This is a genomic window from Ruegeria sp. SCP10 (genome assembly GCF_040329495.1).
Taxonomy (GTDB): domain Bacteria; phylum Pseudomonadota; class Alphaproteobacteria; order Rhodobacterales; family Rhodobacteraceae; genus Ruegeria.
Window position 1 is genome coordinate 57,672 of record NZ_JBDZYF010000008.1, and the last position, 56,051, is coordinate 113,722.

At 58.0% G+C, this 56,051-nt stretch carries 57 protein-coding genes (2 of these 57 cut by a window edge); 29 read left to right on the top strand and 28 right to left on the bottom strand.

Translation table 11 applies throughout. The annotated features are described in order from the left end of the window. Positions 1-154, top strand: partial view of a hypothetical protein gene (locus ABLN87_RS15810; RefSeq protein WP_353011786.1) — the end only. The gene continues 275 nt to the left of window position 1, outside the view; only the last 154 of its 429 coding nucleotides appear in the window; its start codon lies beyond the left edge, outside the window; the stop codon is at positions 152-154. A 26-nt stretch (positions 155-180) separates the two neighbouring features. Here the strand turns inward: ABLN87_RS15810 and ABLN87_RS15815 are convergent, their stop codons facing one another. From ABLN87_RS15815 to ABLN87_RS15840, 6 genes are all read right to left on the bottom strand, one after another. Further along, positions 181-603 (bottom strand): excalibur calcium-binding domain-containing protein, encoded by a 423-nt coding sequence (locus tag ABLN87_RS15815; RefSeq protein WP_353011788.1) that lies wholly within the window; start codon positions 601-603, stop codon positions 181-183. 102 nt (positions 604-705) lie between these two features. Further along, positions 706-1,032 carry an antibiotic biosynthesis monooxygenase family protein gene (locus ABLN87_RS15820; RefSeq protein ID WP_170535997.1) on the bottom strand — a complete coding sequence of 109 codons (327 nt, stop codon included), beginning with the start codon at positions 1,030-1,032 and terminating at the stop codon, positions 706-708. Positions 1,033-1,156: 124 nt separating this feature from the next. Beyond that, positions 1,157-3,442 (bottom strand): glycosyl hydrolase family 28-related protein, encoded by a 2,286-nt coding sequence (locus tag ABLN87_RS15825; protein WP_353011790.1) that lies wholly within the window; start codon positions 3,440-3,442, stop codon positions 1,157-1,159. A 137-nt stretch (positions 3,443-3,579) separates the two neighbouring features. Then, on the bottom strand, positions 3,580-3,981 hold the full coding sequence (locus ABLN87_RS15830) for a DUF4864 domain-containing protein (RefSeq protein WP_353011792.1): 402 nt from the start codon (positions 3,979-3,981) through the stop codon (positions 3,580-3,582). 47 nt (positions 3,982-4,028) lie between these two features. Next, complete coding sequence (locus tag ABLN87_RS15835) at positions 4,029-5,603, bottom strand: lysine--tRNA ligase (RefSeq protein ID WP_353011794.1); 1,575 nt, start codon at positions 5,601-5,603, stop codon at positions 4,029-4,031. Between the two features lie 264 nt (positions 5,604-5,867). Beyond that, entirely contained in the window at positions 5,868-7,040 is a 1,173-nt protein-coding gene (locus ABLN87_RS15840; protein WP_353011796.1) for a zinc ABC transporter substrate-binding protein, read from the bottom strand. A 56-nt stretch (positions 7,041-7,096) separates the two neighbouring features. Here ABLN87_RS15840 and ABLN87_RS15845 point away from each other — a divergent pair, with 56 nt between their 5' ends. The 4 genes from ABLN87_RS15845 (at position 7,097) to ABLN87_RS15860 (ending at position 9,663) form a co-directional block, all read left to right on the top strand. After that, entirely contained in the window at positions 7,097-7,609 is a 513-nt protein-coding gene (locus ABLN87_RS15845; protein WP_170535987.1) for a transcriptional repressor, read from the top strand. Between the two features lie 2 nt (positions 7,610-7,611). Then, positions 7,612-8,352 (top strand): metal ABC transporter ATP-binding protein, encoded by a 741-nt coding sequence (locus ABLN87_RS15850; RefSeq protein ID WP_353011798.1) that lies wholly within the window; start codon positions 7,612-7,614, stop codon positions 8,350-8,352. Beyond that, positions 8,352-9,146 (top strand): iron chelate uptake ABC transporter family permease subunit, encoded by a 795-nt coding sequence (locus tag ABLN87_RS15855; protein WP_353011800.1) that lies wholly within the window; start codon positions 8,352-8,354, stop codon positions 9,144-9,146. Before ABLN87_RS15850 ends, ABLN87_RS15855 begins: the two co-directional genes overlap by 1 nt. Before the next feature lie 94 nt (positions 9,147-9,240). Then, a complete protein-coding gene (locus ABLN87_RS15860) occupies positions 9,241-9,663 on the top strand; it encodes a tellurite resistance TerB family protein (RefSeq protein WP_170535981.1) in 423 nt (140 codons plus the stop codon). A 13-nt stretch (positions 9,664-9,676) separates the two neighbouring features. On the opposite strand, the gene dacB is transcribed toward ABLN87_RS15860, so the two are convergent. The 3 genes from dacB to ABLN87_RS15875 form a co-directional block, all read right to left on the bottom strand. After that, positions 9,677-11,155: a D-alanyl-D-alanine carboxypeptidase/D-alanyl-D-alanine endopeptidase gene (gene dacB, locus ABLN87_RS15865; protein WP_353011803.1), complete on the bottom strand. Its 1,479-nt coding sequence runs from the start codon at positions 11,153-11,155 to the stop codon at positions 9,677-9,679. Positions 11,156-11,221: 66 nt separating this feature from the next. Then, the gene (locus tag ABLN87_RS15870; RefSeq protein WP_353012095.1) at positions 11,222-11,842 is read right to left on the bottom strand and encodes a nicotinate-nucleotide adenylyltransferase; all 621 of its coding nucleotides are present in this window, start codon (positions 11,840-11,842) and stop codon (positions 11,222-11,224) included. A 32-nt stretch (positions 11,843-11,874) separates the two neighbouring features. Then, the gene (locus ABLN87_RS15875; RefSeq protein WP_353011805.1) at positions 11,875-12,345 is read right to left on the bottom strand and encodes an MOSC domain-containing protein; all 471 of its coding nucleotides are present in this window, start codon (positions 12,343-12,345) and stop codon (positions 11,875-11,877) included. 137 nt (positions 12,346-12,482) lie between these two features. Here ABLN87_RS15875 and ettA point away from each other — a divergent pair, with 137 nt between their 5' ends. The 5 genes from ettA (at position 12,483) to ABLN87_RS15900 (ending at position 16,799) form a co-directional block, all read left to right on the top strand. Next, entirely contained in the window at positions 12,483-14,150 is a 1,668-nt protein-coding gene (gene ettA / locus ABLN87_RS15880; RefSeq protein ID WP_353011807.1) for an energy-dependent translational throttle protein EttA, read from the top strand. Positions 14,151-14,217: 67 nt separating this feature from the next. After that, positions 14,218-14,751 (top strand): hypothetical protein, encoded by a 534-nt coding sequence (locus ABLN87_RS15885; protein WP_353011809.1) that lies wholly within the window; start codon positions 14,218-14,220, stop codon positions 14,749-14,751. Between the two features lie 14 nt (positions 14,752-14,765). Further along, complete coding sequence (locus ABLN87_RS15890; RefSeq protein WP_353011811.1) at positions 14,766-15,620, top strand: tetratricopeptide repeat protein; 855 nt, start codon at positions 14,766-14,768, stop codon at positions 15,618-15,620. Between the two features lie 251 nt (positions 15,621-15,871). Further along, positions 15,872-16,078: a cold-shock protein gene (locus tag ABLN87_RS15895; protein ID WP_170350547.1), complete on the top strand. Its 207-nt coding sequence runs from the start codon at positions 15,872-15,874 to the stop codon at positions 16,076-16,078. 166 nt (positions 16,079-16,244) lie between these two features. Beyond that, positions 16,245-16,799 carry a L,D-transpeptidase gene (locus ABLN87_RS15900; protein WP_353011813.1) on the top strand — a complete coding sequence of 185 codons (555 nt, stop codon included), beginning with the start codon at positions 16,245-16,247 and terminating at the stop codon, positions 16,797-16,799. 5 nt (positions 16,800-16,804) lie between these two features. On the opposite strand, the gene ABLN87_RS15905 is transcribed toward ABLN87_RS15900, so the two are convergent. Together ABLN87_RS15905 and ABLN87_RS15910 are read right to left on the bottom strand one after the other, a co-directional pair. Further along, complete coding sequence (locus ABLN87_RS15905) at positions 16,805-17,419, bottom strand: SOS response-associated peptidase (RefSeq protein ID WP_353011815.1); 615 nt, start codon at positions 17,417-17,419, stop codon at positions 16,805-16,807. Between the two features lie 9 nt (positions 17,420-17,428). Further along, entirely contained in the window at positions 17,429-18,064 is a 636-nt protein-coding gene (locus ABLN87_RS15910) for an arylesterase (RefSeq protein ID WP_353012098.1), read from the bottom strand. 50 nt (positions 18,065-18,114) lie between these two features. On the opposite strand from ABLN87_RS15910, the gene ABLN87_RS15915 reads away from it, so the two are divergent. Both ABLN87_RS15915 and ABLN87_RS15920 read left to right on the top strand, forming a co-directional pair. Beyond that, on the top strand, positions 18,115-18,810 hold the full coding sequence (locus ABLN87_RS15915; RefSeq protein ID WP_353011817.1) for an ABC transporter ATP-binding protein: 696 nt from the start codon (positions 18,115-18,117) through the stop codon (positions 18,808-18,810). Further along, positions 18,807-21,335 carry an ABC transporter permease gene (locus ABLN87_RS15920; protein ID WP_353011819.1) on the top strand — a complete coding sequence of 843 codons (2,529 nt, stop codon included), beginning with the start codon at positions 18,807-18,809 and terminating at the stop codon, positions 21,333-21,335. Before ABLN87_RS15915 ends, ABLN87_RS15920 begins: the two co-directional genes overlap by 4 nt. Positions 21,336-21,337: 2 nt before the next feature. Here ABLN87_RS15920 and ABLN87_RS15925 read toward each other — a convergent pair whose 3' ends face one another. Continuing rightward, positions 21,338-21,784, bottom strand: coding sequence for an RrF2 family transcriptional regulator (locus ABLN87_RS15925; protein WP_170535953.1), 447 nt, complete (start codon positions 21,782-21,784; stop codon positions 21,338-21,340). A 92-nt stretch (positions 21,785-21,876) separates the two neighbouring features. Here ABLN87_RS15925 and ABLN87_RS15930 point away from each other — a divergent pair, with 92 nt between their 5' ends. Continuing rightward, positions 21,877-22,488 (top strand): gamma-glutamylcyclotransferase family protein, encoded by a 612-nt coding sequence (locus ABLN87_RS15930; protein WP_353011821.1) that lies wholly within the window; start codon positions 21,877-21,879, stop codon positions 22,486-22,488. A gap of 16 nt (positions 22,489-22,504) precedes the next feature. Here ABLN87_RS15930 and gltX read toward each other — a convergent pair whose 3' ends face one another. After that, a complete protein-coding gene (gltX, locus tag ABLN87_RS15935) occupies positions 22,505-23,830 on the bottom strand; it encodes a glutamate--tRNA ligase (RefSeq protein WP_353011823.1) in 1,326 nt (441 codons plus the stop codon). Positions 23,831-24,046: 216 nt separating this feature from the next. Between gltX and ABLN87_RS15940 the strand changes: the two genes are divergently transcribed. Beyond that, positions 24,047-24,979: an MBL fold metallo-hydrolase gene (locus tag ABLN87_RS15940; RefSeq protein WP_353011825.1), complete on the top strand. Its 933-nt coding sequence runs from the start codon at positions 24,047-24,049 to the stop codon at positions 24,977-24,979. Positions 24,980-24,983: 4 nt separating this feature from the next. On the opposite strand, the gene ABLN87_RS15945 is transcribed toward ABLN87_RS15940, so the two are convergent. From ABLN87_RS15945 to ABLN87_RS15955, 3 genes are all read right to left on the bottom strand, one after another. Further along, a complete protein-coding gene (locus ABLN87_RS15945; RefSeq protein ID WP_353011827.1) occupies positions 24,984-26,315 on the bottom strand; it encodes an NAD(P)/FAD-dependent oxidoreductase in 1,332 nt (443 codons plus the stop codon). A 144-nt stretch (positions 26,316-26,459) separates the two neighbouring features. After that, the gene (locus ABLN87_RS15950) at positions 26,460-26,720 is read right to left on the bottom strand and encodes a hypothetical protein (RefSeq protein ID WP_170535943.1); all 261 of its coding nucleotides are present in this window, start codon (positions 26,718-26,720) and stop codon (positions 26,460-26,462) included. A gap of 263 nt (positions 26,721-26,983) precedes the next feature. Then, complete coding sequence (locus ABLN87_RS15955) at positions 26,984-28,642, bottom strand: NAD+ synthase (RefSeq protein ID WP_353011830.1); 1,659 nt, start codon at positions 28,640-28,642, stop codon at positions 26,984-26,986. 153 nt (positions 28,643-28,795) lie between these two features. Here ABLN87_RS15955 and ABLN87_RS15960 point away from each other — a divergent pair, with 153 nt between their 5' ends. Next, the gene (locus ABLN87_RS15960) at positions 28,796-30,274 is read left to right on the top strand and encodes an MORN repeat-containing protein (protein WP_353011832.1); all 1,479 of its coding nucleotides are present in this window, start codon (positions 28,796-28,798) and stop codon (positions 30,272-30,274) included. A 4-nt stretch (positions 30,275-30,278) separates the two neighbouring features. Here ABLN87_RS15960 and ABLN87_RS15965 read toward each other — a convergent pair whose 3' ends face one another. Continuing rightward, on the bottom strand, positions 30,279-30,944 hold the full coding sequence (locus tag ABLN87_RS15965; RefSeq protein ID WP_353011835.1) for an SDR family NAD(P)-dependent oxidoreductase: 666 nt from the start codon (positions 30,942-30,944) through the stop codon (positions 30,279-30,281). Between the two features lie 289 nt (positions 30,945-31,233). Between ABLN87_RS15965 and ABLN87_RS15970 the strand changes: the two genes are divergently transcribed. Beyond that, positions 31,234-32,802 carry a 2-isopropylmalate synthase gene (locus ABLN87_RS15970; protein WP_353011838.1) on the top strand — a complete coding sequence of 523 codons (1,569 nt, stop codon included), beginning with the start codon at positions 31,234-31,236 and terminating at the stop codon, positions 32,800-32,802. 82 nt (positions 32,803-32,884) lie between these two features. On the opposite strand, the gene ABLN87_RS15975 is transcribed toward ABLN87_RS15970, so the two are convergent. After that, positions 32,885-33,757, bottom strand: coding sequence for a LysR family transcriptional regulator (locus ABLN87_RS15975; protein WP_353011841.1), 873 nt, complete (start codon positions 33,755-33,757; stop codon positions 32,885-32,887). An 89-nt stretch (positions 33,758-33,846) separates the two neighbouring features. Between ABLN87_RS15975 and ABLN87_RS15980 the strand changes: the two genes are divergently transcribed. Then, entirely contained in the window at positions 33,847-34,152 is a 306-nt protein-coding gene (locus ABLN87_RS15980) for a YciI family protein (RefSeq protein ID WP_353011844.1), read from the top strand. A 79-nt stretch (positions 34,153-34,231) separates the two neighbouring features. Here ABLN87_RS15980 and rlmJ read toward each other — a convergent pair whose 3' ends face one another. Beyond that, positions 34,232-35,017, bottom strand: coding sequence for a 23S rRNA (adenine(2030)-N(6))-methyltransferase RlmJ (gene rlmJ, locus ABLN87_RS15985; protein ID WP_353011847.1), 786 nt, complete (start codon positions 35,015-35,017; stop codon positions 34,232-34,234). Between the two features lie 155 nt (positions 35,018-35,172). Here rlmJ and ABLN87_RS15990 point away from each other — a divergent pair, with 155 nt between their 5' ends. Genes ABLN87_RS15990 through ABLN87_RS16015 form a run of 6 tightly spaced genes read left to right on the top strand, consistent with a single transcriptional unit; the run spans position 35,173 to position 41,739 of the window. Then, positions 35,173-36,219, top strand: a complete 1,047-nt coding sequence (locus tag ABLN87_RS15990) for a rod shape-determining protein (protein WP_170535929.1) — start codon at positions 35,173-35,175, stop codon at positions 36,217-36,219. Positions 36,220-36,277: 58 nt separating this feature from the next. Continuing rightward, a complete protein-coding gene (gene mreC / locus ABLN87_RS15995; RefSeq protein WP_353011850.1) occupies positions 36,278-37,180 on the top strand; it encodes a rod shape-determining protein MreC in 903 nt (300 codons plus the stop codon). Next, the gene (locus ABLN87_RS16000; RefSeq protein WP_353011853.1) at positions 37,173-37,709 is read left to right on the top strand and encodes a rod shape-determining protein MreD; all 537 of its coding nucleotides are present in this window, start codon (positions 37,173-37,175) and stop codon (positions 37,707-37,709) included. The genes mreC and ABLN87_RS16000 overlap by 8 nt, the downstream gene beginning before the upstream one ends. Beyond that, positions 37,706-39,655, top strand: a complete 1,950-nt coding sequence (mrdA, locus tag ABLN87_RS16005) for a penicillin-binding protein 2 (protein ID WP_353011856.1) — start codon at positions 37,706-37,708, stop codon at positions 39,653-39,655. The genes ABLN87_RS16000 and mrdA overlap by 4 nt, the downstream gene beginning before the upstream one ends. After that, positions 39,652-40,791, top strand: a complete 1,140-nt coding sequence (gene rodA / locus ABLN87_RS16010) for a rod shape-determining protein RodA (protein WP_353011859.1) — start codon at positions 39,652-39,654, stop codon at positions 40,789-40,791. Before mrdA ends, rodA begins: the two co-directional genes overlap by 4 nt. A 15-nt stretch (positions 40,792-40,806) precedes the next feature. Further along, a complete protein-coding gene (locus ABLN87_RS16015; protein WP_353011862.1) occupies positions 40,807-41,739 on the top strand; it encodes a 2-hydroxyacid dehydrogenase in 933 nt (310 codons plus the stop codon). 13 nt (positions 41,740-41,752) lie between these two features. On the opposite strand, the gene ABLN87_RS16020 is transcribed toward ABLN87_RS16015, so the two are convergent. The 6 genes from ABLN87_RS16020 to ABLN87_RS16045 all read right to left on the bottom strand — a co-directional run bounded on the left by ABLN87_RS16020 (position 41,753) and on the right by ABLN87_RS16045 (position 48,339). Continuing rightward, a complete protein-coding gene (locus tag ABLN87_RS16020) occupies positions 41,753-43,768 on the bottom strand; it encodes a M3 family metallopeptidase (RefSeq protein WP_353011865.1) in 2,016 nt (671 codons plus the stop codon). A gap of 75 nt (positions 43,769-43,843) precedes the next feature. Further along, positions 43,844-44,893 (bottom strand): HesA/MoeB/ThiF family protein, encoded by a 1,050-nt coding sequence (locus ABLN87_RS16025; protein WP_353011868.1) that lies wholly within the window; start codon positions 44,891-44,893, stop codon positions 43,844-43,846. After that, on the bottom strand, positions 44,893-45,348 hold the full coding sequence (gene dut, locus ABLN87_RS16030) for a dUTP diphosphatase (RefSeq protein ID WP_353012101.1): 456 nt from the start codon (positions 45,346-45,348) through the stop codon (positions 44,893-44,895). Before dut ends, ABLN87_RS16025 begins: the two co-directional genes overlap by 1 nt. A 31-nt stretch (positions 45,349-45,379) precedes the next feature. Further along, entirely contained in the window at positions 45,380-46,576 is a 1,197-nt protein-coding gene (gene coaBC / locus ABLN87_RS16035; RefSeq protein ID WP_353011870.1) for a bifunctional phosphopantothenoylcysteine decarboxylase/phosphopantothenate--cysteine ligase CoaBC, read from the bottom strand. Positions 46,577-46,639: 63 nt separating this feature from the next. Beyond that, positions 46,640-47,464: a ChaN family lipoprotein gene (locus ABLN87_RS16040; protein WP_353011873.1), complete on the bottom strand. Its 825-nt coding sequence runs from the start codon at positions 47,462-47,464 to the stop codon at positions 46,640-46,642. Beyond that, the gene (locus ABLN87_RS16045) at positions 47,461-48,339 is read right to left on the bottom strand and encodes an RNA polymerase factor sigma-32 (protein ID WP_353011876.1); all 879 of its coding nucleotides are present in this window, start codon (positions 48,337-48,339) and stop codon (positions 47,461-47,463) included. Before ABLN87_RS16045 ends, ABLN87_RS16040 begins: the two co-directional genes overlap by 4 nt. A 100-nt stretch (positions 48,340-48,439) precedes the next feature. Here ABLN87_RS16045 and cobU point away from each other — a divergent pair, with 100 nt between their 5' ends. From cobU to ABLN87_RS16065, 4 genes are read left to right on the top strand one after another with little or no spacing between them, the layout of a single operon-like run. Then, positions 48,440-48,961, top strand: a complete 522-nt coding sequence (cobU, locus tag ABLN87_RS16050) for a bifunctional adenosylcobinamide kinase/adenosylcobinamide-phosphate guanylyltransferase (RefSeq protein WP_353011878.1) — start codon at positions 48,440-48,442, stop codon at positions 48,959-48,961. Next, positions 48,958-49,536, top strand: coding sequence for a histidine phosphatase family protein (locus ABLN87_RS16055; protein ID WP_353011881.1), 579 nt, complete (start codon positions 48,958-48,960; stop codon positions 49,534-49,536). Before cobU ends, ABLN87_RS16055 begins: the two co-directional genes overlap by 4 nt. 58 nt (positions 49,537-49,594) lie before the next feature. Next, positions 49,595-50,479, top strand: coding sequence for a glutathione S-transferase (locus ABLN87_RS16060; protein WP_353011884.1), 885 nt, complete (start codon positions 49,595-49,597; stop codon positions 50,477-50,479). Positions 50,480-50,526: 47 nt separating this feature from the next. After that, positions 50,527-52,041, top strand: a complete 1,515-nt coding sequence (locus tag ABLN87_RS16065) for a YifB family Mg chelatase-like AAA ATPase (protein ID WP_353011886.1) — start codon at positions 50,527-50,529, stop codon at positions 52,039-52,041. On the opposite strand, the gene gshB is transcribed toward ABLN87_RS16065, so the two are convergent. The 3 genes from gshB to rsmI all read right to left on the bottom strand — a co-directional run bounded on the left by gshB (position 52,038) and on the right by rsmI (position 54,262). After that, entirely contained in the window at positions 52,038-52,970 is a 933-nt protein-coding gene (gene gshB / locus ABLN87_RS16070) for a glutathione synthase (RefSeq protein ID WP_353011889.1), read from the bottom strand. The genes ABLN87_RS16065 and gshB overlap by 4 nt on opposite strands. Positions 52,971-53,031: 61 nt before the next feature. Further along, positions 53,032-53,403: a YraN family protein gene (locus ABLN87_RS16075; protein WP_353011892.1), complete on the bottom strand. Its 372-nt coding sequence runs from the start codon at positions 53,401-53,403 to the stop codon at positions 53,032-53,034. 1 nt (position 53,404) lies between these two features. Continuing rightward, on the bottom strand, positions 53,405-54,262 hold the full coding sequence (gene rsmI / locus ABLN87_RS16080) for a 16S rRNA (cytidine(1402)-2'-O)-methyltransferase (RefSeq protein WP_353011895.1): 858 nt from the start codon (positions 54,260-54,262) through the stop codon (positions 53,405-53,407). Positions 54,263-54,350: 88 nt separating this feature from the next. Here rsmI and ABLN87_RS16085 point away from each other — a divergent pair, with 88 nt between their 5' ends. After that, on the top strand, positions 54,351-55,523 hold the full coding sequence (locus ABLN87_RS16085) for a penicillin-binding protein activator (RefSeq protein ID WP_353011899.1): 1,173 nt from the start codon (positions 54,351-54,353) through the stop codon (positions 55,521-55,523). Then, a protein-coding gene (locus ABLN87_RS16090; RefSeq protein ID WP_353011902.1) for a [protein-PII] uridylyltransferase crosses the window boundary here: on the top strand, positions 55,483-56,051 show its start. The gene runs 2,251 nt beyond the window's last position; the window shows 569 of its 2,820 coding nt (coding positions 1-569); it begins with the start codon at positions 55,483-55,485; its stop codon lies off the right edge, out of view. The genes ABLN87_RS16085 and ABLN87_RS16090 overlap by 41 nt, the downstream gene beginning before the upstream one ends.

A 56,051-nucleotide genomic window follows, 5' to 3' on the forward strand; every position in this document is an offset into this window, starting at 1 on the left:
CACGGATACCGGGTTTGGCAATGTTCTGGACGGACTCGAATACAATCAAACCGCCTATGCCTTTACGCAGGACGGTCTTGCCGAGTTTCCCTTGGACGGCGCAGCGCCGGAGGTGCGCATCTTTCGCGAATGCGCGGGCGCGCAGCTTTCATAACGGCGGTGGGTCGCCCCACCCAACGCTCAAGGCCGCACGAACTTCGCGTTTCCGACCGAGCGTACGGGCGCATCATTGCTGCGTTGCGCGGGGGCGCTTTGAACTTGCACCGAACCCGATCTTTCACAGGAAACCCCATTGCCATCCGGGTCATAGCGTTCGTGATAGCCTGCATAGCCTTTGCGGAACGGGCCAAAGCCAATCGCCTCGGGCGCTGAACAGCCGGTTAGGGCGATCAGGTGCAGGATCGCTCCGTTGCGGTCATATTCGGACGTCCGGATGTAGATATTCGCCGCCAGCAGAAGCGTGGTCACAGGCAACGCAAGCAGCATGAGTGAAATACGAAACGGCGATAGCGCCTTACGGCGTGTCGCTTCGGCCCGTAATTGCCGCTTGGTCGGCTTCGGGGTCTGACCCGAGGGCTTTTGCACTGTGCTGTCCAAATCCATGACCCGAATCTAAACCACATTTGTGGCGAAGCCCAGGCGATCCGCATTGAGCAAATTAAAGCTGTGGCACATTGGTCCGTCTGGCCCTAGGAAAATCGCCCGCTAAGGGCGATCAAATGTGTCGGCCACGTCATACATGACCGGCTCAAAGCTCTTGCACATCTCATTGATCTTGCGGTTCCGGTTGCGCATCTCAGGCGTGCGCAGCATGGCAAGAAAATCCTCACGCCGTTCCCATTGCGAATAGTTCGCGATCCGGGTCTGGGCATCGTTCACATGCAACCCGGCAGAGATAAAGCCGGGTTGCTTCGAAATGAACTCGGCATAAGCATCCGTCAACGCATCGAGCAGATCGTGACAGGTGCCCGGTGTCATTTCAAACGTTGTGATGACGGTCTGTACGCTGGCATTTTTTGCTATGGTCGGCATCTGCTCCTCCTGTGGCTGAATCAAGCGTAGCACACGGAGCTGGCATATCGCCCAATTCCTTGGAAAATTTAAAAGCGCGGCCGCAATGGAAAGTGGCCGCCCCAAAGAGCGGCCACATCGATCCTTAACTCTCCAACCGGACCAGAACCGATGCAGAGCCCCTCAGGTTTTCCGGCCATTGCAAATGAATGTTGCTGCCATCGCCACCCTGTTCAAGCTGGACATAGGGCGTAAAAAACCGAACAGACCCGAATATGCTGACGGTCGGCCCCAACAGCGTAACCGCATCACAACTCCGGGCTTTGCCTCCAAATGGCAGCTGTTCGGAAGTCCCGATAACCCAAACGCTGCTGTTGGTATTCTGATTGTGACGAATCCTGAGCGGGTTCGCCACCTTCTTGTCGACCCCATGATATGTGTTGTTCTGGAACGTCACGTTGAGGTGGCGGTAACTGTTGAGATCAGCAAAGGTCGTGTCCACGCGTTCGGCGCGCTCGATATCACCGCTGCTGGACCGGAATTTGTTCCCCGTCACCGCAAGACCATTCAGAAAGTGGCCGGGCCCATGCGGGCGGATCACGATGTAACTGAACCAAGACGGCGCCTCGCTGGAATAGAAGATGTTGTCCGTGATGCTCATTGCGCTGAAGGAATAGCCAGACACATAGCTGGGCTCCACATCCCGTTCATTCGTCCATTGGATAAAGCAGTTGTCCACATAGTTCTCGGCAATCGTCGAACTATTATAAGTGCCGATCATGATCAGACCAGCCGTCCGTACGCCTTGCGGGATGCTATCACCCTGGAAGAAGTGGTTGCCTAGGATCATGTTGTTGTCGCCACCGACAACAGCAAAGTGCTTGAAGCGAACAATGCGATTGTGGCGCAGTTTCACATCATTCGCATTTGTGTTCAGCGCAATCGAGTTTCGGTCGGGGACGATAAAGGACTCTTCAGCCGACAGGAACTGGCAGTTGTCGATCAGCATCCCTTTGCAGCCCGTGCCAATGGATGAGATGCCACGATCCTTGGGACGACTGACAAAGCAATCGGTCAGTGAAAACGTACTGCCTGAAGGGGCCAGCCGAATGGCGCTGCATCGGCTGTTACACTGGAATTCAATCTGCTCCATCCCGAATTTGCGCAAGGTGCTGAAGCCACTGAAATCCAGCAGGTATTTGAAAGACTGGAAGGTGTAAGTCTGCGTTCCCGAAGCGTCGTAAAGCGGTGCGTTCAGTGTGATTTCACCTGCGCCCACATCCTTGGAACGCACATAGATCTCTCGCCCGACGCCTGCACCCTGCACCAACGAACCAACGGGAATATTTGCCACATTCGCCACATCTGTCAGGCGAGTGGCATCCGAAGGGTCATATGTGGCGACCGAGGTGAAGGTCTCGGTGTCCCAGTCCGAACTGCTTTTGACATCAAACTGGCCGTTTCGGATAACCCGTCGGGTGGAAAAACCCTGCTTGTTGGGCACAGCTGCTGCCATATTGATCGGGCCCGTGACAGCGACCTTTCTGCCACCCAGATCTAACGAGTCATGGTCGACATTGTTGAGCAATGCCTGAAACGCCTTCTTAAAGGCCAACTCCTCATCGCCGAATGCCGTGATATAGGCGGGCAGATCAAAGTTCTTGGTTAGCAACAGCATTTTATCATCGGGCATCGTAACTGTGCCTTCAAAATCCATCTCGGATGCAATGCTGGTGTTTTCACCCAGATGGTATGTGCCCTGCGGGACATAAATCCGACGCCCGCCAGCCGCTTGGTCGGCGGCCTCAAAGGCAGCTGAGTCATCGGTGACGCCGTCACCAATTGCACCGAAATCCCGTACATCGACGATGCTGATCATCTCACGCAGAAAAACGCCGGTCACATCAGTGATTTCTATATCATCAACACGGACCAGCGCGCCATTTGCACCCTCAATGTCCAAACCAAAATGCCCGAACAAGGCCGAAACGCCCCACGGCATGTCGACACCGGGTCTGCGCCCGGTCCCGACGATGGCGGTGATTTCATGCACTTCGCCATAACCGGACAACTGCGTCGCGGGCCCCTCTTCGATCACACTGTCGACATGAGCATCCCCGGCAGCACCTGCCCAGGCTGCAATCCGCACCTCAGGCAAAGGACCGCTGATCGCTTTCACGCGCGCCTTGATCTGCAAATAGCAGCCCGGCAGTAACGGTGTCTGCCCCATATACCGCAACTGCTGCGTCGGATTGACCTTCAGAATCTCAAGGCAGCCGCCAAAATCTGCATCCGCTGGGACAAACACACCAGTCCCGGACCCGGCATAGGTTGGCGTACCCGGCGTGCCATCCCCTGCGGACCATACGTCCAACCCGTTGGCGAACTGAGGCGGCATGAACACGATGCCGTCGGTAATTGCCTTATTCATAGAGATCCCTTTCCCAATCGCGCCGCGCATCACAGCGACACGTTCAAACCCGGTGCTCGGGTCCACCCCGAACGCGAAAGTCTGAGTATCGAAAAGGAATTAACCGCAGTTCATTCCACCGTTACGGTGGTGTTGCGTCACGCAGAGGGATCAGAATTGCCCAACAGCTGTACACCATTGATTTTCCAGGCATTGTCCTGCTGCACCATCTGGTAGTCCAGTATGTGGGTCTGGCCCTCCCCATCCACAATCATCACCTTTTGCCAAAGCAGCCCCGCGATCTCACGCAGTTCCAGAAACCGCACCTCGGCCGGTCGCCAAACCATCGGGTATCCGCCACGCACCATCGCTCCGAAATTATCAGGGTTTTGGAACAGCCTTTGAATATTGGGGCTGGCATAGGTGAAGGCGGTGTCGAAATCATCCGCCTTGAAGGCCTGTATCTGAGCCGCAATATTGGCTTCGATCTCGGCATTCTGGGCCGCCGCGATCGGGGCCAATCCAAAGCTTAGAAACAGAATAAGCAGAATACGACGCATGGGGCACCTCCTGAACGAACGGTAGCCCCACACGGTTTCAGGTCAAATCAGACCAGTTCTCCGGCCAACGCCTTGTCGATCAACGCGATGGTTTCCGGCACGCCATAGAGCGCAATAAAGCCGCCGAAACGCGGACCTTGCGACGCGCCCAGCAGAACCTCATAGAGCGCTGTGAACCAACCGCGCATAGGGTCGAACCGCTCGCGCCCGATGGAATAGACCACCGATTGCAGCGCCTCGTCTTCCATCGGCCCGTCATAGGCTTCCAACGCCACCTTCAACGCCTCCAGCGCCTCACGCTCCTGATCTGTCGGTGCACGATGCCGGCGCGTCGGCTTGACAAAATCATTGAAGTAGCGCACCGCAAAGCCCGCCGCCTGATCCAGATCAAGATGCGTTTCGGGCGTGGCCTCAGGCGCGTACCGGCGAATGAAACCCCACAGTGCCTCTTTATCCTCAGCCCCGGATACCGAAGCCAGATTCAGCAGCATCGCAAAGGGCACCATCAACGTGGATTCAGGAACATCCCCACCATGGATATGCCACACCGGGTTGTTCAGCTGCGCCTGCAGTTCCTGCCCCGGATAAGCCCGCAACTGCTGATGATATTCATCATAGGCCTTCGGGATCACATCGAAATGCATCCGCTTCGCGGTCTTGGGCTTCTGATACATGAAATAGGCCAGCGACTCGGTCGGCGCATAAGTCAGCCATTCGTCAATCGAGACACCATTGCCCGATGATTTCGAAATCTTCTGGCCGTTCTCATCGAGAAACAGTTCATACGAGAAATGCTCGGGCGCACGGCCCCCCAACGCGCGGCAGATCGCGTCATAAATCTTTTCGTTGGTCGCGTGTTCCTTGCCATACATCTCGAAATCAACGCCCAGCGCAGCCCAGCGCGCGCCGAAATCCGGCTTCCATTGCAGCTTCACGTTGCCACCGGTGACAGGAACGGTCCATTCCTTACCCGTCTCATCGTCAAAGGTCACGGTGTACGTCTCGGCACAGACCTTTTTCATCGGCACATACATGACCCGTCCGCTTTCAGGATGAAGCGGCAGGAAGATCGAATAAGTTTGCTGGCGCTCTTCCCGCAGACTTTTGAGCATTATCGCCATGATCTCGTCATAGCGTTCAACCGCACGCTTGAGCACTTCGTCAAACTGCCCGGATTCATAGAACTCCTTGGCCGAATAGAACTCGTATTCGAACCCAAAAGTATCGAGGAACCGCCGCAGCATCGCATTGTTATGCTCACCAAAGCTGTCATATTCGCCAAACGGATCGGGTACTGAGGTCAACGGACGCTGCAAATGCTGCTCCAGAATCTCCGGGTTCGGCACATTGGTCGGCACCTTGCGCATCCCATCCAGATCGTCCGAAAAACAGATCAGCTTGGTCGGAATATCCGACAGTGCCTCGAACGCGCGCTTGACCATCGTGGTCCGCGCAACCTCGCCGAACGTACCGATATGGGGCAGGCCAGATGGGCCATAGCCCGTCTCGAACAGCACGTATCCCTTCTCCGGAGCACCCTGTTTGTACCGTTTGAGCAACCGGCGCGCTTCCTCAAAAGGCCAAGCCTTGGACGTCATGGCGGTATCGCGCAGTTCAGACATTTTTTGGTGTGCTCCATAAGGGAATACGGTCCAGATCGCCTCATGCCATCGGACCGACCCCTCCTATTGTGCGAGCGCAGCATGAGTCAATAACGACACATACTTTTTCCGATTCGTCACAACTGTGTCGGGCAATCAGGACGGCCGGCCAAACTGGCGAATTCGAGCATAAAAGGGAAAACTGGAAACCGTGTTCAACAGCTACGCGACTTCCAGCAGGATATCCCGACCGAACTTGCGGATCCGATCGGGATCGGCGTTACCTTAGAGGCACTCAGCCAAAGTCTTGGCCATGTTTTGAATGAGCTGTGGATAAAGGTCCTTGCCCGGCTCAAGTTCCGAGCCCAGCGGGTCAATCACACCCGTATTCGCCTCGGTTCCAGCCAGAACCGTTTCGATGATCCCTGGGTTGAACTGCGGTTCCGCCAAAACGCAATCCACACCTTCACCGGTGATGCGACCTTGGATTTCAGCGATACGCGCCGGGCTTGGATCAGCGGCATCCCCAAGCGAAATGGCACCCGCCGCCGGAAAATCAAAATCGTTTTCGAAGTACTGATAGGCGTCATGGAAAACGATAAAGCTACCACCGCGCACTGGTTCAAGCGTCTGAGCAACCTCAGCAGACAGCGCTGCCATCTCTTCACGAGCCGCCGCAGCATTTGCAAAATATGTGCCCGCATTGTCAGGGTCAGCCGCTGACAGTTGCGCCGCAATCAGGTTCAGCCATGTGCTCGCATTTTCAGGCGATAGCCATGCATGTGGATCATGCGCCCCATGATCATGCCCATCATGATCGTCGTGGCCTGCGTGGTCATCGTGGTCATGATCGTCATGGTCCGCGTGTTCTTCGCCGTGGTCATGATCATCATGATCTTTCGCATCAGCATGATCGTCATGATCGTGGTCGTCATCTTTGGCATGATCATGGTCATCATGTTTTGCGTGATCATCCCCATGGTCATGATCGTCGTGCCCTTCGTCCGCATGGTCGTCGTGGCCCTCATGATCGTGATCGTCATGCCCATGGTCGTCATGGTCATCATGATCGGCATGATCGTCGTGGGAGTGCGCTTCAAACAGCGCGTTTTCACGGAAATCCAGCAGGATCGTGCCGTCTGATTCCAGCAAAGTAGTAACGGTCGCGCCGTCTGCCAACGTCTCGACCGCGCCTTCCATCCAAGGCGTCAGATCCTCACCCATCCAGAACACCAGGTCCGCCTCTTGCAACGCGGCAGCTTCGGACGGGCGCAGGCTGTAGTCATGGGGGGATGCGCCTGATTGTACAATCAGGGCTGGCTCACCAACACCGTCCATCACTCGCGCGACAAGCGAATGAACCGGAGCGATATCGACGGCCACATTGGGGACCTCGGCCAAGGCCGTCCCCCCCATCAAAACCGCCGTGATCGAAACAGGAAGAAGCTTTCTGGACATCAGACACCCTATGTGATTTTATAACGTCAGCAGCGACATACATGATATATAATAACATGACAAGCGAGACACCCTCGACCCCGGCCGACAACGCCGACTTGATTGGCTTTGCCAAGCACGATCACGCCTCCTGCGTTGAAACCGGGCTGGCCACTGCGCAGGCACGGTGTGAGGCAGAAGGGCTAAGACTAACGCCCGTTCGTCGCAAGGTGTTAGAGATGCTGCTACAGGAACATCGCGCACTTGGCGCTTATGCTATTCTGGATCGCCTGCGCGACGAAGGGTTCGGATCACAGCCACCGGTTGCTTACCGTGCCCTGGATTTTCTGGTGGAGAATGGTTTCGCCCATAAGATTGAGCGTCTCAACGCCTTCGTCGCCTGCGCCCATCCCGGCGGCTCCCATTCGCCCGCTTTCATGATCTGCCGCAAATGCGATGCTGTGGCCGAGGCCTATTCAGCCCCTGCCAAGGGTGCGCTTGGGGCGGCTGCACGCGCCGTCGGGTTCGAGATCGAACGCACGGTCGTCGAGGCCGAAGGCATCTGCCCCGATTGTATCGAGAAACGCTGATCATGGCCCTCGTCTCCGTCAAAGACCTTGGCGTCCGATATGGCGCGAACACCGTGCTGAGCCATGTAAATATGGTGATCGACTCGGGCGAGATCGTTACCATTGTTGGCCCTAACGGCTCGGGTAAAACCAGTTTGTTGCGTGCAATCATCGGCGCCACACAACCCACAGCCGGGCGCGTCGAGCGCAAGCAAGGGCTACAAATCGGGTATGTTCCGCAAAAACTGCATATCGACCCAACGCTGCCCATTTCGGTTGATCGCTTCATGCGCCTGACAGACCGGGTATCGAAACAGGATTGCGCCGAAGCGTTGAAAACAGCGGGCGTACCAGACTTGCTGAAACGCCAGATGTCGCAGCTATCCGGTGGTCAGTTCCAACGGGTCCTTCTCGCCCGCGCCCTGATCAACCGTCCCGAGCTCTTGCTGTTGGACGAAGCGACCCAAGGGTTGGATCAGCCCGGCTCTGCCGCGTTTTATCGCCAGATCGAAGATGTCCGGCGCAATACCGGCTGCGCTATCCTGATGATCAGTCATGAACTGCACGTGGTGATGAGCGCCTCGGACCGCGTGATCTGCCTGAACGGGCATATCTGCTGCGAAGGCTCCCCCGCGGTGGTCGCCTCGGCCCCGGAATACCGCGCCCTGTTTGGCACGGGCACCGGCGGCGCACTGGCCCTTTATCGCCATGATCACGACCATCACCACCACGACCATGCAGATTCGCAGGAAGCCGCAGAATAATGCTTGATGACTTCATGACACGGGCAACGCTTGCCGGGATCGGCGTTGCTATGGCAGCTGCGCCTTTGGGGTGTTTCGTCGTATGGCGTCGGATGGCTTATTTTGGCGATGCAACCGCGCATGCCGCCATCTTGGGCGTCGCCTTGTCTCTGACCTTCCAAATTTCCGTGTTTACCGGAGCACTCGCGGTAGCTTTGATCATGGCGCTGACGGTGACTCTATTGGCAGGCAGAGGGTATGCAATGGATACGCTATTGGGCGTGCTAGCCCATTCTGCGCTGGCTTTCGGTCTTGTTGCCGTCTCGTTCTTGTCGGGTGTTCGCATTGACCTGATGGCCTATCTGTTTGGCGATATCCTTGCCGTTTCAAAAGCGGACCTGATCGTCATTTGGGGTGGGGCCGCACTGGTTGTGGCCTTGATCACTTGGCGCTGGTCTCAACTGCTGACCGCGACTCTGAACGAGGAACTGGCCTACGCGAGCGGCTATAACCCCAAACGCGAGCAGTTGATCCTGACCCTGGCTCTTGCCGTCACGGTTGCCGTCGCCATCAAGGTTGTGGGTGTTCTGCTGATCGCAGCCATGCTGATTATTCCAGCCGCCGCCGCGCGCAGCCTAGCCCGCTCGCCTGAATCGATGGCATTGATTGCCGCCGGGATCGGCGCTCTGTCGTCGGTAGCAGGTCTCCGGGCCGCCTATGTATTCGACACGCCCGCCGGCCCTTCTATTGTTTGCGTGGCCGCACTTGTATTCGCGTGTTTCAGCCTGCTGGGCTGGCAGGGTCGGCGCACTTGAACCAACGACAGAGAATGCGACGAAACAAGCTGTTGAACCCGCACGCGCGCGCACATATCGTGCAGCTTTGAAAACCTTCACGCAGGACGCATTCATGCCCGATCAAACCCCTCATCCCATGTCTCCGCAGGATTGCCTTGTGGCGATCATGGTTGCGGTCTCCGCTTCGGACGAAAACATCCGCACTGCGGAGTTGGTCAAGATTCAGGGCGCCGTGAATATGCTGCCGGTTTTTGCGGGCTATGATGCCGATCGCATGCGCCATATTTCGCAAACCGTGTTCGATCTGTTCGAACAGGAAGACGGTCTGGACGCTCTGTTTGGTCTGATCCGAGACAACCTGCCCGAACGTCTGAACGAAACCGCCTACGCTCTGGCCTGCGACGTGGCGGCGGCAGACGGGTCATTGGCCGAGACAGAGCTGCGGCTGTTGGAAGAAATCCGGTACGAGCTGAGTATTGACCGCCTGCACGCCGCCGCAATCGAACGCGGTGCACGCGCACGTCACGTCGTCTGAGCCGAGCTTAGGCTCAACTGCCGTAGAGCGCGCCCCATCGTTCGATCAACGCCCGTTGTAGCTTGCGCGACCGCCGATTCCAGGCACGCGCACCTTCGGGGCGTTCTCTTTGTGCGCGCGTGATCGTGGCGCGGTGGGCCTCATCTGCGGTGAAAATCGCAAAGGCCAGCTCTGACCCGTCCGCCGTTGTTAGAAAACCACCCAAGCCCGATACGAAGTTCAAAGTGCCGGTTTTGGCGTCAACCTTGATCGGGTGATCCTCGACCGGTCGGCCTTGGCTGTCGGTCAAGGCAAAGGGTTTCAGCAAAGGTCTCAACGCCCCCGTTTTCCGTGCCTGCACCAAGGCTGAGACCAGATCCCCCGGTGCCATGCGCGACGCATCACCCAAGCCGGAATGATCCACCATTGCAATTTGATTGACGCCATAGGTCTCAGACGCCCACCGGTTCATCTCGGCCGCTGACTCAGCAAGCGAGTGCGGCATCACCCCCCGCGCGCGGGTCGCAGCCATCCCCACAGTTTCAGCCGTCAGGTTCGTCGAATATTTCAGCATCCCGCGCAAGATGCTGTCCAAATGATCACTTTGATGCACGACCAGAACAGTGCCATTGGGCGTTTCTCGGGTGACCTCAACCCGCCCCAGCACAATCCCATTGGCACGTGCCATCGTTTTGAACACATCCCCGGCATAAAGCGCAGGCTTGCGCACAGGCAACCAGCGCGACCCTTCATTCTCCAAAGCTGCTTTGGCAACGGTCCAGCGGTCCTGACGTGCACTTGCCTGATAGGTGTAAATCGGCAGGCTGCGCCCCTCGACCTGCATCGCGGCCATATCCACATCTGGGCGATACTTGGCGGTTCGAGCATCCATGGTGACAGCGTAGTCCGTGCCTTCCCGCTTCCATTCAAAATGCACCCGGTTGAAATTCAACGAAATCCCGCTGATCGCCGGGCTATAGCCCAGATGGTCCGGCTGGCCCGGATCAATACTGAAAACAAAGGGCAGCGCGCCGTCATAAACTTTGAACGCCCCGCGCACCTCGGTGATCCCGGCACTCCGCAAGTTGGCTGCCATAGTGGCCAGACCGTCCGTATCCAACAACGGGTCGCATCCGCCCACCAGGGTCAGATCGCCCTGCAAAACCCCGTTTACGACTGGCCCATCCGCCAGCAATCTGGTCTCAAACCGATGATCGGCACCCAAAACATCCAGCGCATAAAGCGCCGTCAATGCCTTGCCGACACTGGCAGGGGGTAATCCAAGCTCGCCCTGATAGCTCTCCAACTGCGCACCGGTGCTCACATCAGCCACGGCAAACACAACTTCGCCCCTCAGCCCGGCCGCCTGAACCAGGCGATCCGTCCCGGTCAGCTGCTTGCCGCGCATCTGAGGGCGAAGCGAAGCCAACGGCGCTTCGGCCAGACCCACCGCCGGGATCAAAGACGCCCCAACACCCCCTAAAAACAAACGACGTGAAATACGATCGACCATGGGTCAAATAAAATCCCAGAGATGAAAATCAGACAACCATTACATGAGAATATGCAGATAGTGTGGCTATTCCGGCAACACCTGAGCGCCCCAGTCCCCACGCTTGCGGATCTGGGTCGAGCTCACATCCACCATCGGCACGTTCACAAAACACCACGCCGGGGCTTGCGCCCGCCCCAGCAGGTGCCGCGCCTGCCCGTCGATCCGGTATTTGGCATAGAGCCGCGCCGCAGGCGACATCCGGGCCGAGATCCGATCACCCGGACGCGCCACAACACCAACCGGCACGCTGTCCATGATCCGTCGCCAATCCTTCCAGTGGTGAAACTGCGCCAGATTATCGGCCCCCATCAGCCAGACGAATTTGACTTGCGGATAGAGCCGCTCCAACGCCACCAACGTATCCGCTGTCGCCCGCGTCCCGGTCAGCGACTCGATATCCGTGATCTCAACACTAGGGTGCTGCATCACCGCCTTCGCGGCCTCCAGCCGTTGCGACAGTGGCGCAGGCCCGCGCTGTTTCAGAGGGTTCCCCGGAGAGACCAGCCACCACACCCGATCCAACCCAAAGGCCTTCATCGCCTCTCGCGTCACATGCACATGGCCCTTGTGCGGCGGATCAAATGACCCGCCGAACAACCCAATCACCTGCCCGGGCCGCGCATATGGAATATCGTATCGCTCCATCCCACGCTGATGTTCAGAACTGGGGGGCGTTGTCAATCAACCGGTTGCACCGCATCGCCCAGCTTTACGCGCCCGGGTCGGAGGACTTCCGCACACCAACCGCCATGCCCCCGCACAGCGGAATAACCACCTTTGCCCAGCGCCTCCTCCATCCGGCTACACGGCGCACAGATCACGGCAATGCGCAGGATAGCTTCGCCCACCTGCACCTCACGCCCCTTGAGTGCCGCTAAGTTAATCCCCGAGACCACCAGATTGCGCCGCAGAATGTCGGGCGCAACAGGCCCCTGCTCGAGATAGGAGCCAATCGCCGCCAGGTGCTCGTGTTGGATCAACGTCACCGCCCGCTTGCCTGCCCGGCCGCGGTCGCCGTCAAAGCCATCGGCGGAAACAACAGCTATGTCAGGAACAACTATCCCGGCCCGCCGCCCGGGCCGCAGACCAATCCACTCGATACGACCCGGTTGCGCCCAACCCGCTATCAACTTTGCCAGTTCAGACATTCCAGCCCCTCCTGCCATCAAACTCGTTTAGTCCAAACGGACACTGGACGAAATTCACAAAACCACCAGCTTGCTCCGCTCGCTCGCCTCGGATATCCAGCGTTTCAACCCAATTTCCCCGACCCAGAGGACGCGACATGGCCGCCTATCAATATGTCTACCACATGCAGGGTGTCTCAAAGACCTATCCCGGTGGCAAGAAGTGCTTTGAAAACATCCACCTGAGCTTTCTGCCCGGCGTGAAAATCGGTGTCGTCGGCGTCAACGGCGCGGGTAAATCGACACTGATGAAGATCATGGCCGGCCTCGATACCGATTTCACCGGTGAGGCCTGGGCCGCCGAGGGTGCCAAGGTCGGATACCTGCCGCAGGAACCGCAGCTGGATGAATCGCTCACCGTCCGTGAAAACGTCATGCTGGGCGTGGCCGGGAAAAAGGCCAAGGTCGACCGGTTCAACGAGATTGCCATGGAGATCGCCGAGAACTACTCGGACGAGCTGATGGAAGAAATGACCACCCTGCAGGACGCAATCGATGCGGAAAATCTGTGGGATTTGGACAGCCAGATCGACGTCTCGATGGAGGCGTTGCGCTGCCCGCCGGACGATGCCAACATCGCCAACCTGTCGGGTGGTGAGAAACGCCGCGTGGCGCTTTGCAAGCTGCTGCTGGAAGCGCCCGACATGCTGCTGCTCGACGAACCCACGAACCACCTGGATGCCGAGACCATCGCCTGGCTGCAACAGCACCTGATCGACTACAAAGGCACCATCCTGATCGTCACCCACGACCGCTATTTCCTGGATGACATCACTGGCTGGATCCTCGAAATCGACCGTGGCCGCGGCATTCCGTACGAGGGCAACTACTCCGCATGGCTGGAGCAAAAAGCCAAACGGCTGGAGCAGGAAGCCCGCGAGGACAAATCCAAGCAGAAGACCCTGCAGCGCGAGTTGGAGTGGATGCGTCAGGGTCAAAAGGCCCGTCAGGCCAAATCCAAGGCCCGGATCAACGCCTATAACGAGCTGGCCGAACAGTCCGAACGCGAAAAGCTGACCCGCGCCCAGATCGTCATCCCCAACGGCCAGCGCCTTGGCGGCAAGGTGATCGAGGTCGAGGGCCTTTCGAAACATATGGGCGACAAGCAACTGATCGAAGGTCTGGACTTCGCCCTGCCCCCCGGTGGCATCGTCGGCGTCATCGGCCCCAACGGTGCCGGTAAATCGACGCTGTTCAAGATGCTGACCGGTCAGGAGCAGCCCGACAGCGGCACCATCACGCTGGGCGACACGGTCGAGCTGTCCTATGTCGACCAATCCCGCGACGACCTGAAAGACAACGACACCGTGTGGGAGGCGATCACCGGCGGCGCCGAGATCATCCAACTGGGCGACGCGCAGGTCAATTCCCGCGCCTATTGCTCGTCCTTCAACTTCAAGGGCGGCGACCAGCAGAAAAAAGTCTCGCTACTGTCCGGCGGTGAGCGCAACCGCGTCCACATGGCCCGCCTGCTGAAAGAAGGCGGCAACGTCCTGCTACTCGACGAACCGACCAACGATCTGGACGTCGAAACCCTGCGCGCGTTGGAAGACGCCCTGGTCGATTTCGCTGGCTGCGCAGTGGTCATCTCGCACGACCGCTTCTTCCTCGATCGGATTTGCACGCATATTCTGGCCTTCGAGGGTGATGCCCATGTGGAGTGGTTCGAGGGCAACTTCGAGGACTATGAAGAGGACAAAAAACGGAGGTTGGGACCTGATGCGCTGGAGCCAAAGCGGTTGAAGCATAAGAAGTTTGCGCGGTAGCCGTACTTTTCTAGAAACACAAATTGTGGTACATTGCAGTAGATTTAATAATTAGAGTCTATTGCAAATGCAAGTTTTACCACAATTAGTTGCAGCCGGTTTCTTAGGTTTTTCGGTTGCTATTATGTTCTTGGCGTACAACCTGTTGAGGGAGGTTGTACGCAATACTGAAACGCAGAACGAAGCCATTTCAAGAAGCCGTAGCCGTCTAATTATTGCATTCTTGTGCCTTTCCGCAGGCGTTCTTGTATTGGGAATTGTTTATTCGTTTCTTGCAAACCCTCGGCAAATGGAGGTCGTTCTTTCGGTAAGACCTGATCGTGAAGATATTAGCGGATCGGTCCAAATCATGCGGGTGGACGGCTCGGTTGTTCTTTACGACGCACAGCAAAACAAGTTTGTTGTTCGTCAAGGCGCGCCGCTTCTTGTAGATCTTGAGAAAATCAGAGAAAAAATAGATAAGTTTAGAGAGCAAGTCGAAGATCTGGATGCCAAAGTCACTCACCTCGAAGAACAGAACTCTGGCCTAGCAGCTTTCGCTTCTGGCTTTAAGAACGAAGCGGCTCAAAGCCCTCTTGATAGTCCGGAGGATAGCTTTTGACTGGGGTAACTAGAATGGCAGTTGTAGCAGTGCTGACCAGCTTGGTTAGCGGTACTGCACACGCTGATGATTGCGAAAACGGCGAAAATACAGGAAACCTAGAACTTGCTCAGGCATTAATCGCGGCAAATTCAGACAACAGTCAGCTAATCAAACAGGCTTCCGAATACATCAATGAAGACAGTTCTGATCTTTGCATGAGGTATTTTTTTGGTCGATACCTAACGAGGTTAGAAAGATTTGCACAGTCTCGGACAGTCTTAACGGGATTGCAAACAGATCTCGCAGCATCGGGCAGTACAAATGTATCTCCTGAAAACGTAATTGGATTTGGTTTTTTGTCTGAAGGAAACAACGATTCCGCACTCGAAGCTTTCCAATACGCAGAGCAAGTACCTTATTTTGAGCTTTATCCTGATAACCTAAAAACAAAAATACTTAACAATCTAGGATACACGCTAATGCAAGTAGGTATCTACGATCAAGCGAGCGAAGCTTTAAAACGTGCAGCTGAGCTTGGAAGCTCTCGCGCCTACCAGAATCTCGCCGCAGTGACGTCGATTGTTAGCACGCTAGAAGAAAGCGATAGCTCAAAACCCGGCGCTTTCGCAGCGATAGTTGGTAGCGCGAAATCTTTAGAACGCGCCGATTTAGGAATGGGTCAAATTACCAAGAAACTTGATGTAAATCGAAACGAGCTCAGTATTTTTAGGATGAAAAACAATCGGCTTTCGATCTCTATAGGTCGCTTCAAAAGCTACCCAGCTGCCGTTCTAGACAGAGACAAGGCGATAGAAGCCGGAATACCGGATGCGTATGTGGCCTGGCTCGCCGATTGGGAACTGGTCGAAACTCGACCAAGTGAGTGACGCGAGCAACTATGTGTGTTGATATGAAAGGCGAGTGACTGTACCGAATATGCGTTTGTCACGTTTTGCACCCAACTACTACTCTAGTGCAAACACCCTTGCCACACCGCCAACCCAATGCCATATGCAAAGGGCTTACGTTTTTCTATTTCGACCCACTGTCTCCGTTCTCGGCGCTCAGTCTATCGATACAGACAACGACGCCGGGCTGCCGCATCCCCGTGGGCAGCACCAAACAGGAGACAACGGATATGCCCGCAGGCACCGTAAAATGGTTCAACACCACCAAAGGCTACGGCTTTATCGCACCTGAAGATGGCGGCAAAGACATCTTCGTCCACATCTCGGCTGTCGAGCGTTCGGGCCTCACCGGTCTGGCCGACAACCAGAAAGTCACGTACGAGCTGCGCTCGGGTCGTGACGGCCGCGAAAGCGCGGACGATATCCAGCTGGCCTAAGCCAAGCGTAGGGTGAGGGGAAATCCTCACCCTTTTTCCGTTCTGCGCATCGGTATGCAGGCGGAACAGATCATATTTTCGCGATACCTGCCCTAGAATTGACCAGATTTGCTATCATTCTGACAGCATAGTCTTGATTGCATTGGTCAATTGAAGGGGTTCACCCATGTTCACACGCCGCGTGTTTCTTGCCGGAACGGCTGTCAGCCTGATGCCCGGCATCGCTAGCGCCGAGAAGGCGGTGGAGTATGATCCAACGCCGCAATTCGTGCGGATCAAAAAGCAATTCCTGCCGGGTCAATTGCTGGTCGTGCCGCGCTCGTTCTACCTTTATTTCGTGACTGAGCCGCGCAAAGCGATCCGCTATGGCTGCGGTGTGGGTAAGGCAGGGCTGGAATTCACGGGCACCGCGACCATTGACGTCAAGAAGGAATGGCCGACCTGGCGACCGACGAATGAGATGATCGAGCGCGACCCTGTCGCCTATGCCCGTTTCAAGGACAATGACTATGTGCAACCGGGCGGAGGCGACAACCCGCTGGGTGCCCGCGCGCTCTATTTGTTCCAAAACGGGGTCGACACCTACTTCCGTATTCATGGTACAACGCAGCCGCAGACCATCGGACGGGCAGCCTCGAACGGGTGCATCCGGATGCTGAACGAACATGTGGTCGATCTATACAATCGTGTTCCAATTGGAACGGTGGTGACAGTGGTCTGATCGCCCTACGGTGCGGTCCAATCTACGTCCGTTGCTTCTTCAATCTGTAACAACCCGTCTGGCCATGGTCGTGTCAGCTCTTTGGCCTGCTCCTCGGAACCGGTCAGCCAAGTGTTGATATCTGCAGGTTTTAACAGAACGCCCATGCGGTGGTGGATCGGTTTCACATCACCATTCGGCTCACAAGTGACGGTCGCGAACTGATCCACCTGCAACCCGCCGGGGGCCTGCCATGTATCTGTGATTGCCGCAGAGAACAGCGGGGCTCCGTCGGCGGAGCAGATACGCCATGCAGTCTTGCGGCGCTTCTCACCTGTCCACTCGTACCACCCGTCGACGGGGACAACGGCACGACCAACGCCTTCGAATGCGGTTTTGTCGAACACGGTTTCAGATCGGGCGTTGATGATCGTTTCCATCACCGGGCGACCACGCGCATTGACCCGACCAACCGGGATCATGCCCCAACGCATCGGCACCAGGCCCGATTGGGTCAACACCAACATCTCTTGCCCGGGTTGGATATTGCGGCGGGCAGTTTGCGCCGGAACGTTGCCCGAAACACCAAGCGCATCGGCAATGTCAGAGATTGGTCGCGTCAGAAAGAACCGCCCAGGCATATGTCCCCCTTAATCTGCAGTCGTGTTGACCAGTTCCAAAACCTTGGATCCTAAAGCCTCGACAATAAGGGCAATACCCTTGGCGTTGGGGTGAATGCCATCGGACTGCATGAATTCTCCAACCGCATTAGGATCGCCATCCGCTACCAAACCTTCGAAGAAGCTGGTCGCATAAAGCGTATCGTATTCCTGCGCCAACTCTGGGTACATATCATCGAAGCTTTGCTTGTATGCAGGTCCGTAGTTGCCCGGGGCTTGCATGCCCACCAGCAGGACTTCAACATCCCCCGCCTGTGCTACGCTCAGAATTTTCTCTAGGTTGGTGCGCGACACATCCGGGTCGATCCCGCGCAGCAAGTCATTACCGCCCAGCGCCACGATCATACCGCCCACCTCGGGTGTCAGGGTCCACTCGACCCGCGCCGCACCCCCTGCCGTCGTATCGCCCGAGACACCTGCGTTGATCACGCGAACGTCTGCTCCCTCAGCCGCAAGCCAACGTTCCAGCTGCGGGACAAACCCATCCTCTTCGATCAACCCATAGCCTTGTGTCAGCGAGTCCCCCAATGCAGCGATGACAACAGGTTCTGCAGTGGCCGCAAAACCGCAACAGGTAAACAAGCCCGTCAGCAGGCCCTTGCGCATTTTCGTAAGTGCTCCATATCCCAAGATGTTGCTCCTATATGGAAAGTCTTATGCCACAGTCCGTTCTCTCCCTCCAAAATGCTGCGTTGTCATTGGAAGGCAATGCCGGTCGGGTGGATATTCTGCACGGCATTACGCTGTCGGTAAACCAGGGTGAGACGCTGGGTCTAGTCGGGCCATCAGGGTCGGGCAAATCCTCGCTGTTGATGTTGATGGGCGGTTTGGAACAAGCGACCGAAGGCTCTGTCACAGCCTTAGGTCAGGACCTGACCGGGATGGACGAAGATCACTTGGCACGGTTCCGCCGGGATACGATGGGCGTGGTGTTTCAGAATTTCCACCTGATCCCGACGATGACGGCATTGGAAAACGTGGCTACGCCTTTGGAATTGGCCGGTCACAAGGATGCCTTTGCCCGGGCCGAAGCCGAACTTGACTCGGTCGGCCTATCGCACAGGCGCGATCACTATCCGGCGCAACTGTCCGGGGGTGAGCAGCAACGCGTGGCGCTAGCCCGCGCCTCGGCGCCGCGCCCTCAGATCCTGCTGGCGGATGAACCTACAGGAAATCTGGATGAGGCAAATGGCGCGGCTATTGTAGACCTGCTGTTTGGCTTGCGTGACAAACATGGTGCGACACTGGTTCTGGTGACCCATAGCCACACCCTGGCCGACCGCTGTGACCGGGTGGTTCGGTTGCGCGATGGGCGCATTGCCGAGGATGCACAAAAAGAAGCGGCAGAATGAGCCTGCGACTGGCCGGACGGCTGGCGCGACGTGAACTGCGCGGTGGCCTGCGCGGGTTTCGCATATTTCTTGCCTGTCTGGCGCTTGGCGTCGCCGCAATCGCTGCGGTTGGTTCGGTTCGATATGCAATTCAAACCGGGCTGACGCAGGAAGGTGCAGCCTTGCTCGGGGGTGATGCCGAGCTGGAGTTCACCTATCGGTTCGCCACCCCTGAAGAACGCGCTTGGATGCAAAAAGAAGCCCAGGCGGTATCAGAGGTCGTGGATTTTCGTTCACTTGCTGTTGTTCAACAAGAAACAGGTCCCGAACGGGCGCTGACGCAGGTAAAGGCCGTTGACGCCAGCTATCCTCTGCTAGGCGAGGTTGGACTGAACCCAGACATGCTATTGTCCGATGCTCTGGGCGGTGACATCAATCTGCCGGGCGCCGTGATGGAACAGGTCTTGATGGACCGGCTGGGGCTTTCGCTCGGGGATACCTTTGCCTTGGGCACGCAGGAATTCGTCCTGATGGCTGCGCTGACTGTAGAACCTGATGGCGCGGCTGGAGGCTTTGGCCTTGGTCCCAGAACGCTGGTCCGAACCGAAGACCTGAGCGCCTCGGGCCTGTTGGAACCGGGCACTCTGTTCTCGACCAAATACCGGCTGGATCTGCCGGATGCGACCGCGCTGGAGGTGATCTCGGCCGAGGCTGCAGAAACGTTTGATGGCACGGGAATGCGCTGGACGGATGCGCGTAACGGCGCGCCGGGCATCGCTGAGTTTGTGGGTCGGCTCAGCACCTTTCTGGTCCTGGTTGGCCTGTCCGGGCTGGCTGTGGGCGGCATCGGTGTGTCCGCAGCTGTCCGTGCGTATCTGTCACAGAAAACCGAAACCATCGCTACGCTGCGCACGTTGGGGGCGGATCGGGCAACCGTGTTTCAGACCTACATGATCCAGATCGGGCTGTTGTCCGGGGTTGGTATCGCAATAGGTCTTGTCCTCGGCGGGCTTGCTCCAGTTCTGTTGGCCCCGATCATTGAAAGCCAGCTGCCCGTGCCTGCTGTGTTTTCGATCTACCCCCAACCCCTGGCCGAAGCCGCGCTCTACGGGCTACTCACGGCGTTCCTGTTTACCCTCTGGCCGCTCGCCCGGACTGAGGAGGTCCGCGCCGCCACCCTGTTCCGCGACGCCTTGACCTCGGCCCGACAGATTCCCCGGCTGTCCTATGTGATGGCGACAGGACTGGGGCTGGCAATCCTGATCGCAGCCGCTGCCTGGTTCAGCGGCTCAACCGAGCTTACGCTTTGGACAAGCGGCGGATTGGTCGGGGCGCTGGTCCTTCTGTCCGTGGCCGCCATCGCCATTCGCTGGCTGGCGCGAAGGGGCGTTCCATGGTCGCGTGGTCGCCCTTCATTGCGGTGGGCCCTGGCCGCCATCTCTGACCCCCGCGAAGGGGCCGGTTCAGTGGTCTTGTCTCTTGGCCTGGGCCTCTCGGTCCTTGCGGCTGTTGGTCAGATCGACGGCACATTGCGCAATGCCATTTCTGGCAACCTGCCCGAGGTCGCGCCCTCCTACTTCTTTGTGGACATCCAGAAAGACCAAATGCCCGGTTTCACTGAACGGTTGGAAACTGACCCCGCTGTCAGCCGTCTGGAAAGCGCGCCCATGTTGCGCGGGATCATTACCAAGATCAACGATCAACCCGCGCGCGAGGTCGCGGGGAATCACTGGGTTTTGGAAGGCGACCGAGGCGTCACCTACTCTGTCCTCCCCCCAGAAAACGCACGGATCACAGCGGGGGAATGGTGGCCGGAAGACTATACAGGCAGCCCTCAGATCAGTTTTGCCGCTGAAGAGGCAGAGGAAATGGGTTTGAACATCGGCGACAATCTGACCGTGAACATTCTGGGCCGGGATATCACCGCTACCGTCACATCCCTGCGGGAGGTGGATTTTTCGACGGCGGGCATGGGCTTTATCATGTCGATGAACCCTTCGGCCCTGGCCGGCGCACCGCATAGTTTTATTGCAACCGTCTATGCCGAAGAACAGGCCGAAGCCGCCATTCTGCGCGATCTGGCAGTCCAGTTCCCCAACATCACTGCAGTGCGCGTGCGCGACGCCATTGACAGGGTCTCGGACCTGTTGGCAGGGCTTGCCTCGGCAACATCTTATGGCGCGGGCGTGTCGCTGCTCACCGGTTTCCTTGTTCTGATCGGTGCTGCGGCAGCGGGCGAACCGGCCCGCCGGTATGAGGCGGCTATCCTCAAAACAATCGGTGCTGATCGCCGTCGTATTTTGTTGAGCTTCACGCTGCGCGCCATGCTGCTGGGGGCTGCTGCGGGCTGTATCGCCTTGCTGGTTGGCATCCTCGGCGGCTGGGCCGTTGCCACCTATATCTTCGACACGGGGTTCCGGGTGATCTGGCCCTCAGCATTGGGCATCGTGATCACAGGGGTCGTTGTCACGCTTGGCGCAGGGCTGATCTTCGCATTGCGGCCCCTATCTGTCAGACCGGCCCGCATATTGCGCGCCAGCGACTGATCCTAGCGCGCGCAGGCCACTGGCTGCAGGATTTTCAGCAACGGATCATTGTCACAGACCAGCGCGTCCAGTGTGACATCATCGAGCGATGCATAGAAAACCTCGGCCGCATCCCGCAACGCCACACGCAGGCGGCAGGCATCGGTCAGCGGGCAAGTGTTGTCAGCATCCGCGAAACATTCGGCAATTGGCAGCGATCCCTCCACATGCCGAAACACAGCGCCGATCCGGATTTGATCTGCGGGACGCGCCAGCGACATGCCCCCGTTTCGACCGCGCTGCGTGCTCAGATAGTTCAACTGGCCAAGTTGATTGATCACCTGCGCCAAGTGGTTTTCCGAGATGTTGCACACCTCGGCGATCTCGGATTTCGTCACCAGCCGATCCGGATGCGCCGCACAATACATCAGCAGACGCACAGCAATATTCGTTCGTTTGGTAATCCGCATGGGGGCCTCCCTCACTCAAATATGCAGCCTTATTGCATGTCGGGCGAAAAAGCGGTTTGACATACATCAATTGACCGAAAGGCCCCAAGCAGATGGCAGACCCCTATTTCTTTGGCTATGGCAGCCTTGTGAACCTGGCCACTCATGATTTTCCAGATCCACGCCCGGCAAAGCTCAAAGGGTGGCGACGGGCTTGGAAGCACACAGATTTGCGGTCTGTTGCCTTCCTGACTGCCGTGCCCGATCCAGACTCCGAGATCGAAGGCATGATCGCGCATGTTCCCAAGAACGACTGGGCCGCGCTGGATGATCGGGAATGGGCCTATGATCGCATCCCGACAACGCAGTCGGTCTCCCATCCGCTGACCCACGACGTCGAAATCGCCGTCTATGCGGTGCCAGAGGAGCGTCATAATCAGCCCTCGGATCACCACCCCTTGCTGCTCAGCTATATCGATGTGGTTATACAGGGATATCTGCGCACATTCGGGCCAGACGGGGCCGATCGTTTCTTTGACACGACCGATGGCTGGGACGCACCTGTGCTGAATGACCGGGCTGAGCCGAGATATCCGCGCCACCAACAGCTCAAACCAGATGAGACCGCATTTGTGGATGACCGCCTGCAGCGCGCGTCGGTGAAGATCATTCAGCCACAGCACCAAACAGAGGCATACGCTCTGCCAGCCTCTTTCAAGTTCTAGATTGGAAGAGGGGCATTCAGCCCCGCGCGCGGATCACCTGAAGTAGCGGCAACAAAGCCGCCATTTCCGGCCCCCGCTCCATCCCTGTCAGTGCCTTGCGCAGCGGCATGAACAGGCCTTTGCCCTTGCGGCCCGTGGCCTCTTTCACCGCTTTGGTCCAGGTGCCCCATGTTTCAGCATCAAACGGCCCGTCGGGTAGCAGCGCAATCGCCTCGGCGATAAAGTCGCGGTCTTCATCCGCGATTAGAGGCTCCGCCCCATCCCGGCACAACTTCCACCAGCTTTTGAGATCGGCCAGAGTGGTGATATTCTCACGAGCCATCGCCCAGAACGGCTCGGCCAGCTCCGCCGGAACGCCTGCCTCAGCCACGGCACCTGCAACTTCTGCCAGCGGTAGCGATTGTAAGTGCTTGGCGGTCAGCGGGAACAGGTCCTGCACGTCAAACTTGGTCGGGGCGGCGCCAAAGCGGTTTACATCGAAGCCTTCGATCAGTTCGGCCATGTCAGAGCGTAGTTCAACCGGATCAGACGACCCCAGCCGCGCCATCAGGCTCAGCAGCGCCAGCGGCTGCACGCCCTGCTCACGCAGATCACGCAGAGCCAGCGTACCCAATCGTTTCGACAAAGCCTCACCCTGCGGACCGGTCAGCAGTGAATGGTGTGCAAAGCGCGGGCATTGACCGCCCAGCGCTTTGATGATCTGAATTTGCGTTGCAGTGTTGGTTACATGGTCCGAGCCGCGCACCACGTCGGTCACGCCCATCTCCGTATCGTCCACGACAGACGCAATCGTATATAGAACCTGACCATCGCCCCGGATCAGCACCGGATCGGATACCGAAGCCGCATCGATCGAGATATCGCCCAGAATGCCGTCATTCCATTCTATCCGCTCATGATCCAGCTTGAAGCGCCAGACGCCATTGCCACGTTCAGCTCGAAGCTCATCTTTTTCTACATCCGAAAGGTTCAAAGCGGCGCGGTCATAGACAGGCGGCTTGCCCATGTTCAGCTGCTTCTTGCGCTTCAGATCCAGCTCGGTCGGAGTCTCAAACGCTTCATAGAACCGGCCCATCTCGCGCAGCTTGTCAGCAGCCTCGGCGTAACGGTCCAGCCGGTCCGACTGACGCTCGACCTTATCCCAATGAAGGCCCAGCCACTCCATATCCTGCTTGATCGCATCGACATATTCTTCTTTCGAACGCTCTGGGTCGGTGTCGTCGATGCGCAGGATGAACGTGCCGCCTGCTTTACGAGCGATCAGGTAGTTCATCAGAGCGGTGCGCAGGTTTCCCACATGGATGTAACCGGTGGGCGACGGGGCGAAACGGGTGGTGGTCATGGATGTCTCCTGTTGGCGCGGCTCTTGTCACAAAGGCGCGTTTTTGTCCAGCAGGCGTTTCGGATTGCCCAGGTTACGCAGGCATCCCAGATCGCAAGATGAACAAATATTAACACGCATTGTTCATCCACGAAGACTAAGTACCGGTGTATAAAGTGGCACGCGATCCGAAGCGAACTACCTTTTTCGCTGGCGTTCTGACAGGGAGACTAAGAAATGGCCATCAATTTGACACGCAGAGCGGCCCTTGGCGCCGCCGCAGCCCTTCCATTTGCATCCGCAGCGACCCCACTTTTAGCGGCCGGAGCCGAGACAAAGGCGAACTCGACCATCGCAAGATCATTCCAGCTGGGCGACTTTACGGTCACAACCCTGCTTGATGGCAGCCTGCCACGCGACGGCGCGCAGGAGATCTTCGGGGGCGGTGCCTCGGATGAGGAATTCGCGAAAGTATCGGCCGAAAACTTCATCTCGCCTGACGTGGCACAATTCTTTTTCACGCCGACTCTGGTGAACACAGGTTCGGAACTGATCCTGTTCGACACCGGGCTTGGTCAGGGCGGCATTCAGGCCGCTTTGGCAGATGCAGGTGTCACGCCCGATCAGATTGACGTGGTCGTGCTGACCCATATGCACCCGGACCATATCGGTGGTATGACCACGAATGACGCGCCGACATTCGCAAATGCGCGCTATGTCACTGCGGCACCCGAGTATGACTTCTGGTCCGCTCAGGACGCCGGGAACCGGGTCGGCGATCTGGTTGCTGCCAAAGTCACCCCTCTGGCCGAGAAGATGACCTTTATCGAGGATGGCGGCGACGTGGCCTCGGGTGTGACGGCGATGGCGACATTTGGGCATACACCCGGTCACATGGTCTACCACCTGGAAAGCAACGGCCAGCGTCTTATCCTGACAGCCGACCTTGCCAATCATTATGTCTGGTCCTTTGCGCACCCCGAATGGGAAGTTCGGTTCGACATGGACAAAGCTGCCGCAACGGAATCACGCCGTAAGACTTTGGGCCTGCTGGCCGCCGACAAGGTACCGATGATCGGCTATCACATGCCCTTCCCCGCCGCCGGTTTCGTGGAGACACGTGGCGACGGCTTCCGTTTTGTTCCGGTCAGCTATCAGATGATGGGCTAAGCGCTCAATAACCCGTGTCCGGCCGCACCTTTGAGCCATCGCTGAACCGCGACAGGCGAAAAGCGGCCGGGTCCACGCAGGGCGCACACTGGGTTACCAGATCGGCTGTCAAACGCCCGGCCCCGGGTCCAATCCCAAAGCCATGCCCCGAGAACCCGGTGGCAATGACCAGTCCGGAGACGTCATCGACCCTAGAAATCACCGGAATCGCATCTGGTGTGACATCGATTAACCCAGCCCAGCTTTGCACGATTTCAGCTTTGTGAAGGGCGGGGAATCCTTTTGTGGCGCTAGCCCAGGCATTGCGCAGAACCTTCTGCGATGGCTCTGGGTCCAGGACCCTGCAATGCTCGAACGGTGTAACATCAGTGGGTAGCCATTTCCGATCTTGCGCGGCTTCAGCCTTCCAACGGCCAGACAGGCGAAAGCGCAACGACCTCCATTCCTGAACAAACGCTGGCAGAAACTGCAATGCCAGCCGGAAACTATCGGGCACAAGGTCATAGGTGTTTTCATGGCCTGACGCGATGGTGTATCCCCCATCTGCCCGCTTTCGGATAGCAAAATCATCTGACCAAAGCGCAGCTTCGGGACCGTCCTCAACAGGCGAACTCCGCATGACGGTGTTCAGGACCTTTAGCTGAGGTAGATCGATCCCGGCATTGCCCGCAAACAGCCGCGACCACGCCCCACCTGCCAGCACCACCTGGTCGCATGCAACGCGCCCGCGTTCGGTAAATACACCCGTGATCCGACCATCCTGCAGATCAAGACTACGAACAGCACAATTGGTCAGCACCGCCGCGCCTTTGTCGCGCGCACCTTCGGCAATCGCAGGGGTCGCAAGCTGTGGTTCCGCGCGCCCGTCCTGTGGCATGTATAGCGTACATTTCAAGTCGGTTTCTTGACCAGGAAGCAGCTCTGCCAGTTCAGGTCCTGAAACCATCCGTGCCCCGGTCTGCAGCCCGTCGACATTGCGCAACCAGCGTTCCAGATTGCCCGCGTCCCGCGCTCCAGACGCTCCGAACAGGATGCCTGCTTGTGTGTAGCCAGTTGGTCGCCCAATGCGCGCATTCAGGTTTGGCCAGATGCGCAAAGCCTCTTGCATCAACGGTATCTCACGCGGGTCACGCATGCCAAGTCGAACCCAACCCCAATTGCGAGAGCTTTGTTCCCCAGCAATCTGCCCTTTCTCACACAGCAAAACCGAAACTCCACGTTCGGCCAGTTCCAACGCAGCGGACGCGCCAATAATGCCGCCGCCGATCACGACAACATCAACAGATTTTGGCAGCGAAAGATCAGGTTCAAATGGGGTTGGCTTGGGGCCTGGCATCAATGACTCGTTCTTACGACATACGAGCCCTCAAGATGCCAGAGAGGAATGCACTGACAACGGAAATCAGAAGCTATCAAACCGATAGTAAAATCCTGTGGCAAAGGTGCCAGCAGGCGACATGCGTGATAGATTTGGCAGCGCCTAAGCTGCGCCGGACAGTTCAGCCCATTTCTGGCGCAACGCCCCGGACAATCCACCGTCTTTGGCAGTGTCCTTGGCAGAAATTTCCGGCTGCGACTTCAAATCAGGGAATTCCAGACGCTGCGAAGGTTCCGCCTTCTGCTCGCCGATCAGGTCGGCAATTGCTGCGTCTAGCTTTACCTCATCCAGCTCCTGCGCCGGAGATTCCATCGTTCTGTACTGCCACGGCTTGTGCAGAGACTTATCGTATTCCTCGTACATGTTAACACCACACCATTAACTCAGACATCCAACCCCGGATGCACCACACAGACAAAACATTTGTCGAAAACTGCGAACTCTACAGCAATGCGTCACATCCGCCCCATATGAGGCAACTTCTAAGCATAAATGTGGCAGAAAAATGTCAGCCAAACAAGCGCTGACATCGGCAGAGTCATTTGAAACTACTTGGATTTATCCGATTTTTGGAAACGGTTATCCACATAACGATTTACTGTTTCCAAATTTAGAAACCGCAGCGCTTAACCACGATCCCGCCAGCGATTCACAATTGGGTACCGTCTGTCCAACCAGAACGCGCGGCTGGTCAAACGCGTGCCAGGGGAGGATTGGAAACGCTTGTATTCGCTGACATAGACCAGATGTTCGACCTTGCGCACATCCTGTTCATCATATCCTGCGGCAACGCAATCGGCGACAGATCCATCCTGATCCACCAGAATCTCAAGTATGCCGTCCAGCACGGGATAATCCGGCAGGCTATCGCTGTCTTTCTGATCTTCCCGCAGCTCAGCGCTTGGGGGCTTGTCGATGACCGAGGGGCGAATGACCTCACCTACCGGTCCCATCATCCAATCGCGATGATTGGCATTGCGCCAGCGGCAGGTCTCGAACACTCTGGTCTTGTAGAGGTCCTTAATCGGGTTATAGCCGCCATTCATGTCGCCATAGATCGTGGCATAGCCTACCGCGACTTCGGATTTGTTGCCGGTGGTCAGCAGCATCTCACCAAACTTGTTCGAGATCGCCATCAGCAACACGCCACGCAGGCGGGATTGGATGTTCTCCTCGGTCAAATCGACCTCATGCCCCGCGAACAATGGGGCGAGCGTATCCGTCACGGCAGCGCGACTCTCCGAGATCGGAACAAAGTCATAGTGAACGCCCAGCGCTTTTGCGACCGCCTCAGCATCGTCCAACGATGCCTGGCTGGTGTATTCCGATGGCAGCATCACGCAGCGCACATTCTCGGCCCCTATCGCGTCCACCGCAATCGCTGCAACAAGGGCAGAATCCACACCACCCGACAAACCCAGCAACGCCTTTTTGAAACCGGTTTTCCCCATGTAATCACGCAAGGATTCCACCATGGCGCGATAGTCCTGCTCCCACGCATCGGGCTGCGGCACGATCTCGGCAGGGACAATCCGCCAACCTTCATCCCCACGTTCCAGGTCAACATGAGCGACCGCTTCATCAAAAACCGGCATGCGAAACGCCAATTCTCCACCCGGGTTCAGGCCAAATGTTGCCCCATCGAACACCTGATCGTCCTGCCCGCCGACCATATTCAGGTAAATCAGCGGCAACCCGGTCTCGACCACCCGCGCCACCATATGGTTCAGGCGCACATCGTATTTATCGCGGAAATAGGGCGATCCATTGGGGATCAGCAGAAACTCGGCCCCGGTCTCTTCCAGCGTTTCGGCAACATCCGGATGCCAGCTATCCTCACAAATCGGGCTGCCGATGCGCGAATTGCCAACCGAATAAGGCCCACCCAGAGGGCCCGAATCGTACAGACGCACCTCGTCAAACACCGTTTCATTGGGCAGGTGATGTTTCAGCACTTTACTGGTGATCCGACCGCCCTTGAGGATCAGATAGGCATTGAACAGGCTGTCATCCTCGGCCCACGGGCCACCGATGGCCAGTGCTGGGCCTTCGGCGCATTGCTTGGCCAGTTCCTCAACCGCAGCCATAGCCGCGCAGTGGAACACCGGCTTCATGATCAGGTCCTGCGTATTATATCCGGTGATGAACATCTCGGGCAGCGCGACCATGTCCGCCCCGGCCTCGCGACCTTGTTCCCAAGCCGCAAACGCCTTGGCTGCATTGCCCTCAAGATCGCCCACCACAGGGTTGAGTTGCGCCAGTGTGATACGGAAACGGTCGGCCATGCTGCCCTCTTGCCTTCGCCAGTCCTACTGCATTTAGCAGATCATTGCGCGAGTGGAAGACCAATGGCTCAAAAGCCGTTGCTCTGATCTGTGCGGTCCCTTATTTTTGCCCAAACGCATATGAAACCGATGATCGGGCAGTCAGGACAAACCATGAAGCTGATCCGCAATTCTCTCACCGCCGGGATTCTAAGCCTGTCGATCACGGCGGCATGGGCCCAGGATGGTACAGTGATCGTCAAGGATGACGAACTTGGCGGGGTCTACGAAGGCACGTTTGAAAACGGGCTACGCCACGGCACAGGCACATACCGGTTGCCAGACGGGTTTGAGTATTCCGGTCAATGGGTCGAAGGCGAGATTCAGGGCCAAGGCACGGCTCGCTTCGCCAACGGGTCTGTTTATGAGGGCCAATTCGCCAAAGGACAGCCCGAAGGCCAGGGCAAAATCAGCTATGCCGATGGCGGGACCTACGAAGGCGAATGGCGTGACGGTGCGATCAATGGCTCGGGCATTGCCGAATATGCAAATGGCGTGCGGTATGAAGGTGGGTTTCAGAACGCCCGCCACCACGGGAAGGGCACGCGCACTGACCCAAATGGCTATATCTATGACGGGGATTGGGTCGACGGTGCACAGCAGGGCACGGCCCGGATCACTTATCCCGACGGGTCGGTTTATGAGGGCGATGTGCAACAAGGCCAACGCCACGGGCAAGGCCGTTTAGTCCAATCGGACGGGTTGGAATATGACGGGCAGTGGGTTCAGAACCTTATGACCGGAACCGGGCGCCTGACACTGGCCAACGGTGATGTTTACGAAGGCGAGGTTACCGAAGGTCGCCGTCAAGGCAAAGGCAAAGAGACCTATGCCAACGGCAATGTCTATGAGGGCGACTACCAAGACGACCGCCGTCACGGCAAAGGCACATTCGTCGGCACAGATGGCTATCGCTATACCGGCGAATGGTCCGAAGGTCAGATCGAAGGATTTGGTGAGATCACTTACCCCGACGGCTCGGCCTATATCGGTGCGCTCAGCGCCGACCTGCCGCATGGCAAGGGCCAAAGCACCTATGCGGACGGGACCGTCTATGACGGAGAATGGATCGCGGGAGTATTTGAGGGGACCGGTACTGCAACCTATCCCAACGGGACGGTTTACAGCGGCCAGTTCCGCAATGCGGTGAGCCATGGAACCGGCACGGTCACCTTCGCCAATGGATATCGTTACGAAGGCGAATGGGTCGACGGCGTCCGTCAGGGCAAAGGGAAATCTACCTTTGCCGACGGAACCGTTTATGAGGGCGACTTCATCAACGGCGCACGCCACGGCAAAGGGACTATAACCGCGACCAGTGGCTTTACCTATACAGGCGATTGGGCTGACGGAAAGATCACCGGAGTTGGCGTGGCAACCTATCCCTCGGGCGATGTCTACGAGGGCGGTTTTTTTGAGAACAAGCGCCAGGGTCAGGGCACAATGCGTTATGCCAATGGGCAGGAAGAAGCGGGTGTCTGGGACAATGATGCCCTATCGTCCGAAGAGACACCTGAAACCGAAGGCGAAGAAGCAAACGCGCAGGAGCCTGCTTCAGACGGTGAAAACCCTGAAGCGCCTGCAGACAACTAAGCCGCTACCACGGTACGCGCGCACCTGACCAGTCGAAGAATCCGCCCGTGTCTTCGGGCGTTAGTCCGTCGATGACGCTCAGAAGGTTCTCGGCAGCAATATCCGGCTCAACCGCAGGATGGCGGCCAAGATACTTCTGTGTGAACGCTGTTTTAACAGTGCCGGGATGCAGCGCGACGCAGATCGCTTGTTTATGCGTACGGGCCAGTTCAATCGAGGCTGTGTGAACCACCTGATTAACCGCCGCCTTGGACGCGCGATAGCTGACCCAACCGCCCATGCGATTATCCCCGATCGATCCAACCCGCGCCGACAGCACCGCGATCACTGACCGCCTGTTTCGAGTCAGCAGCTTATGCGCCCGGCTCAAAACCAATGCCGGTCCAACCGCGTTCAAGGCGAACTGATCCATCATGGCCTGCGCTGTCACCGCGCGCATGGTCTTTTCAGGCTGCGCGCCATTGATTTCTAAGGCTCCAGACGCGACCAGAACCAAATCAAACGGATATTGAGAAGCATCAAGTGTTTTCAAGGCTGCCTCGGGTTCAGTCAGATCGAACCCGTCATCTGATCGCGACAATCCTGTCACCGCCACCTGCTGCGCAGTAAGCTGATGGCTCAGCGCATTGCCGATGCCACCTGATGCGCCAATGATCAAAGCCGTTTGCATATTGGGCGACCTAGTGGTCTGCACCTTCAGTTCAATGACATGTGCAAAAGAAACCTCACCAAATCCGCTCTGGCTAAATTTTGGTTCTTTTCATTCGCCGTGCGCTCTGTATAACCTGATCCCATGATCAACCGCGCAGATATCCTTGTTGCCGACACCGCCCTTCGCGGTGCCTCGCTGCGTGGCCTACTGATCCTAATCCGCCTCTGAGCGTGCCATCCGGCGCGCCCGCTCAGAGGAGGACGCCAGCGCGCCATAGGCTTTAGGACAGAAGAAGAAAGAGAATCCCATGACCAACGTGACCGACCAAGACCGCGTCTTGATCTTCGATACCACTTTGCGCGACGGCGAGCAGAGCCCCGGCGCGACCATGACCCATGCCGAAAAGCTGGAAATTGCTGAACTGCTGGACGAGATGGGCGTTGACATCATCGAAGCCGGTTTCCCAATCGCATCCGAAGGCGATTTCAAAGCGGTGTCCGAGATTGCACAAAGGTCGAAAAACAGCCGCATATGCGGCCTGGCCCGTGCCAATTTTGCCGACATCGATCGCTGTTGGGAGGCGGTGAAACATGCCAGACAGAACCGCATTCACACCTTTATCGGCACCTCGCCGCTGCACCGCGCCATTCCAAATCTGACCATGGATGAAATGGCGGATAAGATCCACGAAACGGTCAGCCACGCGCGCAATCTGTGTGAAAACGTCCAGTGGTCACCGATGGATGCCACCCGGACCGAATGGGACTACCTGTGCCGAGTGATAGAGATTGCGATCAAGGCCGGGGCTACGACAATCAACATCCCCGATACTGTGGGCTATACCGCTCCGGTCGAAAGCGCTGACCTGATCAAACGCCTGATCGAGACCGTACCGGGCGCGGATGAGGTGGTGTTTGCCACCCATTGTCACAACGACCTCGGCATGGCGACTGCGAACTCTCTGGCCGCTGTCGCGGGTGGCGCGCGCCAGATCGAATGCACCATTAACGGCCTTGGCGAACGCGCAGGCAACACCGCGCTGGAAGAGGTCGTGATGGCCCTGCGCACCCGCAATGACATCATGCCCTGGCACACCGGCATCGATACGACGAAGATCATGCATATCTCACGTCGTGTGGCGACGGTGTCCGGCTTCAACGTGCAGTTCAACAAAGCCATCGTCGGCAAGAACGCCTTCGCGCATGAAAGCGGCATCCATCAGGACGGAATGCTGAAGAACCGCGAGAATTTCGAAATCATGCGCCCCGAGGATATCGGGCTGTCGGGCACCTCTCTGCCATTGGGTAAACATTCGGGTCGAGCTGCACTGCGCGACAAGCTGGAAACGTTGGGCTTCGAGGTTGGCGACAATCAGCTGCGTGATATCTTTGTGCGGTTCAAAGATCTGGCCGACCGCAAGAAAGAAGTGTTCGACGACGACCTGATCGCTCTGATGACTCTGGATGAGGCGGATGACTATCTGCAACTGGTGTCCATGAAGGTCACCTGCGGTACCGGCGGGCAAGCCGAAGCGACGGTCGAGCTGGAAATGGATGGCAAGGACATCATCGCAACCGAGCATGGCGACGGCCCGGTTGATGCCGCGTTCAAGGCCATCCGCGCGATCCACCCAAACACAGCCCGACTGCAACTCTACCAGGTGCATGCGGTGACCGAAGGGACAGACGCGCAGGCGACGGTTTCGGTACGGCTGGAAGAGGATGGCATGATCGCCACTGGCCAATCAGCGGATACCGATACGGTCGTGGCCTCAGCCAAGGCCTATATCCACGCCTTGAACCGTTTGATCGTGCGCCGGGAAAAGGCCGGCCCCGGCGCAGATGCGCGCGAGATCAGCTACAAAGACCTAACCTGAGCAAAAAACCAAGCACAGGGTTCCAGCTCGCGCGGGGCCCGGCAGGTGTGAAATGAATGGGTGACGCCTCGTGCGTCGCTCGTCAAACCCAGTCTAAATTGCTTAACCAGTCTTTGGCCGCGTTGATTGATAGTCTTGAAGTCTGATCGACGTGTGACAGCAACCAGATTTCCCGAGTTGGGAGTCTAGCCCCAACATCCAGTTTTACTTCTCGAAATCGCGGGTCGTTAGAGACTACCGCACTTGGAAGTAACGTTTTCCCAATCCCCGCCGCAACAGCTTGCATCCCGGTCTCGATATCGGCGATTTTCAGAGTGGCACGCAAATTGGAGGACTTCGCAGCGTTTTCGAGCCAACGTGCTTGTGGCAAATTCAGATTTGCGTCGTCATAGGTGATCCAACCCAGATCACCAACTCGGGTCGATGAGAGTGAGCTTGCCGCGTAGACTGCGAATGATAATTCGCCCAGCTTTTGCGCTTTGGTTCGCAATCCTCCTGCATGCGGGCGCGCGAAACGTACCGCAAGATCGGCCTCGCGCTTGGACAGATCCAAATTTTCAGAAGTTGGAACCAAATCAACGGTCAGGCACGGGTGCAAACGTCCCAAGGCGGCTACGCCAGGCACCAACAAATGGTTCACGATAAACGGCACCGAACTGATCCGGACGCTACCTGTAACCTTACGTGCGCAATCACCTGACATTTCTCCGATTGCGACATTCTCTGCCTCGATGGATTCCGCATGTGTCAGGATTTGCAGCGCGGCATCTGTCGGCTCGTATCGTCCGTTGGCACTGCGCAAGAACAAATTGGTTTCCAGCGCCTGCTCCAGAGCATTGATCCTGCGGGCAACCGTCGTTTCGCTGACACCTAGCGCGCGTCCTGCGCGTGCAAGCTTTCCTTCGCGGCGAAGGGCCAGAAGATACTTGAGATCGTTCCAATCATGATCCTGCATTTTTGCAGGTTAAGTCGTCATTCTTACTGGCTCAACCTTCGATATTGATGTGGCAGTCTTTTGAACACGCAATTCAGTGGAGGCACAAAATGAAATTCATCATCCTTTTCGAAGATGCACCAAATGCCGACCCCAACATACGTAAAACACATATGTCAAAACATCTGGATTTTCTTGAGCGGAACTCCGGCAAGATCGAGGCAGCAGGCCCTTTGTCAGATACAAACGGGCAAGGGCGCGATGGTTTGTGGATCGTTGAGGCGAGCTCAGAGAGTGATGTTGATCAACTCGTCAAAGAAGATCCTTTTTGGTCGACAGGTCTCAGGAAGTCCTACTCGATCATCAAATGGAAACAGGTTTTTGCGAACGGCGTGAGGCTTATCGTACCAGACTGACACATTGCACCGTCCAGGGTGTATGCCCCTTTGGGGCAATCGTCGCGACGAAGCGCTTCGCAGCGCACCACCCTTGCGTCTAAAGAGACGCGAACCGATCCGAAAGACGGGTCATCTCGTCCTCAATGCCAAACGGTGCGTTGAGGATAAACATCCCCGACCCGACCATCCGATGGCCGTCGCGCGCGGGTGGGAAGCTCACTTCGTGAAACACGGCCTTCGGGTAGTTCTGCGACCTTAGCGCCTCGATCATCGAAGCGTGGCGCCCATCGGTTAGAATCGGATACCACAAGGCAATGACACCCACATTCCATTTACGATGAAATTTGGTGATGAGCCCCGGCAGGCGTGCGTAATCGGCTTTCACCTCGTAGCTGGGATCAATCAGCATCAACCCACGCCGAGGGGTCGGTGGCAACAGGGATTGCGCCAGTTCAAATCCATCCTGCTGATAGGTCTTCGCCCCATAAGATGACACTGTCAAAGACAGGGCCGCAAACTCCTGCGGGTGCATCTCTGCGAAGTGCAGCGCGTCCTGATCCCTCAGCAGTTGCGCCGCGATCAGGGGTGACCCCGGATAGGCCGCTGCACCATGTCGCGCCAGTGTTGCCTGCAGCACCTGTGTCATCGGATGATCAACCCCGAACCATGCCTCACGCCGAGCGCGCTCGATCCCGGCTACTGCTTCGCCGGTCCGAACCGCTGCTTCCGCGTCCAACTTGTACAGACCGCGCCCGGAATGCGTTTCGATATAGCTGATCGGCTTGTCCTTGCGGGTCAGATACTGCAGCACCCACGCCAACAAAGCGTGCTTTTGTACATCAGCCAGATTTCCAGCGTGGTAAATATGTTGATATGAGAGCATTTTGCCTTCTAAAGTCCCTATCAATGAGGCGAAAAGGTGCTGATTGTCGCGGAATCAGCCCTTTTACCGGGCGAGTTGGCACCCTATAAGTCATCCGTCCCGGAACCGTCGAGTCGCGGGCAGTAGAAAAACTGACATACAGGATCAGGGGAAACATGGGGATCTTAGGCAATCTGGGCGGCCTGTTCACTTCGGACATGGCCATCGACCTTGGGACAGCGAACACGCTGGTTTATGTCAAGGGTCGCGGTGTGATCCTGTCTGAGCCATCCGTTGTTGCCTACCATGTCAAAGACGGGGTCAAAAAGGTTCTGGCCGTTGGCGAAGACGCCAAACTGATGCTGGGCCGGACCCCCGGTTCAATCGAGGCCATCCGCCCGATGCGCGAAGGTGTAATTGCCGATTTCGACACCGCCGAAGAAATGATCAAGCACTTCATTCGCAAAGTGCACAAACGCTCGACATTCTCTAAACCCAAGATCATCGTCTGCGTCCCTCATGGCGCGACTCCGGTTGAAAAACGCGCCATCCGTCAGTCGGTTCTGTCCGCCGGCGCGCGCCGTGCGGGCCTGATCGCAGAACCTATTGCGGCTGCGATTGGTGCAGGGATGCCCATCACCGATCCGACCGGAAACATGGTCGTGGATATCGGTGGCGGCACAACCGAGGTCGCGGTTCTGTCGCTGGGTGACATCGTATATGCCCGTTCGGTCCGCGTCGGGGGAGACCGCATGGATGAGGCGATCATCTCGTATCTGCGTCGCCAGCAAAACCTGCTGGTAGGTGAGTCCACAGCAGAACGGATCAAAACCACCATCGGCACCGCACGCATGCCCGACGATGGCCGCGGCCAGTCGATGCATATCCGAGGGCGCGACCTGTTGAACGGTGTGCCCAAGGAAATCGAGATCAGCCAGGCTCAGGTGGCAGAAGCGCTGTCAGAACCTGTGCAGGCCATCTGCGAGGCCGTGATGACCGCCTTGGAAACCACGCCACCCGATCTGGCAGCCGACATTGTCGACCGGGGCGTGATGCTGACCGGTGGCGGTGCGCTGCTGGGCGATCTTGATCTGGCACTGCGCGAACAGACCGGTCTGGCGGTGTCGATCGCCGATGAAAGCCTGAATTGTGTGGCTTTGGGCACCGGCAAAGCGCTAGAATACGAAAAACAGCTGCGCCACGCGATTGACTACGAAAGCTAAGGCGCGCACCCTTTTAGCATTGGGTAAATTCGGCACGAGCAGCACGGGAAGGTAACCTGTGGCAAAAGACCGATCACAGCGCGATGACTACACGACCCCGCTGCGCCGACTGTTGCTGGGGATTGTTGTGCTGTGCTTGCTGGGCATCTTCCTTGTCTGGCGCATTGACAGCCCAAGGGTCGAACGGTTCCGCGCACAGGTGGTGGACGCTGTTGTCCCATCAATGGAATGGGCCATGGTCCCGGTCACGGCAACGGTCAATCTGGTGCGTGACTTTCAAAGCTACCAAAGCCTCAGCGAACAAAACCAAGAGTTGCGCAGTGAATTGCGCCTAATGCGGGCGTGGAAAGAGGCCGCGCTGCAATTGGAGCAGGAAAACGCGCGCCTTTTGGATCTGAACAATGTGCGTCTTGATCCGCGCCTGACTTACATAACCGGCGTTGTCATGGCCGACAGCGGCTCTCCGTTTCGGCAATCTGTTCTGCTGAACGTGGGCGCACGGGACGGAATCGTTGATGGCTGGGCCACAATGGATGGGATCGGACTGGTCGGGCGTATCTCGGGCGTAGGGCCCGATACAGCGCGAGTCATTTTGCTGACCGATGCGTCCAGCGCGATACCGGCGACCATTCAGCCTTCGGGACAAACAGCCTTGATTGCGGGCGACAATACCCCCGCCCCCGCAGTCGAATTCTTGGAGAACCGGGAACTTGTGCGCCCCGGGGACCGAGTGACTACGTCGGGGGACGGAGGCGTTTTTCCGGCCGGTCTGCTGGTCGGGCAAATCGCGGAGGACCCGGGGGGCCGCTTGCGCGTGCGCCTGTCAGCCGATTTTGAGCGGCTGGAGTTTCTTCGTGTTCTGCGTTTCAACGCAGCCCCAACCATTCGTGACCCCGGTACGGTTGTCGGACCAACACAACCCGAAACAGCACTGACATCCGAGGAGGCCGGCGATGGATAGACCTGCCTCTTACAACTGGGCCATGCGCGGGCTGTATGTCCTGTTAGCGTTTCTTGTTCTTTTCCTGCACCTGCTGCCACTGAACGCGCAGCCGGATCGCTGGCCCTTTCCGGATGTGATGATCGCGCTGACCTTCGCCTGGGTGCTGCGCTGCCCGGATTATGTTCCAACCTTATTGATTGTAGCCGTGATGCTGATGGCCGATCTGCTGTTGCAACGACCGCCGGGATTGCTGGCGGCTTTGGTCGTGCTTGGCGCGGCCTATTTGCGTGGGGCCGCGACAAGCATGCGAGACGCCGGGTTCGTTAGTGAATGGATATCCGTCAGCGTGGTCACCACTGCGGTCTTTCTCAGCAACCGCCTTATCCTGGCGCTCCTGTCCGTCGACCAAGCTGCCTTCGGGCCCGTTCTGTTCCAGTTGATCGTGACGATAGCAACGTATCCTGTGATCGTCCTTCTCAGCCAATCCGTGTTCGGCGTACGCAGGATATCGGCGGCGGATGCAAGTGTTGGAGGGGCGCGGGCATGAAGCAACGCAAACCCAAAGCGCAAGGGCTCGCCTATAAACGCCTCCCACGCCGAGCCTTGATATTGGGCGGGTTGCAAGCGGCCTTCGTCGGCGGGTTGGCCGCGCGGATGCGGTTCATGCAAGTTGAACAGGCCGATCAGTACCGTCTTTTGGCCGAAGAAAACCGCATCAACCTCCGGCTAATCCCACCGACGCGCGGGCGAATCTATGACCGAAACGGTCAGATCATCGGACAAAACACGCCATCATATCGCATCGTTATCGTTCCCGAAGATGCAGGTGATCTGGACAAGGTGATTGCCAAGCTGTCCAACCTAATCCCGCTGACCGAGGATGAGATCGAGCGTGCCAAGACCGAGATACGCCGCTCCGCGCCTTTCCTGCCAGTTACTCTGGCCGATCAGGTGACGTGGGAGGACATCTCGAAGGTCGCGGTGAACGCACCTGCCCTTCCTGGCGTGACACCCGAGGTGGGCTCGACCCGGCAATATCCCAGATACGAGGATTTCGCCCATATCGTCGGTTATGTTGGCCCGGTCAGCGACTATGACCTCAGCCAGATCGAAGACCCCGAACCGGTGCTGCGCATCCCCCGGTTCCAGATCGGCAAGGTCGGATTGGAGGCGAAGCAGGAAATTTCGCTGCGTGGTCGGGCCGGGTCCAAACGGGTTGAGGTCAACGCGACGGGCCGTGTCATGCGCGAGTTGGATCGGCAGGAGGGTCAACCTGGTGCCGACCTACAACTGTCAGTCGACGCGGATCTGCAACAATACGCTCAGGCCCGGCTGGCCGGGGAAAGCGCCGCCGCCGTTGTCATCGATTGTGAAACCGGCGATCTGCGCGCCATGGCCTCTGCCCCCAGTTTCGACCCCAACCTGTTCGTGCGAGGCATCTCGGTCGCGGACTATCAATTCCTGACACAGGACAAGTATCGCCCGCTGGCCAACAAGACAGTTCAGGGCACATATCCGCCGGGGTCGACCTTCAAGATGGTCACTGCACTGGCCGCACTAGAAGCTGGTGTCGTAGGCCCCGGTAATACCGTCTATTGCCCCGGTCACCTGAAAGTCGGCAGTCGCCGCTTCCACTGCTGGAAACGCGGCGGTCATGGAATGGTGGACTTGAATACATCTCTGAAACGCAGCTGCGACGTGTATTACTACGACGTGGCGATCAAGGTCGGCATCGACAAAATCTCTGAGATGTCCAACATCCTTGGCCTGGGAATCAAGCATGACATCCCCATGTCCGCCGTGCGCGCCGGACTGGCGCCCAATCAGGCATGGAAACAGCGTGTTCATGGCGAGGAATGGCTGATCGGTGATACGGCCAATGCGTCCATCGGGCAGGGCTTCATGCTCGCCTCGCCCATGCAACTGGCCGTGATGACCGCAAGGATCGCCACCGGGCGCGCCGTTGCGCCCCGACTGGTGCGGTCGATCAACGGGGTCGAACAGCCCACGGGCGCGGGTGAAGCGCTACCGATCAGCCCAACCAACCTGCGCTACATTCGCGAGGCGATGTGGTCGGTGTCGAATGACCGTCGCGGGACGGCCTATCGCAGCCGGATCATCGCAGATGATCTACGTATGGCGGGCAAGACCGGCACCAGCCAGGTCCGCAACATTACCAAGGCCGAACGAGCCGCCGGGGTGATCCGCAACGAAGACCTGCCCTGGGAACGGCGTGACCATGCCCTGTTCGTCAGCTTTGCACCTTATGACAACCCGAAATACGCGATTGCCGTGGTGGTGGAACATGGTGGCGGCGGATCAAAAGCAGCGGCCCCGGTCGCGCGGGATATCATGCTGCAAGCGCTCTACAAAGGCACCCCGCCGCTTGAGGCCTATCCGGTTGCCGACCGCGACCGCATCAAGGAACAGCAAAAGAGGCTTGAGGGGGATCGCCGCCCCAAAGCGCGTCCTGACGAAAAGGATCGCGCATGAGCTATCTTGAGTATAACGTCAAATCGACGCCATCGGGGTTCCGCAAATTTCTATATATGAACTGGCCTCTGACGCTGTTGTTGATCAGCACGGCCAGTGCCGGGTTCCTGATGCTGTATTCCGTGGCAGGCGGGTCTTGGATGCCCTGGGCCGAACCTCAGATGGAGCGGTTTGGCCTGGGCCTGACAGTGATGTTCATCGTTGCACTGGTGCCAATCTGGTTCTGGCGCAACATGTCGGTGCTGGCCTATCTGGGCTCAATCGCACTGCTTGTTTTTGTTGAGCTTTTCGGCACGGTTGGCATGGGGGCGCAACGTTGGATCGATCTAGGGTTCATGCGGCTGCAACCCTCAGAGGTCATGAAGGTCACGCTGGTCATGCTGCTGGCGGCCTATTACGACTGGCTACCATCACACAAAACCTCGCGCCCGCTTTGGGTAATCCTACCGGTAATCCTAATCCTGATCCCGACCTTCATGGTTTTGCGGCAACCGGACCTTGGAACCTCGATCCTATTGCTGGCCGCAGGTGGTGGATTGATGTTTTTGGCAGGTGTTCACTGGGCCTATTTCGCGGCTGTGATTGCTGCAGTCGTGGGCCTGATTGCGACCGTGTTCAACAGCCGGGGTACGGAATGGCAACTGCTGAAAGACTACCAGTTCCGCCGCATAGACACGTTTCTGGATCCCTCCACCGATCCATTGGGAGCGGGGTATCACATTACCCAATCGAAAATCGCTTTGGGGTCGGGTGGCTGGAACGGTCGGGGATTCATGCAAGGCACCCAGTCGCGACTGAATTTCCTGCCCGAGAAACATACCGATTTCATCTTCACCACACTGGCTGAAGAGTTCGGCTTTGTCGGCGGGATCACCCTGTTGGTGCTCTATGCGCTGATCCTGATTTTTTGCATGGTTACGGCGCTGTCGACCAAGGATCGATTCTCGTCCCTGGTGGTGCTGGGCATTGCGCTGAACTTCTTCCTGTTCTTCGCAGTCAACATGTCGATGGTGATGGGGCTGGCCCCGGTTGTGGGCGTACCGCTGCCAATGGTCAGCTATGGCGGATCGGCCATGCTGGTCCTGATGGCCGCCTTCGGCATCGTCCAAAGCGCGCATATCCACCGCCCCCGCTGATCTGAAAGGCCCTTCATGCCCGTCAACGTCCTGTTCTCTGCGCGCCCTGAACTGTGGCCGGTCTATGAACCGCTTTTGACAAACGGTCTGGCCGAGGCCCGGTTGGATGTGAATCTGGCCACAAACATGGAACCGGATCAGGTCGATTATGTCGTTTACGCGCCAAATGGTGGCCTGCTGGACTTCACGCCCTATTCAAGGCTGAAGGCCGTGCTGAGCCTCTGGGCCGGGGTTGAGAGCATCGCCGACAACGAAACCCTAACCGTTCCGCTGGCTCGCATGGTCGATAATGGGTTAACTCAGGGCATGACCGAGTGGGCCCTGGGCCACACCTTACGGTATCATCTGGGCATGGATGCCCATATCACCGTGCAAGACGGCGCATGGACCCCGACCGCACCGCCCTTGGCGACCGAGCGCACGGTCTGCGTGCTGGGGTTGGGAGAGTTGGGGCAAGCAGTGGCGCAGGCGCTGGCCGCTTTGAACTTTCGCGTCTTGGGTTGGAGCCGCACCCAAAAGGACATCCAAGGCGTGACCTGTCTGCATGGGACCGACGGTTTACGTACCGCTTTGTCTCAGGCCGAAATCGTCGTGCTGCTGTTGCCAGACACGCCTGCTACGGAAAACACTCTGAACGCCGAGACATTGGCGCTGATGCCGAAAGGGGCAAAGATCATCAATCCGGGGCGCGGGCCTCTGATCGATGACAACGCCCTGCTGGATGCGCTGAACACCGGGCAAGTCGGACACGCCACGCTGGATGTGTTTCGGGTCGAACCGCTGCCACTCGAACACCCTTATTGGGAACATCCAAACGTCACCGTCACCCCGCATATCGCATCCGAGACCCGGCCGGTTACGGCGGCACAGGTGATCTGCGAAAATATCCAGCGCGGCGAAGCTGGTGAGCCTTTCGTGCATCTGGTGGACCGCCAGTTGGGATACTGACGGCCAGATCCAGTTAGGCTGCGATCAACCCGCGCCCTTTTAACAAAGCCTCGACACCCGGCAATCGGCCACGGAAGGCCAGATACAGATCCTCGGCCTCGCGCGATCCGCCGGTGGAGAGGATATTCTCCTCCAGCGCCTTGGCGCGTTCGGGGTCAAAGGCCCCTCCGGCCTCTTCGAAGGCTGCGAAGGCGTCAGCATCCATAACCTCGGACCACATGTAGCTGTAGTAGCCCGCGCTGTACCCGTCGCCCGCAAAGACATGGGCGAAATGCGGGGTGGCGTGGCGCATTCCGATGGCGTTCGGCATGCCGATTTCTGCCAATACCTCGGCCTGTTTTGACATCGGATCAGCAGGGGCCGAACCTTCATGAAAGGCCAGATCAACCAAGGCCGAGGCCACATATTCGACCGTCTGGAACCCCTGATCGAAATTGGCTGCCTTCAGCACCTTCTCCAACATCGCCTGAGGCATCGGCTCACCCGTCTCGGCATGGGTGGCGTATTCGGCCAGAACCTCGGGCACTTCCAGCCAGTGTTCATAAAGCTGGCTGGGCAGTTCGACGAAATCCCGCGCGACGGATGTGCCCGAAATACTTTCATAGGTCACGTTCGATAGCATCTGATGCAGCGCATGGCCGAACTCGTGGAACAGGGTCCGGGCGTCATCATAGGACAGCAGCGCTGGATCACCCTTGGCGAAGTTGCACACGTTGATTACGACGGGGGTCTGTTCTTCGGGGAACTTCGCCTGCGCCCGCATGGCGCTGCACCACGCGCCCGACCGTTTCGAACCACGCGCAAAGTAATCCCCAATGAAAACCGCCACGTGCTTCCCGTTGCGCGTCACCTCCCACGCGCGGCAATCGGGGTGGTAAAGCGGCGCATCCAGCGACGCGAACTCCAGCCCGAACAGACGGTTGGCACAGGCAAACGAAGCCTCAATCATCCGATCCAGCTGCAGGTACGGTTTCAGCGCCGCCTCATCCAGGTCATGCTCAGCCTTGCGGCGCTTCTCGGCATAGTAGCGCCAGTCCCAGGCTTCCAGCGGGCCATTGACGCCATCCTCTTGCATCATAGCCGTCAGGATATCGGCATCCGCATCGGCGCGGGCTTTGGCGGGTTCCCAAACCTGCATCAACAGATCGCGCACGCGGTCTGGCGAGCGGGCCATCTCGGTTTCCAGTTTGAACTCCGCAAAGCTGTCATAGCCCAGCAACTTGGCGCGTTCTTCCCGCAGGGTCAGGATTTCGGCTGCAATCTCGCGGTTGTCGGTCTCGTTCCCATTTGCCCCCCGCGCGGCCCAGGCGCGATAGGCTTTTTCCCGCAGGTCGCGGCGGGATGAGAATTGCAGAAATGGCACGATCAGCGAGCGGGACAGGGTCACAACCGGCCCGTTCGCACCCTTTTCCTCACCTGCCGCGCGTGCGGCAGCGATGACGAAATCTGGCAGGCCGTCCAGATCTTCCTCGGCCAGTTCCATGAACCAATCACGCTCATCCGCCAGCAGATTCTGGGTGAAAGAAGTGCCCAACGAGGCGAGGCGAGACTTTACCTCTTGCATCCGGGCATCGGCCTCGCCCTCAAGCGCAGCACCCGCACGGACAAAGCCGCGATGGGTCAGCATCAGAACGCGGGCTTGTTCGTCACTCAGGTCCAGATCATCGCGCCGGTGCCAAAGGTCGGCCACACGGCGGAACAAATCCTTGTTCGATGAAATGCCCGAGAAATGCGCAGAAAGCTTCGGTGAAAACTCCCGCTGCAATTCCTCGCGTTTCGGGTTGCTGTCAGCGCCCGCCACGGTGAAAAACACCGACAGGACCCTGTCCAACTGCTCACCCGCCGCTTCAAGCGCTTCGATTGTGTTGGCAAAGCTGGGCACGTCCGGGTTGTCAGCAATAGCGTCGATCTGTGCGTTGTGCGCGGCCATCGCCTCGTCCAACGCAGGCGCGAAATCCCCATCTGAAATCGCGGTAAACGGGGCGATCTCAAAAGGCGTGGTCCAGTCGGACAGGATCGGGTTGGTCATGCAGGTCTCCTTTGCCCCCAAGCTATGTAGAGGGTCAGCAGTGGTCCAGAGGGGGAGTGAATTTTGACTTCGAAACTAAGTCCCAACCTGCCCGCAAATCGGGCAATCGGTGCGTTTCGACAGGGTGATCTTGCGGCTTTCCCCATAAAGCGCATCATAGATCAACATCTCACCGCGCAAGGCGGCACCGGCACCTGTGATCACTTTGATCGCCTCGACCGCCATCATCGACCCGACCACGCCGGGCAGCGGCCCGATCACCCCTGCCTCGGCACAGGATGGGGCGAGCCCGGCGGCAGGCGCTTCGGGGAAGACGCACTGGTAGCACGGGCCTGAGGTTACTGGATCAAAAACGCTCAATTGCCCTTCCCATTGCGATAGGGCGCCGGAAATCAGCGGTTTGCCCAGTTCAACAGCCGTTTTGTTGGCCAGATAGCGGGTATCGAAGTTGTCCGTTCCGTCTAGGATCAGATCGAAATCAGCGAACAGATCAGCCGCGATCTCTACGGTCAGGCGGCGGTTATATGGCAGTACCGTTACGTTGGGGTTCTGCGCTACCATTGCCTGCTGTGCGGAAAAAACCTTGGGCATTCCGATATCGGCATCGCGGTGAATGACCTGTCGTTGCAAGTTGGCATTTTCGACCACATCGTCGTCGATCACGCCGAGCGTGCCGACACCCGCAGCGGCCAGATATTGCAAGGCCGGTGCGCCCAGACCCCCTGCGCCAATCACCAACACGCGGGCCTGTTTCATCTTCTTCTGCCCCGGCCCACCCAATTCGCGCAGCACGATGTGGCGGGCATAGCGGTCGAGTTCGGTTTCCGAGAACCGATCAGAACGCACCTGAGGGTCTTGTTCAGACGCGGATGTGGCGCGGCTGCGCAGGGCCTTGAGAATCTTGCCATAGCCCAGAGCCAACCCGACGCACCCCGCCAGGATCAGCCACATCGCGGCGGACCCGCCCGTCGCCTCGCGTAGGGGGTTGCCATTCGGCAGAACCAGCTGTGCTAAGATGACACCCGTCAGCAAAACGCCCACAGAAACCATTCGTGCGCTGCGGGAAATGCCCGCGACATAGCCGACGCCCCAAAGCCCCGCGGCAAGCAGCAGAACCAGCAGCATCAGCCGCGCCCGGTGGACCCGAACCCGCCTGATCCGCGTTCGGTTTCGCTGAGTTCATCTGCAAACTGAAAATCTGCCTGAACAACCGGGGCAACGACCAGTTGCGCAATGCGTTCGCCATGCGCAACTTCGAAACTCTCATGCCCCGCGTTCATCAGGATCACACCCAGTGGCCCGCGATAGTCGCTGTCGATGGTACCCGGCGTGTTTGGCAGCGTGATACCGTGCTTCAGCGCAAGCCCGGAACGCGGCCTGACCTGCACTTCAAACCCTTCGGGAATCTCGATCCGCAGCCCCGTCGGGATCAGCGCACGCTGTCCCGGTTCCAGAGTGATTGAGGCACCATCCGGCAGGTTTGCACGCACGTCTGCCCCTGCGGCTCCGCTCGTCTCATAGGACGGCAACGCAACCGAGGCATCTGCACCAGCCTCGCGGATCACACGGATTGCAACCATCATTGTACCTCTTTGTTCAAGGCTGGGGGCATCAGTTGCTCAAAGCCTCAGCAATCTTTTGCGCCAGTCGCGCCGCAACCGCATCCTTGCCCATGCGCGGCCATTCTTCGGTACCAGCATCCGAAATCAGCAGAACTGCATTCTCTGTGCCGCCCATGATGCCGGTCTGGGGGCTGACATCATTGGCAACGATCCAGTCACACCCTTTGCGCTGGCGCTTTGCCGTTGCATGTTCAAGAACGTCGTTGGTTTCTGCGGCAAAGCCAACAACCAACATCGGACGTCCGTGATCCATGTGTGAGACACGTTTCAAGATGTCCGGATTTTCGGAAAACTCCAGCGCGGGCAAGCCATCCTGCGTTTTCTTCAGCTTCCGATCTGATGCACTGACCACTCGCCAATCCGCCACAGCCGCCGCAAATACACCCACATCCACGGGCAGGGCCGCATCCACCGCGTCTGACATCTGCTGAGCTGTTTTAACGCGCACAACCTGCACGCCTTCGGGGGGCGGCACATCTGCCGGCCCGGTGACAAATGTCACATCTGCGCCCAAGGCCGCCAAAGCCCGTGCCACCGCCGTACCCTGCGCGCCCGAGGATCGGTTGGCGATGTAGCGTACGGGATCGATCGGTTCATGTGTCGGGCCTGATGTCACAAGGATACGTTTCCCTTGCAGCGGACCATCTGCCATTTGCGCTTCGATAGCGGCAACAATCTCCAACGGTTCAGACATTCTACCAGGGCCGTATTCGCCACAGGCCATATCGCCTTCGTTTGGCCCGACAAAACGCACGCCATCGGCCTGCAATTGCGCAAGATTGCGTTGAGTCGCCGGGTGATCCCACATCCGCACATTCATGGCGGGCGCGCACAATACGGGCGTATCCGTGGCCATCAATAGGGTCGAGGCCAGATCGTTCGCCAACCCCGCCGTCATCTTGCCCATCAGATCCGCCGTTGCGGGGGCGACCACGACCAGATCGGCAGAGCGCGACAGCTGAATATGGCCCATCTCGGCCTCGTCCGTGAGGTCAAACAGGTCGCGATAGCACTTCTCTCCCGCCAAGGCAGACACGGACAAAGGTGTCACGAATTCTTCGGCAGCGCGGGTCAGAACCGTGGTCACGGCAGCGCCACGCTCTTTCAGGCGGCGGATCAGGTCCAGCGACTTATAGGCCGCGATCCCTCCTCCGATGATCAGCAGGATACGTTTGGAAGCCAGCATGTTCAGCCTTTCCCGTTCTGGTCGGCGCTGACATTAGGCAAGGCCACGGCGTAGTACCAGCGGTTAATTCTGCACCTCAAAGGCTTGGCAGGGGTCTTCGCGATCCACTGCAGGGCTATCGATGACCACATCGAAGGTGCCATCGATCACCCCGTCTTCGGATTGGCCAAGGACAAAAACCTTCAATCCGGGACGTAGGCGAGACAGGAAGGTGGGGATGCCGCGATCCTTACGCGCATGACCGTTGCCAGTGATCACGGCCACGGGCCCACCGGTATCGTCCATCGCTTGCAAGATCGACCGCGTCAGCACCGCATCACGTAGGCGTTGTATCGCAACCATCTGCGGCAGCACCTGTTCGGGCAGTGCATTGCAATGCGCCACAAGTTGATCCGCCTCACGCGCCGCTTGTTCCTGTGCAGGCAGCGGCACCGTCAAACCATAGCGCGCCGCATCGGCGCCAAGTGCGGTTGCCGCACCGCGTTCCATAGCAGCACGTGCTGCGGCGCGCGGCACCATCGCACCGTAAACCGGTGCGTCTGTGGCCTGGAAAATAGGATAATACATGCTGAGCGGTGGCCAGCCCGTTTCTGCCCAGCGCAGAATTCGGCCAAGTTCTTCTGGATTCGAGGCCGCCGTCTGCGCCAAGCGTTGTGCACCCTCTTCGGTGACCATTTCCCAAACGACGGCGGACGGGGCGATCACCTCAATCGCCTCGGTCTGTACCTTGTGATGGTCCGGATTGTCGTGAATCTCGCCCAATATCACGACATCCGCTGCCTGCATCGCAGAAACCACGTCGTCAGGGCTAAGGTCAGCGGCACTACTCGGGCGCGCCGGGATTGCCGTAACTGCCAGAGCAAAAAGAAGAATCGCAAGCCGTGTCATGCGATGAAGTGTTGCACCTCGCGCGATTGGGCTTCAAGGTTCTTACGCATCTTCGTGAAGGCGGCAGCCTCAAGCTGGCGTACGCGTTCCTTTGATAGACCAAGCTCGTCACCCAAGCTTTCAAGAGTTCGTGCCGGTTCGCGCAGCTTGCGTTCACGCACGATGAACCTTTCCCGATCATTCAGTGACTTCATCGCAGTTAGCAGCCATTCGCGTAATTGCTCGGTATCATGGCTGTGTTCTACCGCTTCGGCGGCCTGCTCTCGATCATCTTCCAGCGCGTCAATCCACTCGCGTCCGTCCTCATCGGCGGATTGCACCGCATTGAGCGAGAAGTCCGACCCGGCCAGGCGACCTTCCATCATCTCGACATCGCGCAGCGGCACACCAATCTCGGTGGCGATCATCTGGTGCAATTGATGGCGGTCCAACTCAAGACCCTCGGTTGCGGCCTCACGCTCCAGCCGCGCCTGAACACGGCGCATATTGAAAAACAAGGATTTCTGAGACGAGGTCGAGCCGGTGCGCACCATCGACCAGTTGCGCATCACATAGTCCTGAATGCTGGCCTTGATCCACCAAACCGCATATGTCGAAAAGCGCACGCCCCTATCGGGATCGAACTTGTCGGCGGCTTTCATCAAGCCCAAGCCGGCCTCTTGGATCAGATCGTTCATCGGCGCGCCGTAGCGCTTGAACTTGGCCGCCATCGAAATAGCTAACCGCATATAGGCAGTGATCAGACGGTGCAGGGCTTGTTCATCGCGTTCGTCTCGCCACGCATAAGCCAGCCTCAACTCTGTCTCTGCATCCAGCAACTCGGCCTTCATCGCTCGCCGGGACATCGAAAAGTCGGTCGCGTTGTCAAGTGCCATGAAACTCTCCCTATTTCATATTCGATGGCCGGGCTTGCCTTGCCGACCTATGGTCGATACGCAGAACCCAGCAGACCGGATCACTTGAAAGGTAAGAATTGTGCTTCCCGATTTAACCTTTGTTCTGGGTGGGGCTGCATCGGGCAAGTCTGCGTTTGCCGAACAACTGGTTGTTTCGTCGGGCAAAAGCCGCGTTTATCTGGCCACTTCACAAGTGTTTGATGATGAAATGCGTGCGAAGGTCGATCACCATATCGCGCAGCGTGGGCCGGATTGGCATACGATTGAGGCGCCACTGGATCTGACACCCGTTCTGACTGATCTTAGCACCGAACAGATTTGCCTGATCGATTGCGCCACCATGTGGCTGACCAATCACCTGTTGGCAGAAAGTGATCTGCATTCTGCGCAGACTGCTCTACTACAGGCCTTTAAAAATTGCCCGGCCCAAATCGTCATTGTATCAAACGAGGTGGGGCACGGAATCGTCCCCGAAAACGCTTTGGCCCGCCGGTTTCGTGAGGCACAGGGCCGATTGAACATCGCCTTGGCGGCACAGGCGGAGTTGGTGGTTCAAGTGACAGCAGGTCTGCCGATGGTTCTGAAAGGCACACTGACGTGACGCGGTTGCATCTGGTCCGGCACGGCCCAACCCATGCCAAAACCATGGTCGGGTGGTCCGATCTTCCCGCTGATCTGAGCGATACCGCCGCCCTGAAGCGGCTGCATGACTACCTACCTCAGGACGCCGTCGTTGTCTCATCAGACCTATCGCGCGCTGTTGATACCGCATCCGCTATTCAAGGCGCACGCACACGCTTGCCGCATCATCGTGATTTGAGAGAGATCAATTTCGGAACATGGGAATTGCGTGGTTTCAAGGAGGTCGAGGCAGAAGACGCCGAACTGGCCTTTGCCTATTGGGACAATCCCGGTGACGTGCGCCCACCAGACGGGGAAAGCTGGAATCAGGTGCGCGCGCGCGTCGATCGCGCTGTTGACGCCCTCATCGCGGATCATCATGGCCGCGATATAGTGATCGTCGCCCATTTTGGGGTGATCCTGACGCAGGTACAGCGGGCACTTGATCTGGACGGACAACAGACCTTTGCGCATCGTATCGACAATCTGTCGGTCACCCATGTGACCTGTGAGGGAACAGGCTGGTCCGCAGGGGCGATCAATCACCGTCCGTGATCCTACTGCGCACAAATCACTGATTTACCAATTGCCAACCCGTCGCCATCGTGGGCCCATGACCTATGATCTCTTTATCGGTGACAGGCTGTTTTCCAGCTGGTCCTTGCGCGGTTGGCTGATGCTAGAAAAGTTTGGCCTGCCCTATCGAAACCATATGATCGGGCTGTATTCCGGCACGATGGCGCAGGATATGCAAACCCTCGCACCCGCGCGGCTAGTGCCTGCCTTGCGCATGCCCGACGGAACGGTCGTAGGTGAAAGCCTGGCGATGGCCGAAACGCTAGCTGAACGCCATCCGGATGCCGGGCTTTGGCCAAAAGATGCGGCAGCACGGGCAACGGCCCGTTGGCTCTGCGCCGAGATGACCGCCGGTTTCAGCGCCTTGCGTGAAAATTGCCCCATGCAACTGAAACACGCCTGGCAAGACTTCAACCCATCACAGGATACGCTGGCCGATCTGGCGCGTGTTGAAACGCTGTGGGCCCATGCACGCCAGATATCCGGGGCTGCAGATGGCCCATTGTTCGGAACCTATTCACTTGCGGATGTGTTCTACACCCCGGTCGCGGCAAGGATTGTGGGCTATGGTCTGCCGGTGTCTGCTGCCAACCTCGACTATTGCCACTTTCTGCTTGGCGAGACCTCGGTACGGCAATGGCGAGCCATGGGACTGACAGTTGAGTATGATCCGTTTCCCTACAATCATGGCTCCGTTTCTTCACCCTGGCCAATTGGTGGTGTTTCAACTGCCAAAGCTGTCGAAACCGGCCCTTCCTTGAATGCGCGCTGCCCGTATTCAGAGGAACCAGCGACGGATTTTCTGGAACTCGATGGGCAATGCTGGGGTTTCTGCAACGCATTCTGCCGCGACAAAACTGCCGCAGACCCCGAGGCCTGGCCAAAATTCATCGCCATGCAAGACGCCGTTAACGATTCCTAAACCGCAACCATGGCAGCAAAGTCCTGTTAACCAAGAACAGGATTGCCATGGTCGCCCGCGCCCATACTGTTGCGTTTCAAGGGGTTGATGCCCGCCCGGTTGAGGTGCAATGCGCCGTTTCGCCCGGACTGCCTGCATTTTCCATCGTGGGCCTGCCCGACAAGGCTGTCTCGGAAGCACGCGACCGGGTGCGCAGCGCGCTCAACGCCATGGCCATCGCGCTGCCTTCGAAACGGATCACCATCAACCTGTCCCCAGCTGATCTGCCGAAAGAAGGCAGCCATTTCGACCTGCCTATCGCGGTTGCATTGCTGTCAGCGCTTGAGATTATCCCTGCCGACGCGGCAGAAGGAACGGTCGCATTGGGTGAATTGTCGCTGGATGGGTCACTGGTTCCTGTTGTCGGGGCCCTGCCTGCCGCGATGACCGCCGCGTCCGAAGATCGCGCCTTGCTGTGCCCCCGAGCCTCCAGCGCCGAGGCGGCTTGGGTCGATGCAACCCAGGTGATTGGCGCAGGGTCATTGGGCGATGTGGTGCGCCACTTTTCGGGCCAGACGCCGCTTGCCGCCGCAAAACCGGGTGAGGTGACCCTTGCAGCCAACCCACGTGATCTGCGCGATGTAAAAGGTCAGGAACGGGCTAAACGCGCGTTGGAGATCGCAGCAGCAGGTCGGCACCATCTGATCATGATCGGCACGCCCGGTTCTGGGAAGTCCATGCTTGCGGCCCGCCTGCCTGGGATTCTTCCCCCATTGACTCCGATTGAGGCTTTGGAAACATCAATGATCCAATCCCTCTGCGGTCTGTTAGATGAAGGCGGGATCAGCCGCGCCAGGCCTTTTCGGGAGCCACATCACACGGCCTCGATGGCCGCGATTGTCGGCGGCGGTAAGGGCGCGAAACCAGGTGAGATTTCTCTGGCCCATAACGGTGTGCTGTTCATGGATGAGTTCCCCGAATTCTCCCGAACAGTGTTGGAGACCCTGCGCCAGCCGATTGAAACCGGCGAAGTCATGGTCGCCCGCGCCAATGCCCATGTAAAATATCCCTGCCGCTTCATGCTGATCGCAGCAGCAAACCCTTGCAAATGTGGATACTTGACCGACCCGTCCCGCGCCTGTTCGCGTGCACCCGGATGCGGTGAGGACTACCTAAACCGCATTTCCGGCCCGTTGATGGACAGGTTCGACCTGCGGATCGAAGTGCCGCCCGTTGCATTCACCGATCTCGATCTGCCGCCCTCGGGCGACAGTTCAGCCACCGTCGCCGCACGCGTCGAACAAGCACGGGCGGTGCAGGCCGCCCGGTTCGACGGCCACAATTCAGTGCGTCAGAACGCCGACGTAGAGGGTAAGCTTTTGGAAGAGGTTGCGGCGCCCGATGCAGAAGGGAAGGACTTGCTGCTTAAGGCAGCTGACCGGTTCGGCCTGTCTGCCCGCGCGTTTCAGCGCATTCTTCGGGTCGCAAGAACCATCGCAGACCTTGAAGGCGCGCCCGATATCCGACGGCCCCATGTGGCCGAAGCGCTGAGCTTTCGCATCAGCGCCAAGGTGATGGCTTAAACTTTGGCCTCAATCGCCTGCCAGATCTTTTCGGCAATGTTCTCACCATTGAACCGCTCAAGCTCTTGTATGCCGGTCGGGGAAGTGACGTTGATCTCGGTCAGATAATCGCCAATTACGTCGATGCCGACAAATATCTGCCCCTTTTCTTTCAAAAGCGGGCCGATTGCAGCGCAAATTTCCAGATCACGTTCAGACAGTCCGATCTTCTCAGGACGTCCTCCTACATGCATGTTCGATCTGGTCTCACCTTCGGCCGGAACACGGTTGATGGCGCCGACGGCCTCGCCATCCACAAGGATCACGCGTTTGTCGCCATTTCTGACATCCGGCAGGAATTTCTGCACAATCAACGGCTCACGCGAAAAGCCGGTAAACAGCTCATGCAGAGAGGTCAGGTTGCGGTCACCCGCATCCAGCCGGAACACGCCTGCACCGCCATTGCCATAAAGCGGCTTCAAGATGATGTCCTGATGCTTTTCCTTGAACGCTTTGATGGTTTGCAAATCCCGCGCAATCGTGGTGGGCGGTGTCAATTCCGGGAAATCCAACACCAGCAGTTTTTCAGGATAATTGCGCACCCAAAACGGATCATTCACCACCAGCGTTTGACCTTTGAGCCGGTCCAGCAGGTGTGTCAACGTGATATAGTGCATATCGAACGGAGGGTCCTGACGCAGCCAGACGACATCAAAATCGGCCAGATCAACTTCGCGCTCTGGCCCAAGTATCGCCGGATCGCCGGGGACGCGCTGAACCGTCATATCCCGACCCCATGCCGTGATCCTGCCTTCTTGATAGGCCAATTGGTCCGGGCCGTAGAAGAACAGCTCATGACCCCTGGCCTGCGCCTCTTCCGCCAGGCGGAAAGAGCTGTCGGCATTGATGTCCACGTCCCCGATTGGGTCCATTTGAAAGGCGATTTTCATGGCATGTCCCTCAACTTCATGCCAGATACATGGCCCAGCCGGCCAAGGGGTTCAATGGGGCTTAGGCCTGACCAAAGGCGTTTTCGATGATTTGAACAGCCCCCGAGTGATCAACCAGGGCGGCATCAAACCGAACATTCGTCAATTGCCCGCCTGGTTCGTTTTCCAGAAACTGCGCGGCAGAGGCGCAAATTCGTTCCGTTTGCCGCCGCGTGATCCGGGCAGCGGCCCTGTCAAAGCTACGGCCTTTCTTCACCTCGATGAACACCAGACCATCAGCATCACGTGCGATCAAATCAATCTCTCCACCTGCGCCGCGCCAGCGTCGATGCGCGATCGAGTATCCGCGGCGTTCATAGTCCGTCGCCACCTGCAGTTCAGCGGCCTGACCTGAGTGATAAGAAACCGATCCCTGAACCGAGCGCTGCGCCATCTTAACCCTTTCCCAGCTTCAGAGCCTTTTGATAGATCGGGCGGCGCGGCAGTTCGTACATTTGCGACACCAAATCCGCCGCATCTCGTACCGAATGGGTTTGCAAGGCCTGGATCAGTGCCTCTTCTACGTCAGACTCGTTAACGCTTTGCGAATGGCTTCGATCCACCAGTAAAACAACTTCACCTTTGACGGACTGGCCTTCATAGGCTTCCGAAAGCTCGCCCAAGCTGCCGCGCCGCACCTCTTCGAACCTTTTTGTCAGCTCGCGGCAAAGCGCGGCTTGGCGGTCCGATCCCAGAACGTCTGCCAGATCAGACAGACACGCCGCCACACGCTTTGGCGATTCGTAAAAAACAAGCGTGCCTGGGATATCACGCAGCGATTCGATGCGGCTGCGGCGCGCGCCAGACGCATTTGGCAAAAATCCCGCGAAAAAGAACGCATCCGTAGGCAATCCGGCCAGCGTGAGCGCGGTTAAAACCGCCGACGGGCCGGGCGCGCAGGTCACGGCATACCCGGCCTCAGACGCCTGCCGCCCCAGATCATAGCCTGGGTCCGCAATCAGCGGCATTCCAGCCTCGGACGCATAGGCCACCGAAAGCCCCTGGTCCAGCGCACCCATGATCTTGCTGCGTGCTCCTGCACCGCTGTGATCGTGATAGGCCTGAATGCGCCGCCCCTCTAGTGGAACGCCATGAATCTCCATCAGTCTGCGCAGACTGCGGGTGTCTTCGGCTGCGATCATGTCGGCAGAGGCCAAGACGTCCAAAGCCCTGAGCGTAATGTCGCGCGCGGTTCCGATGGGTGTGGCAACAAAATACAGGCCCGCAGCCAATCTGGTCTTCTGGAAATTCAAAGCTGGACCCTCACCGCGTGACGTTTATTATCTCGGATCGACAGAACAGCGGCGTCGCGCGCTGCCGGATCAGGGAGTTTTCTTTTAGATGTTTACTGTTTGCAAGCCCGTAAGCAAGCTGGCGAAAGCCGCAGCGGCTCTGGCCACCGCAGCATTACTGGCAGCCTGTGACCCCGGCGGCCTTGGCGGAGGTCCATCAATCGATACATCCGATCCCGTTCCCGTCGCCCTTTTGGTACCGCGCGGTTCAGGTCAGGCCGGAGACGCCGCATTGGCACAAAGCCTCGAAAATGCCGCTCGGCTTGCCATGTCTGATCTGCCGAATGTGAAAGTCGACCTTCGGGTCTATGACACGGCCGGAAATGCGGGCACCGCCTCGACAGTCGCGCAACAGGCTGTGGCAGACGGAGCAAAGATCATTATTGGCCCGGTTTACGCGCAGGCCGCAAATGCCGCTGGCTTGGCCGTGTTGAACAAAAACGTCAATGTCCTGTCTTTCTCGAACAATACCAGCATCGCCGGAGGCAATGTCTTTGTTCTTGGTCCCACCTTCCAGAACACAGCGAACCGGCTGGTGAACTATTCGGCCGCTAAAGGCAAAACCGGAACCGTGATCGTCTACAGCAACGACGCAGCCGGCCAGTTGGGGCAATCTGCAATTGCCTCTGCCTTAGGCAGCAGCCCGGTCAACAATGCGGGCACCGTTTCCTATGACCGCTCGCAACAAGGGGTGATTACCGCGGTGCCGACCATCAAGGCGACCGTCGATTCTTCCGGAGCGGACTCGGTGTTCCTGACAGCGACAACAGCTGGGGCGTTGCCTTTGCTGACACAGCTTTTGCCCGAAGCGGGCGTGTCCTCTGCTACAACGCAGTTCATCGGCCTGACGCGTTGGGATATCCCACCACAAACTCTTGAACTGCCGGGGGTTCAGGGGGGCTGGTTTGCCCTGCCCGACCCAGCCAAGGCGCAATCCTATCGTCAGCGCTATAACGCGACCTATGGCGAAGCACCGCACCCGATCAGCGGCCTGGCCTATGACGGGATCGCCGCGATTGGCGCGCTGGTTGCACAAGGCAAATCCAATGCGCTGACCGGAGCAGCCCTGACCCAGAGCGCCGGATTCCAGGGCGTGGGTGGCATTTTCCGCCTGCGTCCGAATGGCACCAATGAACGCGGTCTGGCCGTCGCCACGATCCAGAACAAACAGGTGGTTGTGATTGACCCTGCCCCACAAAGCTTCGCTGGCGCCGGTTTCTGACCGGCCCGGCCTGATCACAGCGCCTGATGCTGAACTGATCTGCCCCGCCAACGACATTTTCGACAGCGCCAATGTCACGGAACACTTGGCTGCTGCTTTTGAGACCTGCGCGGACAATACCGCCATGCGGGCAGAAACGGTGCGAATCCTGCGGGAGGCACAAAAATCCGGGAGCAAAGCGATTGCAGATGCCTTTGCAACGCGCCCATTTGAGGCGCGCCCCTTGACGCGTTCGTATACCTACCTAACCGATCAGTTGGTGGGCACAGCAATGCGCGTGTCCAGCGAACGGCTGCACCCGCTTGCCACGCCCACGCAAGGCGAGCGGATCGCCGTTCTGGCGGTTGGTGGCTATGGGCGGGCCGAAATGGCCCCCGCATCCGACGTGGATCTGCTGTTCCTGACACCTTACAAGATCACCGCTTGGGCTGAGAGCGTGATCGAATCAATGCTCTATATCCTGTGGGACCTGCGGCTGAAGGTCGGGAACTCCTCTCGTACGATCAAAGACTGCCTGCGCCTCGGGGC

Excerpts from the sequence above, each read along its gene's own strand:
- gshB (WP_353011889.1), bottom strand. The coding sequence starts at position 52,970 with ATGAAAATCGCCTTTCAAATGGACCCAATCGGGGACGTGGACATCAAT.
- ABLN87_RS16075 (WP_353011892.1), bottom strand. The coding sequence starts at position 53,403 with ATGGCGCAGCGCTCGGTTCAGGGATCGGTTTCTTATCACTCAGGTCAG.
- ABLN87_RS15895 (WP_170350547.1), top strand. The coding sequence starts at position 15,872 with ATGCCCGCAGGCACCGTAAAATGGTTCAACACCACCAAAGGCTACGGC.
- ABLN87_RS15850 (WP_353011798.1), top strand. The coding sequence starts at position 7,612 with ATGGCCCTCGTCTCCGTCAAAGACCTTGGCGTCCGATATGGCGCGAAC.
- ABLN87_RS15885 (WP_353011809.1), top strand. The coding sequence starts at position 14,218 with ATGCAAGTTTTACCACAATTAGTTGCAGCCGGTTTCTTAGGTTTTTCG.
- rlmJ (WP_353011847.1), bottom strand. The coding sequence starts at position 35,017 with ATGCTCTCATATCAACATATTTACCACGCTGGAAATCTGGCTGATGTA.
- dut (WP_353012101.1), bottom strand. The coding sequence starts at position 45,348 with ATGGTTGCAATCCGTGTGATCCGCGAGGCTGGTGCAGATGCCTCGGTT.
- ABLN87_RS15875 (WP_353011805.1), bottom strand. The coding sequence starts at position 12,345 with ATGTCTGAACTGGCAAAGTTGATAGCGGGTTGGGCGCAACCGGGTCGT.
- ABLN87_RS16015 (WP_353011862.1), top strand. The coding sequence starts at position 40,807 with ATGCCCGTCAACGTCCTGTTCTCTGCGCGCCCTGAACTGTGGCCGGTC.
- ABLN87_RS16045 (WP_353011876.1), bottom strand. The coding sequence starts at position 48,339 with ATGGCACTTGACAACGCGACCGACTTTTCGATGTCCCGGCGAGCGATG.
- mrdA (WP_353011856.1), top strand. The coding sequence starts at position 37,706 with ATGAAGCAACGCAAACCCAAAGCGCAAGGGCTCGCCTATAAACGCCTC.
- gltX (WP_353011823.1), bottom strand. The coding sequence starts at position 23,830 with ATGACCACCACCCGTTTCGCCCCGTCGCCCACCGGTTACATCCATGTG.
- ABLN87_RS15905 (WP_353011815.1), bottom strand. The coding sequence starts at position 17,419 with ATGCCTGGGCGGTTCTTTCTGACGCGACCAATCTCTGACATTGCCGAT.
- ABLN87_RS15940 (WP_353011825.1), top strand. The coding sequence starts at position 24,047 with ATGGCCATCAATTTGACACGCAGAGCGGCCCTTGGCGCCGCCGCAGCC.
- ABLN87_RS15840 (WP_353011796.1), bottom strand. The coding sequence starts at position 7,040 with ATGTCCAGAAAGCTTCTTCCTGTTTCGATCACGGCGGTTTTGATGGGG.
- ABLN87_RS15845 (WP_170535987.1), top strand. The coding sequence starts at position 7,097 with ATGACAAGCGAGACACCCTCGACCCCGGCCGACAACGCCGACTTGATT.
- ABLN87_RS15825 (WP_353011790.1), bottom strand. The coding sequence starts at position 3,442 with ATGAATAAGGCAATTACCGACGGCATCGTGTTCATGCCGCCTCAGTTC.
- ABLN87_RS15910 (WP_353012098.1), bottom strand. The coding sequence starts at position 18,064 with ATGCGCAAGGGCCTGCTGACGGGCTTGTTTACCTGTTGCGGTTTTGCG.
- ABLN87_RS15890 (WP_353011811.1), top strand. The coding sequence starts at position 14,766 with ATGGCAGTTGTAGCAGTGCTGACCAGCTTGGTTAGCGGTACTGCACAC.
- ABLN87_RS16060 (WP_353011884.1), top strand. The coding sequence starts at position 49,595 with ATGACCTATGATCTCTTTATCGGTGACAGGCTGTTTTCCAGCTGGTCC.
- ABLN87_RS16040 (WP_353011873.1), bottom strand. The coding sequence starts at position 47,464 with ATGACACGGCTTGCGATTCTTCTTTTTGCTCTGGCAGTTACGGCAATC.
- ABLN87_RS16065 (WP_353011886.1), top strand. The coding sequence starts at position 50,527 with ATGGTCGCCCGCGCCCATACTGTTGCGTTTCAAGGGGTTGATGCCCGC.
- ABLN87_RS15990 (WP_170535929.1), top strand. The coding sequence starts at position 35,173 with ATGGGGATCTTAGGCAATCTGGGCGGCCTGTTCACTTCGGACATGGCC.
- ABLN87_RS15925 (WP_170535953.1), bottom strand. The coding sequence starts at position 21,784 with ATGCGGATTACCAAACGAACGAATATTGCTGTGCGTCTGCTGATGTAT.
- ABLN87_RS15975 (WP_353011841.1), bottom strand. The coding sequence starts at position 33,757 with ATGCAGGATCATGATTGGAACGATCTCAAGTATCTTCTGGCCCTTCGC.
- coaBC (WP_353011870.1), bottom strand. The coding sequence starts at position 46,576 with ATGCTGGCTTCCAAACGTATCCTGCTGATCATCGGAGGAGGGATCGCG.
- ABLN87_RS15930 (WP_353011821.1), top strand. The coding sequence starts at position 21,877 with ATGGCAGACCCCTATTTCTTTGGCTATGGCAGCCTTGTGAACCTGGCC.
- ABLN87_RS15980 (WP_353011844.1), top strand. The coding sequence starts at position 33,847 with ATGAAATTCATCATCCTTTTCGAAGATGCACCAAATGCCGACCCCAAC.
- ABLN87_RS16020 (WP_353011865.1), bottom strand. The coding sequence starts at position 43,768 with ATGACCAACCCGATCCTGTCCGACTGGACCACGCCTTTTGAGATCGCC.
- ABLN87_RS15820 (WP_170535997.1), bottom strand. The coding sequence starts at position 1,032 with ATGCCGACCATAGCAAAAAATGCCAGCGTACAGACCGTCATCACAACG.
- ABLN87_RS15815 (WP_353011788.1), bottom strand. The coding sequence starts at position 603 with ATGGATTTGGACAGCACAGTGCAAAAGCCCTCGGGTCAGACCCCGAAG.
- ABLN87_RS15970 (WP_353011838.1), top strand. The coding sequence starts at position 31,234 with ATGACCAACGTGACCGACCAAGACCGCGTCTTGATCTTCGATACCACT.
- ABLN87_RS15860 (WP_170535981.1), top strand. The coding sequence starts at position 9,241 with ATGCCCGATCAAACCCCTCATCCCATGTCTCCGCAGGATTGCCTTGTG.
- ABLN87_RS15950 (WP_170535943.1), bottom strand. The coding sequence starts at position 26,720 with ATGTACGAGGAATACGATAAGTCTCTGCACAAGCCGTGGCAGTACAGA.
- ABLN87_RS15960 (WP_353011832.1), top strand. The coding sequence starts at position 28,796 with ATGAAGCTGATCCGCAATTCTCTCACCGCCGGGATTCTAAGCCTGTCG.
- ABLN87_RS15920 (WP_353011819.1), top strand. The coding sequence starts at position 18,807 with ATGAGCCTGCGACTGGCCGGACGGCTGGCGCGACGTGAACTGCGCGGT.
- ABLN87_RS15830 (WP_353011792.1), bottom strand. The coding sequence starts at position 3,981 with ATGCGTCGTATTCTGCTTATTCTGTTTCTAAGCTTTGGATTGGCCCCG.
- dacB (WP_353011803.1), bottom strand. The coding sequence starts at position 11,155 with ATGGTCGATCGTATTTCACGTCGTTTGTTTTTAGGGGGTGTTGGGGCG.
- ABLN87_RS16025 (WP_353011868.1), bottom strand. The coding sequence starts at position 44,893 with ATGCTGCTGGTTCTGCTGCTTGCCGCGGGGCTTTGGGGCGTCGGCTAT.
- ABLN87_RS16000 (WP_353011853.1), top strand. The coding sequence starts at position 37,173 with ATGGATAGACCTGCCTCTTACAACTGGGCCATGCGCGGGCTGTATGTC.
- ABLN87_RS15945 (WP_353011827.1), bottom strand. The coding sequence starts at position 26,315 with ATGCCAGGCCCCAAGCCAACCCCATTTGAACCTGATCTTTCGCTGCCA.
- ABLN87_RS15855 (WP_353011800.1), top strand. The coding sequence starts at position 8,352 with ATGCTTGATGACTTCATGACACGGGCAACGCTTGCCGGGATCGGCGTT.
- ABLN87_RS15870 (WP_353012095.1), bottom strand. The coding sequence starts at position 11,842 with ATGGAGCGATACGATATTCCATATGCGCGGCCCGGGCAGGTGATTGGG.
- ABLN87_RS15915 (WP_353011817.1), top strand. The coding sequence starts at position 18,115 with ATGCCACAGTCCGTTCTCTCCCTCCAAAATGCTGCGTTGTCATTGGAA.
- ABLN87_RS15835 (WP_353011794.1), bottom strand. The coding sequence starts at position 5,603 with ATGTCTGAACTGCGCGATACCGCCATGACGTCCAAGGCTTGGCCTTTT.
- ABLN87_RS15955 (WP_353011830.1), bottom strand. The coding sequence starts at position 28,642 with ATGGCCGACCGTTTCCGTATCACACTGGCGCAACTCAACCCTGTGGTG.
- ABLN87_RS15965 (WP_353011835.1), bottom strand. The coding sequence starts at position 30,944 with ATGCAAACGGCTTTGATCATTGGCGCATCAGGTGGCATCGGCAATGCG.
- ABLN87_RS16085 (WP_353011899.1), top strand. The coding sequence starts at position 54,351 with ATGTTTACTGTTTGCAAGCCCGTAAGCAAGCTGGCGAAAGCCGCAGCG.
- ettA (WP_353011807.1), top strand. The coding sequence starts at position 12,483 with ATGGCCGCCTATCAATATGTCTACCACATGCAGGGTGTCTCAAAGACC.
- rodA (WP_353011859.1), top strand. The coding sequence starts at position 39,652 with ATGAGCTATCTTGAGTATAACGTCAAATCGACGCCATCGGGGTTCCGC.
- ABLN87_RS15900 (WP_353011813.1), top strand. The coding sequence starts at position 16,245 with ATGTTCACACGCCGCGTGTTTCTTGCCGGAACGGCTGTCAGCCTGATG.